General features: G+C 58.7%; 34 protein-coding genes (1 of these 34 cut by a window edge). 17 read left to right on the top strand and 17 right to left on the bottom strand.

Features of this window, described 5'->3' with window-relative positions; genetic code table 11:
* Positions 1-21: 21 nt before the first annotated feature.
* On the bottom strand, positions 22-11,631 hold the full coding sequence (locus tag H9K76_RS03380; RefSeq protein ID WP_187598178.1) for an Ig-like domain-containing protein: 11,610 nt from the start codon (positions 11,629-11,631) through the stop codon (positions 22-24).
* Positions 11,632-12,486: 855 nt separating this feature from the next.
* Between H9K76_RS03380 and H9K76_RS03375 the strand changes: the two genes are divergently transcribed.
* The 3 genes from H9K76_RS03375 to H9K76_RS03365 all read left to right on the top strand — a co-directional run bounded on the left by H9K76_RS03375 (position 12,487) and on the right by H9K76_RS03365 (position 16,381).
* Positions 12,487-13,554, top strand: coding sequence for a hypothetical protein (locus tag H9K76_RS03375; RefSeq protein ID WP_187598177.1), 1,068 nt, complete (start codon positions 12,487-12,489; stop codon positions 13,552-13,554).
* Positions 13,555-13,695: 141 nt separating this feature from the next.
* Positions 13,696-14,781, top strand: coding sequence for a hypothetical protein (locus H9K76_RS03370; RefSeq protein WP_187598176.1), 1,086 nt, complete (start codon positions 13,696-13,698; stop codon positions 14,779-14,781).
* 151 nt (positions 14,782-14,932) lie between these two features.
* Positions 14,933-16,381 (top strand): Calx-beta domain-containing protein, encoded by a 1,449-nt coding sequence (locus tag H9K76_RS03365; protein ID WP_187598175.1) that lies wholly within the window; start codon positions 14,933-14,935, stop codon positions 16,379-16,381.
* A 153-nt stretch (positions 16,382-16,534) separates the two neighbouring features.
* Here H9K76_RS03365 and H9K76_RS23380 read toward each other — a convergent pair whose 3' ends face one another.
* Positions 16,535-16,681, bottom strand: coding sequence for a hypothetical protein (locus H9K76_RS23380; protein ID WP_246475276.1), 147 nt, complete (start codon positions 16,679-16,681; stop codon positions 16,535-16,537).
* A 120-nt stretch (positions 16,682-16,801) separates the two neighbouring features.
* On the opposite strand from H9K76_RS23380, the gene H9K76_RS03360 reads away from it, so the two are divergent.
* Entirely contained in the window at positions 16,802-17,614 is an 813-nt protein-coding gene (locus H9K76_RS03360) for a transketolase-like TK C-terminal-containing protein (protein ID WP_246475274.1), read from the top strand.
* Positions 17,615-17,622: 8 nt separating this feature from the next.
* On the opposite strand, the gene H9K76_RS03355 is transcribed toward H9K76_RS03360, so the two are convergent.
* Complete coding sequence (locus H9K76_RS03355) at positions 17,623-18,081, bottom strand: MarR family winged helix-turn-helix transcriptional regulator (RefSeq protein ID WP_187598173.1); 459 nt, start codon at positions 18,079-18,081, stop codon at positions 17,623-17,625.
* Positions 18,082-18,261: 180 nt separating this feature from the next.
* Between H9K76_RS03355 and aceE the strand changes: the two genes are divergently transcribed.
* The 4 genes from aceE (at position 18,262) to H9K76_RS03335 (ending at position 30,494) form a co-directional block, all read left to right on the top strand.
* A complete protein-coding gene (gene aceE, locus H9K76_RS03350; protein ID WP_187598172.1) occupies positions 18,262-20,931 on the top strand; it encodes a pyruvate dehydrogenase (acetyl-transferring), homodimeric type in 2,670 nt (889 codons plus the stop codon).
* Positions 20,932-21,617: 686 nt separating this feature from the next.
* A complete protein-coding gene (locus tag H9K76_RS03345) occupies positions 21,618-23,294 on the top strand; it encodes a sensor histidine kinase (RefSeq protein WP_187598171.1) in 1,677 nt (558 codons plus the stop codon).
* 1,279 nt (positions 23,295-24,573) lie between these two features.
* The gene (locus H9K76_RS03340) at positions 24,574-26,556 is read left to right on the top strand and encodes an ATP-binding protein (protein WP_187598170.1); all 1,983 of its coding nucleotides are present in this window, start codon (positions 24,574-24,576) and stop codon (positions 26,554-26,556) included.
* A gap of 77 nt (positions 26,557-26,633) precedes the next feature.
* Complete coding sequence (locus H9K76_RS03335; RefSeq protein WP_187598169.1) at positions 26,634-30,494, top strand: RNA-directed DNA polymerase; 3,861 nt, start codon at positions 26,634-26,636, stop codon at positions 30,492-30,494.
* 558 nt (positions 30,495-31,052) lie between these two features.
* Here the strand turns inward: H9K76_RS03335 and H9K76_RS03330 are convergent.
* From H9K76_RS03330 to H9K76_RS03300, 7 genes are all read right to left on the bottom strand, one after another.
* Positions 31,053-32,299 (bottom strand): IS3 family transposase gene (locus tag H9K76_RS03330; protein WP_246475000.1). Its coding sequence is split into 2 segments (ribosomal slippage): positions 31,053-31,954 and positions 31,954-32,299, totalling 1,248 coding nucleotides; the frame shifts between segments, so codons are not numbered across the junction.
* Positions 32,300-32,514: 215 nt separating this feature from the next.
* The gene (gene arsH / locus H9K76_RS03325) at positions 32,515-33,228 is read right to left on the bottom strand and encodes an arsenical resistance protein ArsH (RefSeq protein WP_187598168.1); all 714 of its coding nucleotides are present in this window, start codon (positions 33,226-33,228) and stop codon (positions 32,515-32,517) included.
* A 4-nt stretch (positions 33,229-33,232) separates the two neighbouring features.
* Complete coding sequence (arsC, locus tag H9K76_RS03320) at positions 33,233-33,655, bottom strand: arsenate reductase (glutaredoxin) (protein WP_187598167.1); 423 nt, start codon at positions 33,653-33,655, stop codon at positions 33,233-33,235.
* 14 nt (positions 33,656-33,669) lie between these two features.
* On the bottom strand, positions 33,670-34,758 hold the full coding sequence (arsB, locus tag H9K76_RS03315; protein ID WP_187598166.1) for an ACR3 family arsenite efflux transporter: 1,089 nt from the start codon (positions 34,756-34,758) through the stop codon (positions 33,670-33,672).
* A 2-nt stretch (positions 34,759-34,760) separates the two neighbouring features.
* Complete coding sequence (locus tag H9K76_RS03310; RefSeq protein ID WP_187598165.1) at positions 34,761-35,249, bottom strand: arsenate reductase ArsC; 489 nt, start codon at positions 35,247-35,249, stop codon at positions 34,761-34,763.
* 3 nt (positions 35,250-35,252) lie between these two features.
* Positions 35,253-35,747 (bottom strand): arsenate reductase ArsC, encoded by a 495-nt coding sequence (locus tag H9K76_RS03305; protein WP_187598164.1) that lies wholly within the window; start codon positions 35,745-35,747, stop codon positions 35,253-35,255.
* 47 nt (positions 35,748-35,794) lie between these two features.
* On the bottom strand, positions 35,795-36,124 hold the full coding sequence (locus H9K76_RS03300) for an ArsR/SmtB family transcription factor (RefSeq protein WP_187598163.1): 330 nt from the start codon (positions 36,122-36,124) through the stop codon (positions 35,795-35,797).
* 206 nt (positions 36,125-36,330) lie between these two features.
* Here H9K76_RS03300 and H9K76_RS03295 point away from each other — a divergent pair, with 206 nt between their 5' ends.
* A complete protein-coding gene (locus H9K76_RS03295; RefSeq protein WP_187598162.1) occupies positions 36,331-40,356 on the top strand; it encodes a PIN domain-containing protein in 4,026 nt (1,341 codons plus the stop codon).
* 66 nt (positions 40,357-40,422) lie between these two features.
* Here the strand turns inward: H9K76_RS03295 and H9K76_RS03290 are convergent, their stop codons facing one another.
* Genes H9K76_RS03290 through H9K76_RS03280 form a run of 3 tightly spaced genes read right to left on the bottom strand, consistent with a single transcriptional unit; the run spans position 40,423 to position 44,032 of the window.
* On the bottom strand, positions 40,423-41,724 hold the full coding sequence (locus tag H9K76_RS03290; protein ID WP_187598161.1) for a sigma-54-dependent transcriptional regulator: 1,302 nt from the start codon (positions 41,722-41,724) through the stop codon (positions 40,423-40,425).
* A complete protein-coding gene (locus H9K76_RS03285) occupies positions 41,721-43,166 on the bottom strand; it encodes a sensor histidine kinase (protein WP_187598160.1) in 1,446 nt (481 codons plus the stop codon). Before H9K76_RS03285 ends, H9K76_RS03290 begins: the two co-directional genes overlap by 4 nt.
* A complete protein-coding gene (locus H9K76_RS03280) occupies positions 43,166-44,032 on the bottom strand; it encodes a substrate-binding domain-containing protein (protein ID WP_187598159.1) in 867 nt (288 codons plus the stop codon). Before H9K76_RS03280 ends, H9K76_RS03285 begins: the two co-directional genes overlap by 1 nt.
* Before the next feature lie 167 nt (positions 44,033-44,199).
* Here H9K76_RS03280 and H9K76_RS03275 point away from each other — a divergent pair, with 167 nt between their 5' ends.
* From H9K76_RS03275 to H9K76_RS03265, 3 genes are all read left to right on the top strand, one after another.
* Positions 44,200-44,730: an arsenate reductase (azurin) small subunit gene (locus H9K76_RS03275; RefSeq protein WP_187598158.1), complete on the top strand. Its 531-nt coding sequence runs from the start codon at positions 44,200-44,202 to the stop codon at positions 44,728-44,730.
* Positions 44,731-44,740: 10 nt separating this feature from the next.
* The gene (locus tag H9K76_RS03270; protein ID WP_187598157.1) at positions 44,741-47,227 is read left to right on the top strand and encodes an arsenate reductase (azurin) large subunit; all 2,487 of its coding nucleotides are present in this window, start codon (positions 44,741-44,743) and stop codon (positions 47,225-47,227) included.
* 291 nt (positions 47,228-47,518) lie between these two features.
* Positions 47,519-48,016 carry an HAD domain-containing protein gene (locus tag H9K76_RS03265; protein ID WP_187598156.1) on the top strand — a complete coding sequence of 166 codons (498 nt, stop codon included), beginning with the start codon at positions 47,519-47,521 and terminating at the stop codon, positions 48,014-48,016.
* 376 nt (positions 48,017-48,392) lie between these two features.
* Here H9K76_RS03265 and glmS read toward each other — a convergent pair whose 3' ends face one another.
* Positions 48,393-50,303, bottom strand: coding sequence for a glutamine--fructose-6-phosphate transaminase (isomerizing) (gene glmS / locus H9K76_RS03260; RefSeq protein WP_187598155.1), 1,911 nt, complete (start codon positions 50,301-50,303; stop codon positions 48,393-48,395).
* A gap of 180 nt (positions 50,304-50,483) precedes the next feature.
* On the opposite strand from glmS, the gene H9K76_RS03255 reads away from it, so the two are divergent.
* The 3 genes from H9K76_RS03255 to H9K76_RS03245 all read left to right on the top strand — a co-directional run bounded on the left by H9K76_RS03255 (position 50,484) and on the right by H9K76_RS03245 (position 52,578).
* On the top strand, positions 50,484-50,969 hold the full coding sequence (locus H9K76_RS03255) for an Lrp/AsnC family transcriptional regulator (RefSeq protein ID WP_187598154.1): 486 nt from the start codon (positions 50,484-50,486) through the stop codon (positions 50,967-50,969).
* Positions 50,970-51,224: 255 nt separating this feature from the next.
* On the top strand, positions 51,225-52,220 hold the full coding sequence (locus tag H9K76_RS03250) for a DnaJ C-terminal domain-containing protein (protein WP_187598153.1): 996 nt from the start codon (positions 51,225-51,227) through the stop codon (positions 52,218-52,220).
* A 13-nt stretch (positions 52,221-52,233) separates the two neighbouring features.
* On the top strand, positions 52,234-52,578 hold the full coding sequence (locus tag H9K76_RS03245) for a chaperone modulator CbpM (protein WP_187598152.1): 345 nt from the start codon (positions 52,234-52,236) through the stop codon (positions 52,576-52,578).
* A gap of 53 nt (positions 52,579-52,631) precedes the next feature.
* Here the strand turns inward: H9K76_RS03245 and glmU are convergent, their stop codons facing one another.
* Both glmU and H9K76_RS03235 read right to left on the bottom strand, forming a co-directional pair.
* Positions 52,632-54,062, bottom strand: a complete 1,431-nt coding sequence (gene glmU, locus H9K76_RS03240; protein WP_187598151.1) for a bifunctional UDP-N-acetylglucosamine diphosphorylase/glucosamine-1-phosphate N-acetyltransferase GlmU — start codon at positions 54,060-54,062, stop codon at positions 52,632-52,634.
* Between the two features lie 43 nt (positions 54,063-54,105).
* Positions 54,106-54,429: a DUF2917 domain-containing protein gene (locus H9K76_RS03235; RefSeq protein ID WP_187598150.1), complete on the bottom strand. Its 324-nt coding sequence runs from the start codon at positions 54,427-54,429 to the stop codon at positions 54,106-54,108.
* A 140-nt stretch (positions 54,430-54,569) separates the two neighbouring features.
* Here H9K76_RS03235 and H9K76_RS03230 point away from each other — a divergent pair, with 140 nt between their 5' ends.
* Complete coding sequence (locus tag H9K76_RS03230; protein WP_187598149.1) at positions 54,570-55,586, top strand: LysR substrate-binding domain-containing protein; 1,017 nt, start codon at positions 54,570-54,572, stop codon at positions 55,584-55,586.
* 9 nt (positions 55,587-55,595) lie between these two features.
* Here the strand turns inward: H9K76_RS03230 and tyrS are convergent, their stop codons facing one another.
* A complete protein-coding gene (tyrS, locus tag H9K76_RS03225) occupies positions 55,596-56,831 on the bottom strand; it encodes a tyrosine--tRNA ligase (RefSeq protein ID WP_187598148.1) in 1,236 nt (411 codons plus the stop codon).
* Positions 56,832-57,025: 194 nt separating this feature from the next.
* On the opposite strand from tyrS, the gene H9K76_RS03220 reads away from it, so the two are divergent.
* Positions 57,026-57,671, top strand: partial view of a M23 family metallopeptidase gene (locus H9K76_RS03220; RefSeq protein WP_187598147.1) — the 5' portion only. It continues 737 nt past the right edge of the window; the window shows 646 of its 1,383 coding nt (coding positions 1-646); the start codon lies at positions 57,026-57,028; the stop codon falls past the right edge of the window.

Here is a 57,671-nt window from a genome sequence, read left to right as displayed (position 1 = left end):
AAACCGCTCCCGTGGAGCGCATCAGACCAGCGTGATCTGATGATTGGCCAGCAACGTCGCCAGATCCGTATGGACACCGTTCAGGGTCAGCAGCGTGGTGTAGCTGGCTCCGCTGCCGCCGCGGTCGATTTCCACCAAGGTGTTGTCCCCGGAGACTTCCACCTTGAGGTAGTTGGCAATCCCGTCACCCTGGGCGATGGTCGCGACGCCGTTGATGTACTGGGCGGCATACTGACCGCCCACCGTCGGCGCATAGCCCTGCAGCAGGTCGCCCAGATCGATGCGGTCCGCATCCGCCATGGTTTCGAACACGCCGACGGTGAAGCCGTTCACCATGTCCTGGCCGTTGCCACCGGTAGCATCCGATGCAACAAGCAGCTTGTACATCAACGTGTCGTGGCCTCCCGAGGCCATATGGAAGATGTCATTGCCGCCGCGTCCTTCCAGCACGTTGTCGCCGCTATCGCCCGTGATGATGTCGGCGAACGCAGACCCCGTCACGCCCTCGATGTTGCCCAGAGTCACCGTGTTGAAGCCGGTGTTCTGCGCAGTCGTGATGTTGAGGTTGACATTCACACCCACCGTGGCATGGCGGAAGTCCACGATGTCCTGCCCACCCGTTTTGCTCCATGCGTCATGGCCCATGGCGCCGCTCCATCCACCCCCTCCGTTGTAGGTGTAGGTACCTGCCGTGGCGATGAAGGTATCGTTGTATCCCGTGCCCGTAAGGATGCCCGAGTGCCCGCCCGTGGCGGCGTCGGCGGTGAGGTCATAGGCCGTCTTGCCATTACCCGCCACGAGTCCATCCCATGTGACGTTGGACGATATGCCGTTGGTCACCTTGATGAGCTTGGCGCTGTAGGTCTCGTGGGAACTCAGTCCGTAGAAGTTCAGCAGAGCCGAGCTATCGTTGGTGCCGATGCCAGACTGTGCGTTGATGATCTGCGAAGCAACCAGCTTGCCCGAAGCGTTGTAGAGCTGCACGGTATTGCCGTAGTACACGTTGATGCCCTCGCTGTCCACGATACGCAGGTGCATCGCGGTTCCCGCGGCAACGGACTGGTTGTTCTGTACGTAGACCATTTTCCCGTTCTGCTGGGCAATGATCATGTCGACCGCACCGTCCCAGTTGTAGTCCATGGCGGCCATTCCCGTCACGTTGACCAGGTTGGCTGCCAGCACGCTCGACGTCCAACCGGCGCCCTTGCCCACGTTGGTGAACAGGGTCGCCGTCTGGGAGCCTCCGTACTGCGTGAACTTCACGATATCCATCATGCCGTCATGATTCCAGTCCACGGCCGCCGAGATGAAGCCGATGGCTGCAGTGGACGATCCCACCGCACTCTTGTCCGATGACAGCGTGCCATCACCATTGTTGTAGTAGATGGCACCGCCGCTTGTCCCGTTCGTGCTGGCCAGATACAGGTCCATGTATCCATCGCCATCGAAGTCGGCCCAGGTCATCGAATTGGAGTTCGTTGACGAAGCCGCCGTCTGATTGTTGAATACATTGGTGATGTACTGGGATGCACTGAGCGTACCCGTGCCGTTGTTGTCCAGGATCGTCAAGCTGTAGTAGGAACCGCCCTGCGTGGTGTGGTAGGCGATGTCCACGGTTCCGTTGTTGTTGATGTCGACACCGGACAACTCGCGCCCCGTGTAGAACCCGGCAAGGCCCGCCCAACCGTTTCCGCCATCGGGTGAGAGCTTGCCCTGATTGTTGACAAGCAAGGTGATGGAATCCGGCCCCCCGCCATCGCCATAAGCGAGATCAAGGTATCCATCCCCCGTCTTGTCATAGGCAATGACGCCCCCGTACCAAACGGTGGTATAGGTCGATTGCTGAGACAGCGTGTACCCGCTGCCGGTGTTGGTCCAGAACGACTGCGTGGCGTTTCCATAGTAGGTATCCGTTCCCGCAATGCTTGCCAACCCATTGCGGGCAAAGTCCGCGGCGGTCCAGCTCACGGCATCGCCGTGATTGGTGGTCAGCGTGGCCACCTTGGCATAGCTCGACAGGTTCGTGCTGCTGTAGACCTGAGTGTCCGCCATGATGGTCCACAGGCCGCTGCTGTTGAGACCGATCACCATCGTGTTGTTGGTGGCGTTGCCGGGGTTGGCTGTGGTCGCCCAGTCCGTGTTCGCCAGTGCCGACGGCGAAGGCTGCACCAGCAGCGAACCATGTGCCACCTGGGTCACGCTCCCCGAGTCGCTCAACACTTGCGCGGCCATGTCGTAGGTTGAATACCCCAGTGGGTTGGTATCAGGTATCTGCAGATACCAGGTGCCGTTCTTCGAGTCCACGACCACCGCGCCATTTTTGGAACTGTAGGAGACCCCGTTGATCGTGACCTGCAGATACTCGCCCGGCAAGAGCTCGAAGCCCACGGAGCCCGATACGATCGGGGTGATGTCGGAGGTCGTCAGTTCCTTCACCGCAAGAGTCAAGGCCACAGTGAGGCCCAGCGAGGCCGGAGTCCCCTCGTTGCCTGCAAGGTCCATGACCTTGGCAACATAGGTGTGGGACGATGCATCCTTGAGTGCATCGGGCAGATTGAAGATCCAGCCGGTTCCGCTGACCATGGCATAGCCCAGCAGCTTGCCGCTTTCGTATATGGCAACACGATCGCCTGCGTCCAGCGGTGCGCTGAGCACCCCCTTGAGCTGCGGAGTGCGGTCATCCGTGGTAGTCCCGCTTCCGAATGTGCCCTGAACAGCCCCCACGTGGTCGAAATACGCAATCGTGGTGGTCGTGGAAGGAGGTGTCGTGTCCACCGTCAACGTGAACGCCGCAGATTTGTCACCTTCGGCTCCCGTGATGCTGGTCACCACAGCGGTGAAGCTGTAGGTCTGGCCATTCTGCAGGCCGGAGACATCAAAGGTCCAGTTCGTCCCGCTGACCGTGGCCTCGCCAAGCAGGATGCTGCCCTGGTAGATGCGGACGGTCTCGCCCTTGGCGAGCGGCGCGCTGAGCGAACCAACAAGTTGAGGCGCGGTATCGTCCGTGACACTTCCTGAAGGGAAGTGTCCTTTGATGGCACCCGTGTCATCTGCAAAGCTCACAATCGCCGCAGCCGATTCCGGTGCAGTGGTATCCACCCGGATCGTGAACTCGCTGGAGTAGCCCGCCGAGCTCAGATTGCCCGCAGCATCGGAAACCACGGCCTGGAATACATGCACGCCATCGTTGAGCGGCGTCGCAATGTCGAAGTACCATTCGGCCGCACTGACTTTGGCAAGACCGATGAACTTCCCGTCCTGATAGATCTGAACGATGTCACCGGAATTCAGCGAGGATGTCAGCGTACCCTTCAAGCGCGGAGTGGTGTCATCGGTCCATCCATCCGTGAATTCGCCTTGCCGGTCACCGACATCATCCACGTAGGACTTGATACTGGCACCGATCGACGGCCCCGCGGTATCTACCGTGAGCGTGAACTGGTTGGACAGCCCGCCCTCGTTTCCAACGGCATCCACCACGCGCACCACATAGGTGTACGAGGTATCGTTGGCGAGGCCGCTCAGCTCATAGGTCCAGCCAAGGCCATTGACCGTCGCGTTGCCGATGAAAGTGCTGACGGACCCCACGACCTGGTACACGCGCACCAGCTCACCAACCGCCAAAGCCTGCGGCAGGGTACCGACCAGTGTCGGGCTGGTGTCATCGGTTCGGGTGGCGTTGCCGAAGTTGCCTTGCATGCTGCCTACGTCATCCCAATAGCTGGTGATCGTCGGCACAAACTGCGGCGGTGTCGTGTCCAATGTCAGCGTGAAGGCCTCTGATGGAGCGCCCTCCACACCGGCCGGCGTGGCGACGGTTGCGGTATAGGAATAGGTCTTGCCATCGACCAGACCAGACAGCTGGAACGTCCAGGCCAGGCCATCCGCGTTCACCGTAGCGTTGCCCAGATAGGTACCGCCCTGGTAGATACGCACGGTTTCGCCGCTCGCCAGCTTGCTGGCCAACGTGCCCTGAAGAACAGGGCTGGCGTCGTCCGTGACGCTGCCGGAGGCATAGGCGCCCTGGTACGCCCCCACATCGTCGATGAAACTCGTGATCTGCACAGTGTTCGTGGACCCATCCCCGGACACATGGATCGTGAACGCGCCGGAGAAGCCCTTGTCGCTCAGGTTTCCGGCCCTGTCCACCACGATCGCGGTGAACTCGTAGGTGCCGTTGGCCAAGCCGTGCAACTGGAACGTCCAGTTCCCCCCCAACACCTGGGCATTGCCCAGCAGCACCCCGTTCTGATACACCTGCACGGTGTCGCCGGAATTCAGGGCAGACCCGAGGGAGCCCTTGAGGACCGGATCGCGGTCATCCGTTGTTGTCCCCGACGAGAACGTGGACCCCTGAGCCGGCCCCACGTCATCGGCATAGGAATCGATACTGGTGGTAATGGAGGGGCCATGGGTGTCCACGCTCAACTTGAACGTATTGGACAGCGGGCCGGAGTTGCCGGCGGCGTCCACCACCTTGGCGACGAATTCGTAGTCGGACGCGTGCTGCAGTCCGCTCAATTGCAGCGACCAGCTCTTTCCGTCGGCCGATACAGTAGCGATTCCGACCAGCACGCTGTCAGCCCCCACCAGCTTGTAGACCCGGATTTCCTCCCCTGCCGCCAGGGCCTGCGGCACGGTTCCATTCAGTACCGGAGCCGTATCGTCGGTCACGGTAGCATGGCCGAAGTCGCCCTGCAGGCTGCCCTGGTCATCCGTATAGGACACGATGGTCGACGCAAATGCGGGTGGCGTGAAGTCCACCGTCAGCGTGAACGGCCTGGATTCCAGACCCGCATTTCCGGCAGCGTCGTAAATCACGGCCGTATAGCCATGTTCGCCTTCAGTGACCCCTGCGAGCTGAAAGGTCCAGCTTCCATCGCTCAGCACGTTGGCCGTTCCAAGCAGCCTGGAGCCTTCGTAGATCCGGACCACATCCCCGACCTCGAGTCCCGCCACCGTGCCCTTGAGCAGCGGCGACGTGTCGTTGGTGGTGGTGCCTGATGGATAGTCGTTCACATTCGGGGCAACGTTGTCCTCGAACAGCAGAATCTCGATCTGGTAATCATCCGGGTTATCCGGACGAATGGTGTCGAGCTTGACGATGCTTTCCGCCGTGCGCGCGTTGCCCAATTGGTCGACAACCTCGGCGGTGACCGTGATCGCCCCCTGGTTCAGGCCGCTCAGATTGGCCGCGCCGGCAGTCCAGGCATTACCGGATACCGTACCGGTGACCTTGACACTGTGGACGCCATCGGAGAAGGTCACCGTCACGACCCGACCGTCACTGACGTTTGTCGTGGTTCCCCCCACAATCACGCTCGTTACCTCATCGGCGTTGACAATGTTGTCGCCCGCGATCTTGTCGTTCAGCCAGATCTGGGTGAGCGTGTTGTCCACGGAGTAGGCATGCTCCACGGTCAATTGCGAAGCATTGCCGGCCTCGTCCACGACCGTTGCCACGACCTGCAGCTTATGGTCGATGTCTGCAACCAGTGCCTGACCCGGAACCTCCAACGTCCAGGTTTCTCCCACCAGGGTGGCTTCATAGATTGTGCCATTCAGGTTCACCACGATCTTGACCGTGACAGCCTCCGTCTTGGGCAGTCCTGTCAAGGTCCCCGTGAGCGTCACCGTGCCCTGACCTTCGGAGGCATTGACGACGTTGTCCCCGGTCACGTCGCCAACGCTCAGAACGGCCTTGCTCAGATCGGGTGGCGTGGTGTCCAGGTTCACGATGAACGCGTCACTCCTGGCGCTCTCGTTGCCCACCGCATCCACGCTGGTCGTGGTGATCCGGTGCTCCCCGTCGGTCGTGAGCGCCGGCACCGTGTACTCCCAGGTGCCATCAGACTTGACCGTCGTGGTGCCAATGAGCGTGTCGCCGTCGTACACGTTGATCCTGTCGCCAGCCATGCCCGTTCCCTTGAGCGTCGGGGTGGTGTCGTCCGTGACCTGCCCGCTCACGAGCGGTCCCTGGTGTGCGCCCACATCGTCGTAGGCACTGCCCACCGTCGGCACGCTCGAGGGCTGGGTGTCCACCGTCAGCGTGAAGCCGGCCTTGACAATATCGCCCGCCGCGTTCTTCGCCTGCGCCTCGTACACGTGCGTGCCGTCCGACTGGTGTGGCAACTCCACGCTCCAGTGGCCCTGTGCATCGGCCTTGGTCGTGGCGATCACCTTGCCGCCTTCGAGAATCGTCACCGTTGCACCGGCCGTCGCCCGGCCTTCAAAGGTGGGAGTGGCATCGTCGGTAGCTCCACCGCTGGCAATCGGGCCCTGCTTGCTGCCCACGTTGTCCAGCACCCGGTTGATCACCAGCTCCAGCGGTGTGGTGTCCACCGTGAAGGTGATCGCGTCGCTCGGCTGGCTCTCGTTGCCTGCCTTATCGGTCACCGTGCTGGTCAGGCTGTGCGAGCCTTCGGCCAGATCCGTGGACGACGTCCAGCTCCAGTAGCCATCCTTGTCCACATCGGCCTCGCCAATCGCCCTGCCGTTGTCGTAGATCGTCACGCGCTCACCGGGCTCCACCTTGCCGGTGAGCGTGGGAGTGGCATCGTCCGTCGTGTTGCCGGGCTTGATCGGGCCTTGATCTGCGCCTACGTTATCGGATGCCGTCGGCATCAAGGGCTTGGCTGGCGGCACGGTGTCCACGATCAGCGGGTACGGCCCCGTCGCCTCGCTCTCCACACCTGCCGCGTTGGTCGCGGTAGCCGTCAACCGGTGTTCACCCTCCGAGAGCGCATTGAGTTCCACGCTCCAGTGACCCTTCGCATCCACCGTTGCAGTACCCACCACGGTAGAGCCGTCATACACCTTGATGGTGCTGCCGGCCGTGCCCGTGCCGCTGACCACCGGTGTCGTGTCCTTGGTCGAGCCACCCTTCTGGATGTTCACCAGCGGCCCCCCTTCGTTGTGCGAGACATCGGTGATGGCCGGTATGCCGGGCTTGACGCCATCGAATGTGAAGTCGATCACCGGCGTGGCCGGCCCCACGTTGCCCGCCGCATCCACCGGCCGCAGAGAGAAGCTGTGATCCGAGCCCGTGATCGGATGGTCGGGCGACACGCTGAACGAACCATCGGCATTCACCACCGCGCTGCCGATCACCACGCCCTTGTCCAACAGCTCGACACGTGCCACCTCGTCCGGATCAGCCTTGCCGATGTAGGTCGGGGTGCTGTCATCCGTTGTCATACCCGACTTGATCTCGCCGCACACATCGCCCACGTCGTCCTGCAACTTCAACTCGCTGATCGCGTTCTCACCGGGGCCGACAAGATCCACGGTGTAGCTCTGCTCCACGCTCTTGTCATCACTGTTGCCTGCCGCATCGCTGAAGGTCGCTGTCACCTTCAGCTTGTGATCTGCATCCTTGACCAGGGCGTCGCCCGACACGCTCACGCTCCAGTGGCCGTTGATCACGTTGGCCACATACTTTGTGCCATTCAGCTCGACGATCACCTTGATCTCGACGACATCCGACGGCACGCCCGTGAGCTTGCCCGTGAGGATGGCGTTGCCTGCGGCCTCCACCGCATTGACCCTGTTGTCACCCGCAATCGGATCGATGCTGATAAGTGCATTGGCAAGGTCCGGCACCGAGGTGTCCAGGTTCACGATGAACGCGTCGCTCCTGACGCTCTCGTTGCCCACCGCATCCACGCTGGTCGTGGTGATGCGGTGCTCCCCGTCGGTCGTGAGCGACGGCACCGTGTACTCCCAGGTACCGTCGGACTTGACCGTCGTGGTGCCAATGAGCGTGTCGCCGTCGTACACGTTGATCCTGTCGCCAGCCGTCCCCGTTCCCTTGAGCGTCGGGGTGGTGTCGTCCGTGACCTGCCCGCTCACAAGCGACCCCTGGTGCGCACCCACGTCATCGTAGGCACCGTCCACCGTCGGCACGCTCGAGGGCTGGGTGTCCACCGTCAGCGTGAAGCCGGCCTTGACGATATCGCCCGCCGCGTTCTTCGCCTGCGCCTCGTACACGTGCGTGCCGTCCGCCTGGTGCGGCAACTCTACGCTCCAGTGGCCCTGTGCATCGGCCCTGGTCGTGGCGATCACCTTGCCACCTTCGAGAATCGTCACCGTTGCACCGGCCGTCGCCCGGCCTTCAAAGGTGGGGGTGGCGTCGTCGGTGGCTCCGCCGCTGGCGATGGGGTCCCGCTTGTCGCCCACGTTGTCCAGCACCCGGCTGATCACCAGCTCCAGCGGTGTCGTATCCACCGTGAAGCTGATCGCATCGCTCGGCTGGCTCTCGTTGCCTGCCATATCGGTCACTGTGCTGGTCAGGCTGTGCGGTCCCTCGGCCAGATCTGTGGCCGGTGTCCAGTTCCAATAGCCGTCTTTGTCCACATCGGCCTGACCGATCACATTGCCGTTGTCGTAGATGGTCACACGCTCGCCCGGCTCTACCTTGCCGGCAAATGTGGGGGTCGCGTCGTCCGTCGTTCCACCAGGCTGGATCGGGCCTTGGTCAGCACCTACGTTGTCGTATGCAACAGGCATGGCAGGTTTGTCTGGCGCTACCGTGTCCACGATAAAGATGTATTCACCCGTAGGATCGCTTTCCACACCCGCAGGATTGGTGGCGGTGGCGTGGAGCTTGTGCTCGCCATCATCCAACTCCGTCACCTCAACGCTCCAGTGACCGTTCTTGTCCACCACCGTCGTGCCCACGACGGCGGCCCCGTCGTAGACGGTGATCGTGTTGCCTGCCGTTCCGGTGCCGCTGATCACCGGTGTCGTGTCCTTGGTCGAGTCACCCTTCTGGATATTCACCCATTGGCCATTGCTGTTGTCCGAAAGGTCGCCGATGGCAGGCGTGCCGGGCTTGACTCCATCGAATATGAAATCGATCGGTGGTGTGGCCGGCCCCACGTTACCCGCCGCGTCCACCGGTCTCAGCGAGAAGCTGTGCCCCCCACCCGTGATAGGGTGGTCAGGAGATACGCTGAATGAGCCGTCTGCATTCACCACCGCGCTGCCGATCACCACGCCCTTGTCCAGCAGTTCGATTCGGGCCACCTCTGCCGGATCGGCCTTGCCGACGTAGGTCGGAGTGCTGTCGTCCGTCGTCATGCCGGTCTTGATCTCGCCGCGCACGTCGCCCACGTCGTCTTGCAGCTCCAACTGGCTCAGAGAATCCAGCCCGGGTGCGACCAGGTCGTAGGCCTGCTGGGCAGTCACCCCGAGGTTGGCATTGCCTGCCGCGTCGTGCACAGCCCCGGCAGCCACACTGACCTGGATGATGCCCAGGGTGCCTCCCGCCGGCGGCTTGACTTCCAGCATGTAGACGCGGGGACTGATCTGGACGAGTTGACCAGCCTGCCCTCCCGAGACCTGGATATCGCTCAGATCGAAATCCTTCACGTCCTCGCTGAACGTGAATGTGAAGGTGACGTGGCCATCCTTGCCGACAATGCCATCGACATCGTCGGTGATCGTCAGCACGGGAGCAATGCCGTCCACGGTGATGGTGGCTTCGCCGCTGACATTGCCCGCCGCATCGGTTGCAGTGACCGTGATCGCCTTGCCATCTTCGAGGCCGGGATTGGCCATGCTGAAGTGGCCGTCCGGACCCGCGACGACAGTCTGGCTTTGCCCGTCAGGGAAAGTGATCGTCACCTTGCTGCCTGGTTCTGCCGTGCCCGAGATAGGGTCCAACGCGTTGACGGGGTCAATCGTTGGTGTAGTGGGTGCCACCGCGTCGATGGTGACCCGAACGGGATCGCTCCTGTTCCCGTCGACATCCGATACCTGCACGACGATCACGTCTCCGTCCTTCAACACCATATCGGGATGGGCAACGCTGAAGTGGCCATGCTCATCCGCATGGCCTTCCACCTGCGAGTGATCAGGCAGAGTGACCGTCACCTTGCTGCCGGGCACGGCCGTGCCGGTGACAGGGTCCAGTGCATTGGCAGGGTTGACGATGGGCGCAGGTACAGGAACTGGATCTTCCGGGTGAACCGGCACCCTGGTGGGATCGCTGGTGTTTCCCGCAGCATCGGTCGCCACCACGATGAGGATCTGCCCGCCTTCGAGCCCACCGGGGTTCGGGATGGAGAAGCTCCCAGCGTCTCCCACCTTGGTCGTGGAAGTACTGCCATCAGGGTACGTCACCGTGACCGTGCTGCCCGGTTCCGCATGACCCGTGATCGGATCCTTGCTGCTGACCGTGTCAACTTGAGGCGGCGCCGGAGCCCGTGCGTCCACCACCACGATCACCGGCTCGCTCGCATTGCCTGCGGCATCGACCGACACCACCTGGAGAGAGGCTCCATCTTCCAGCCCTGGATTCGGTATCTGGAATTTTCCATCGGCCCCGGCCTCGGCCACAGCGGTCGTGCCGTCGGGCAGCGTGACCTTGATGGTGGAGTGGGGCTCCGCTTCACCGGCAATCGGGTCCTTGCCATTGACCGGGTTCAGCTTCGGAGCGACGGGTGCCGACGCGTCAATCGTCACTGTGGCCGCTGGGCCGGTGTTTCCGGCCGCATCGGTGGCCGAGACGCGAATGACCTCTCCGTCCTTCATCGTGCCCGGATTGGGCAGCGAGAAATGCCCATCTGCATCTGCAACACCCGTGATGGTCTTGCCGTTGTCCCATACCACCGTCACCACGGCCCCCGGCTCCGCCGTGCCGGTGATGGGATCGTGCCCATTGACAGGATGGACCTGGGGCACGGGTGGCGCCATGGCATCCACCTTCATGATCACCTCGCCGCTCACATTGCCGGCGGGATCGGTGGCAGTCACCTTCACGGGCTGTCCATCGGCCAGCATGCCCGGATTGGGCACCTCGAAATGCCCGTCCTTCCCGGCCACGGTGGTCTTTTGTGATCCGTCGGGGAAGGTCACCGTCACCGTGGAGCCCGGCTCGGCGGTGCCCGTGATCGGATGCGTTGCATTGACAGGATGAACCACCGGGTTGGCCGGGGCAAGCGCATCCACCGTGATCACCACCGGGTTGCTCTCGGCACCGTGATGACTCACGACCACGGTCACCGTGTCACCATCCTTCAGACCCGGATTGGGGACACTGAATTTGCCGTCGGCCCCCACCACGGCCGTGTGGCTGCCTCCACCCGGAAATGACACGATCACGGTGGCCCCAGGCTCGGCCGTTCCCGTGATCGGCTTGACTCCATTGACCGGTTCGAGGACAGCCGGAGATGGTTTCTGCGACGCATTGTGGGTGCTTGCGCTGCCCACGGCCAGCAGGCCGGCCATGCCGCCCCACATCGCCACGATGGGTATCGAGGAGTTCGTCTGCTCGCCCGCCATCAGGGAATCGATCGAGTACAGGCTCGAATACCCCCATGACAGAGAGCCCTCGCCTGTTCCCAATTCGACGAGCCAGAGACCTTCGGCGTCGTCCTGCAGAACCACGTGGGACTGCCCGCCATCCAGTGGCGCGAAGAAATCTCGGACAGTGATGGTTTCCCCATTCTGCAGTGTGACGACCAGATCCTTGCCAACCCGCGCCAGGTCCTTGACCTGGGCACGCGTGGCCTGGATTTGCACGACGCCACCATCCTCGAGGCGAAAATCAGTGGGCATGCCGTACTTGGTGACGGCCGTTTTCCTGGAAACAACAACGATTTCAACAGGAGCCATGGAAGAAGACATAGAAATTCTCTTTCAAAAATAAAAATCAGAAACAGGACAGTGGCCGACCAATCAAAAAATTGGTTAGCCATATAGCCTTGCAGTATTTAATTTGAGTCAGCTATTCCTGACTCACAAACCCCAACATCACACCCATACCGGGAAAACGATTGACCTGCGCAAGAAGCCAACAAAGCTGGACTCATTGCTCAACGGCTTATTGCAGGCATTAATCTGCATGAGTAGAAAAATTATTCGATAGTAAATTCATTGGGAATTGCTCCCATGAATTCTCAAACCCTCACCCCTGACAAATGAAGGCACCAAGGTTAGCAATCGAACACCCTGGTAATTTGCGATAAATCAAAATTCGTAGAGTCAATACAATTTCCAAAAAATGATACCCGCTGTTTCAGATCAGCCCAACAATCCTCTAGCAATCACAATCACTCATATCATCGCCATAATAATCACCAAGCCATTTTCCGCAGCCATGTCGACAGTGATCCGCAGTGGATTATTTCACCCAAACAACCATCCACACCGATGACATTCGCATATATTGCACACTAACAATCTGTGTAATTGCGAATATTCACATTTACACATCCCATTGCCATCGCAATACTCACAGATTGCTGGAAGTAAACCGTCAAAGAACCAGATGTGCTCGGTCACGAGTACAGAGCATTCGTCCAGGCTGCGCGACACACGACGCACGCTTTTATCCTCCGGTGTCCTCGGCGACATCAGCACCGCACGAAGGCGAGGACGCTGCGCGTAGCGCCATAAGGAACAGACATAGGGGAAAACAGGGCGACAGCGCCGCAGGCTATTTGGAGACAATACGCCCCTTCCGCGCTGTACCCATACCTTATGAAATCGCCACACTCCTCGACCACCGCAGCAAGGCAGCGGCTCTGGCAGGAGCTGGACATGCTGTGCCGGCTGGGCCTGGGGCTGGCTCCGATCGCGCCCGACATATGCGCAGTGCTGCGCACCCTGATCGGCGCGGATGCCGCGGCGCTGTTCTGGCTGGATGAGCATGGGGCGCCCGAGGGCTTCTTCCATGAGGATTCGCCCGCTTCCGCACAGAACCTGTTCCTCAATGAATTCCATCGCCTGTTCGTCGGCGCCCATGAGACCAATGTGCTTGCGCTCGCACAGCCCCTGGGACCTCAGGTGGGCCGGCTCCTCGCGCCGGACGCCGGCTACTTCCGCTCCAACACCTACAACCTGCTGATCCGCCCCAGCGGACATCACCACACGCTGGATCTGCGCGTGGAGGTGCAGGGTCGCACCCGGGCCGTCGCCGCGCTGTTCCGAGCGCCGGGCACGGGTTTCAGCTCCGAGCAGGCCGGGCTGCTGCAGCGCGCGGGCACCTGCCTGCAACGCGCCTTCGCGCGCAAGCCGGCGGGCAGCCTGGGGGTCAGCCATGACGGCGCCGTCGGCCATGTTCTCCTGGATGCCGACAGCCTGCGCCCGCTGCTCGCGGATGCCACCGCCACGCAGCTGCTCCAGGAGGCCAACCTGCGCGGCCTGGGTCTTCGAGGCGAGGCAGGCCCAGCACTGCCGGACGACCTGTTCGGCCACCTGGGCCTTCAGCCGGGCCAGGCCGCCAGCATTCCCGTGCCGCATGGCCTGCTCGACATCCGCATGCATCCACTGCACCCCGTCGCCAGCGGTGCGGGCCAGTGGCTGCTGACCCTGCAGTTGCAGCGCCCGCGCCAGATCGAGGTGGTGCGCCGCGTGCTGGCGCTGCCGCTGTCACCGCTGCAGCGGGAAATCGCCGCGCTGGCAGGCCTGGGCCATGCGCGCGCCGACTGCACGGAGCTCACCGGGGTGGGCCCTGCCGCATTGAAGAAGCACCTGCGCACCATTCTCGAGGCTGCCGGAGCCAGCGACTGGGAGGACCTGGCCAGCCGTCTGCACGCCGGACCGTAGCCCTTGGGGGAATGGCGCATCATGGCGCGGCAGTCCAGAATTCGGCCATCCCTGCGCTGGAAAGCGCATGCATGAGCTCTTGACATAACCCGTCCGCCCGTCGCAGCAGGAAAACCGAGCGCCAAACCATCCTCCCGCCCCATGACGACCAGCGCATATCTTCATCATCAACGGCTCTGGCACAAGCTTGATCTGCTCTGCCGGCTGGGCCTGGGCCTCGCACCCATCGCCGCCGAAGTGTGCGCCGTGCTGCGTGCCCTGGTGGGGGCCGATGCGGCGGCGCTGTTCTGGCTCGACGAAGAGGGCTTGCCCGAGGGCTTCCATCATGAGGACTCGCCCCCGAGCGTGCGCAATCTCTTTCTCAACGAGTTCCACCTGTTCACCGGTCCAGGGGAAACCAACATCCTCGCCCTCGCCCGGCCTGAGGGCCCCCGCGTGGGCCGGCTGCTGTCACCGGACGCTGCGCACTACCGATCAAACAGCCACAACCTGCTGATGCGTCCGAACGGCCACCACTACACCCTGGACCTGCGGGTGGAAGTTCCGGGCCCCTCCGGCCGTCTCGTGACGCGAGCCGTTGCTGCCGTGTTCCGTGGGCAGAGCACCGGCTTTGGCAACGGATTCAGCGCTGCCGAGGCCTGCACGATGGAGCGCGCCTGCGCCAGCCTGCAGCGAGCCTTCAGGCTTCAGGGAGGCCCGTCCAGCGAGAGCGTCCACAGCGCCACGGGCCATGTCCTGTTCGAAGCCTCCACGCTGCGCCCGCTGTCGGCCGATGCGCAGGCGCTGCAACTGCTGCAGGCGGCCCACATACGCGGCCTGGGCCTGTATGGCGCGAGCGCCACGGCGCTGCCCGCCGACCTGCTTTCCCTGCTTGGGCTGCTGCCCGGCCAGAGCCGGCTGATGACCGTGCCCCAGGGCCTGCTGGACCTGCGCACACGGCCGCTGCACTCCGGCTCGCAGCCTACCGCTGCCTCCACGACCCACTGGCTGCTGACGCTGCAACTGCAGCGCCCGCGCCAGATCGACGTGGTGCGGCGTGTCGTGGACCTGCCGTTGACGCCCCTGCAGCGAGAAATCGCCGTGCTGGCGGGACTGGGGCATGCCCGCTCCGACAGCCTTGCGCTGGCCGGCGTGAGCAATGCTGCACTCAAGAAGCACCTGAGCGCCATCCTCGAGGTCGCCAGCGCCAGCAACTGGGATGAACTCGGTCGCAACCTGCGTGCCTAGGCTGCGGCGCCAGTGACACGCCGGATGGCACACGGGCCGTGCCGACACTCGCGGCATGGGATGCCCTCACGCTCCACCGTACCCCTTGGGGGATGGTGCGCCGGCCGGCACATCCCAACAATGCCGCCACCGCAACCCTCCCCCAAGCAGCATGACTCTCGTTTCGACATCCCGCGCGGCGCTCGCGCTCCTGTGCCTTGCATCCGGTATTTCCTTTTCCGCCCATGCCGTGACCTACCGCTACGCATCGACGGCCTACGACCGCTTTCAGCACTACACCAAACCCTGCAGCGCGGGCACCTGCCTCGAACTGGCGGCAGGCGATGGCGTGACCGGTTTCTTCACGACGGCCGAGCCGCTGCCCGCCAACCTGACGGAGAACGACGTGATTCTTCCCCGAATCACCGGTTGGGCCTTCGGCAACGGCCAGACGGTGATCACCCATGACGCGCCCGGCGCCCGCGTGCTGGGATTCCGGGTGGCCACCGACGCCACGGGCCAGCCCACGCACGCAGCCATCATGGTGAGCCGCTGGGCCGATGAATCGGATGCGCCGCACCGCCAAGGAGACCGCGCACAGCTCATCGCAGCCCGCACCTCCCCCTACAACCCCGAGGTCAACCAGGTCATCCTCAACGCCCCCTGCTCCGTCACCGGGCGTTCCGCCGAGGGAGTGAACGACACCTGCTTCGGCTTCAGGACCACGGACGGTGCCGCATCCACCGCCAACTATGCACGCGGGACACTGGTGCTGGATGCGCCGCTGGCCTCCATCAGCAATGGCCGCGTGACCGAAGGCAACGCCGGTACCGCGAGCATGGAGTTCACGGTCACCCTCTCCAGCATTCCCACCGAAAACGTGAGCCTGCGCTGGCGCACTGCGGACGGCACGGCCACTGCTCCCGCCGACTACACCGCCAGTTCCGGCTCGCTCGCATGGGCTGCGGGCGAGGACACGTACAAGACCATCACCGTACCGATCCATGGCGACACCACGCCCGAACCCGACGAGGTCCTCACCGTGCACCTGAGCGATTTCATCGGTGCGGCCCCGAGCACGGACACGGTGGGTACCGGAGTCATCATCAACGATGACGGACCACCGCCCGCACCGCAGGTGCGCATCACCGATGCATCGACTGTCGAAGGCGGCCCGGGAACGCACACCGCGCTGAACTTCACCGTTACCCTATCGGAGCCGCCCACCGAAGCCTTCAGCATCCGCTGGCGAACCGTGGACGGCACCGCCACTGCCCCCGGGGACTACACCAGCGGCGATGGAGCATTCACCTGGCTTCCCGGCGATGCCAGCCCGCGCACCATCATGGTCGAGGTGCACGGCGACGCCAGTCACGAGCCCGACGAGACCCTGCATGTGCTGCTGGATGACATTCCCAGCCTCGCGAAAGCCATCTCGGTACAAACCTCCGGCACGATCCTGAATGACGACAAGGCCGTCGAGGGACCACCGCCTGCAGGAGCGCATGCCGTCCCTGCGTTAAGCCCTTCTGGCCTGGCCGCCACCGGCTTGCTGGCCGCCGCGCTGGTGGCCGGCCGGCTGCGCCGCAGGCGTTCCGGGCCCACGCGTTCCGGCGCTTGACGCACTGGGGCCGGGTTGTTCCAAGCTGGCTCGTTTTTAAAATTGCAATTACAATCATTGTAATTGCAATCGTAAAAATGGGCCAAGTAAGTTTCCGCGGCCCATCGAGGAAGACAGGCCATGCGCAAGAGTCGACCCCATGCTTCAAACCACTCACTCCAGGCACAGCGGGCCGCTGCCGCCTGCCTTCGGCGCCTTGGCGAGCCCGCACTGAATGCCCGATGCCAGAGCGCTTCGCCCCTCGAGGCCATGCGGGCAATCGCAGACCGCCTGGAACAAGAGGCGCCAGATGGCAACCATGCATGGGTCGTCAGGGCGGCAGGACGTGCCACGGACAGTAGCCTGCAGCCAGGCAACGTGAGCGCATGGCCGTTGTGGTTCGGTGATCAGCGCGCTGGGAGTGAGAGGCCACTGCTCTACATGGCACACTCCGGCTCGCTCGCAGGCCTCCATGCTGCACTGTCCGAGTCGAAAGGCCATGGCATCTTCTGCAATCACATGGAAGCGCTGCGTTCCCGCTGGCCCAGGGGCATGCACCCCTCCGTCCCTCTCTGGCTGTCGTCCGATGCCGACGGCACCCCTTACGACCCGGCTTCGGGAGCCGAAGCGCTTGCCATTTTCCGTTCGGCATTGCAGGCACTCTATCTCGATGGCAGACCCGGCTTCTTCTATCTCTCCGCACATGGCGACGACAGTGACGATACCCCTGCGTTGACCGACTCCAACGTAAAGAGCGCGTTCAAAGGGATGTACCGCATCAGCCGAGTGCGCGGAGTGCCTGCGGCCAGCATCAGACTGCTGGGTGCGGGAAATGCGCTGCAGCATGTAAGGCATGCAGCGGCCCTTCTACGGAATGACTGGGGCATCGGGTGCGAGGTCTGGAGTTGTCCAAGCTACACGCGCCTGGCGCGCGATGGCCGTGAGGCCGATCGCTGGAACATGCTGCATCCCCTGTCAAAGAAGAGAACGTCACATCTCCAGTCCTGCCTCTCCAGCAGTCGCGCTCCCGTCGTCGCGGTAACCGGCTACGCGCGCCACGTGGCCAGCCAGATCGGTGCCATGGTTCCTTCCGCATTTACCGCACTGGGGGCTGATTCTCATCCACAGCAAAGCCAGCTCAGCCCGCAATGGATTGCCGCTGTCGCACTGAAGCTGCTGGGCGACGCGGGCGATATTTCCAAGCGCCTGGCCGGTGAGGCGCTCGAGCGATATGCACTGACGGCACTGTCATAGGACAGTGCCTACGCGGAAGGTTCTCCTTGCGATGCGCGGGCAGCGTCGCTCGCGCGATCCAGGGCCAGGGCCAGCACCCTCTGCTCATCCGCACTGAATTGACCGAGAAACAGTTCGGCCACGGTGGATTCATACACCTTCCACATTTTCCTGCGCAGTGCCCGCCCCTCTTTGGTGATGGTCGCGTAGGCGGCCCGGCCGTCCTCGGCTGAGCGGGATCGCGTGACAAGGCCCTCCCGCTCCAGGCGATCCACCAATCTCGTGAGGTTGTAGCGTTCGATGGCCAGCGTATCGGCAAGCTCATGCATGCGCCGAACGCCACCGGGGCCACTTTCCAGCCCCCACAGCACGTCATACCACGCATAGCCGGGCAGCTCCGCCGCGGCCAGGCGACGCTCTACCTCGCGAATCATGGTTCGATGCGCGCGCACGAACGAGTACCAGAGATCAGCCCCCTCAGCCGTCATGACCAGGATCCTTTCATGGAGATTGAATTGCACTTGCAATTATATTTCACGCCAAACGATTGCAAATGCTATTATTGCAATTGCAATTCATAAGAAGAAAACTCATCCACCATGGAGTCCGCTACGACAGGCCGGACCATGGCCTGCTTTCAACAACGCTGCCCTACCAGGAGATATGTCATGACCCCACCGATCACACTGACCGACGTCGATCCGCAAGAGACACGAGAGTGGCTGGAAGCCATGCAGGCCGTCGTCACCGTCGAAGGCCGACCGCGCGCCCACTACCTCATCGACCAGCTCGTGGACCGTGACATGGAGCAGCATGGTGACCTGCATGGCCGGGTGACGACCGCCTATGTCAACAGCATCCCCAGGGAGCGGCAACCAGCCTACCCGGGCGACCTTGGCGTGGAACGCCGCCTGAACGCCTACATCCGATGGAATGCCATGGTCATGGTGCTGCGCGCCGGCAAGCACTCCAACGTGGGCGGCCACATCGCCACCTACCAATCGGCCGCAGTGCTCTACGACGTAGGCTTCAACCATTTCTTTCGCGGCCGCACCGCCACCTTCGGCGGCGACATGGTCTACATCCAGGGACACTCGGCCCCGGGCATCTACGGGCGCGCCTACCTCGAAGGCCGCATCACCGAATCGCAACTGGACAACTTCCGCCGCGAAGCAGGACGCGTTGGACTGTCGTCCTACCCCCATCCTCGCCTGATGCCCGACTTCTGGCAGTTCCCCACGGTCTCGATGGGACTGGGGCCCCTCACCGCGGCCTATCAGGCACGGTTCATGCGCTATCTGGAATATCGCGGGCTGCTGGAGCATCAGGGCCGCAAGGTCTGGGCATTCCTCGGCGACGGCGAGATGGACCAGCCCGAGTCGCTGGCGGCTATCTCGCTGGCCGGACGCGAGCGGCTCGACAACCTGATCTTCGTCGTGAACTGCAACCTGCAGCGGCTGGATGGCCCCGTGCGTGGCAACAGCAAGATCGTCCAGGAGCTGGAGGGCACCTTCCGCGCCGCCGGATGGAACGTCATCAAGGTGCTCTGGGGCAGCGGCTGGGACGACCTGCTGCGGCGCGATACCACGGGGTTGCTGCGCCAGCGCATGATGGAATGCGTGGATGGCGAATATCAGACATTCAAGTCACAGAGCGGCGCCTATGTGCGAGAGCATTTCTTCGGCAAGTACCCGCAGTTGCGGGAGCTGGTTGCGCACCTGTCGGACGACGAGATCTGGGCGCTGGCACGCGGCGGCCACGACCCCGAGAAGGTCTACGCCGCCTACGCGCAGGCCGTCGAAACCAAGGGGCGGCCAACGGTTGTCCTCGTCAAGACCGTCAAGGGCTTCGGCATGGGCGAGGCCGGTGAGGGCCAGAACATCAACCACCAGTTGAAAAAGATGAGCGCAGACGCGGTGCGGGCCTTCCGCGACCGATTCGCGCTGCCCGTGCCGGATGACCAGCTGGAGGACATGCCGTACCTGAAGCCCGCACCCGACAGCGAGGAAGCCCGCTATTTCGCCGAGCGCAGGACTGTGCTTGGCGGGTATGTACCCGCCCGCAATGGCAAGGTCGCACCACTGGTCGTTCCCCCGCTCGACACTTTCGCAGCACAGTTGAAGGACAGCGGTGATCGGGGCGTCTCGACCACCATGTCCTTCGTGCGCATCCTGACCACGCTGCTCAAGGACCCACACATCGGCAAGCTCGTCATCCCCATCGTGCCCGACGAGTCGCGCACCTTTGGCATGGAGGGCCTGTTCCGCCAGATCGGCATCCACTCCTACCTGGGACAACTCTATACCCCCCAGGACGCCGGCCAACTCAGCTACTACAAGGAAGCCAAGGACGGTCAGATCCTGCAGGAGGGCATCAACGAATCCGGCGCGATCTCGTCATGGATCGCCGCGGGCACGGCCTACAGCAACCACGGCGTAGCCGCCATTCCGTTCTACATTTTCTATTCCATGTTCGGCCTGCAGCGCGTGGGAGACCTCGCATGGGCGGCAGGTGATGCCCGCACGCGCGGCTTCCTGCTGGGCGCGACCTCGGGCCGCACCACGCTCATGGGCGAGGGACTGCAGCATGACGACGGCCACAGCCACGTGCTGTCGTCCGTGATCCCGAACTGTGTCTCCTACGACCCGACCTTTGCATACGAGCTGGCCGTCATCATCCAGGACGGACTTCGCCGCATGTATGTGGAGCAGGAGGACATCTACTACTACATCACCCTGCTCAACGAAAACTACCCGAACCCCGCCCTGAAGGAAGGCAGCGAGGAGGGCATCCTCAAGGGCCTCCATCTGCTGGATGGCAAGCCACGGTCCTCCGCTCAGCCCCACGTACAGCTGATGGGCAGCGGCTCCATCCTGCGCGAGGTCATCGCCGCGGGCGAGCTGCTGGAAAAGGATTTCGGCGTATTGAGCGATATCTGGAGCGCCACCAGCCTGACCGAGTTGCGCCGCGAAGGCATGGCGGCAGAGCGCTGGAACATGCTGCACCCCGAGGACGAGCCGCGCGTCCCCTACGTACAGCAGTGTCTGCAAGAACGTCCTGGACCGGTCATCGTGACGACGGACTACATGCGGATCGTCGGTGACCAGATCCGCCCGTTCGTCGAAGGCCGCAGGTTCGTCTCGCTGGGCACCGACGGCTTCGGCCGCTCCGACACGCGTGAATCGCTGCGCGCGTTCTTCGAGGTGGACCGCCATTTCATCGTACTAGCAGCGCTGAAAGCCCTGGCCGATGATGGCGTGCTTGCACGTCAGCGTGTCAGCGACGCCATCCTACTCTACGGCATAGACAGGGAAAAGATGGATCCAGCTTCGGTCTGACGCACTGCGGGAGTGGATTCGTACACTCATCGGCCACCCTGGGCTGCTGCCAGTTTCGTTGACACCTTGACAAGGCAGAAGATGAAACCAGCAGCAGCCCACTCCTGTCCACCCGTTGCCGTCGTTCGACAAGTTGCTATCTGACTTAGTGAATTTCTGAATTCATAGTAGCGACGTACAACCTCCCTCCAGCTATCAGAAGCTTGACTTCCCTTGCGCGGCGGCCTTTCAGGATGAGCATGCTTCTGCCTCCTGATGCCTGACCGCTTCGCAGTCAAGGTAGACAGCCACGAATGAGCGTTCCTCAGCAGATATAGCGTGAGTCTTGAGGTCGTGGGGCTGTCAGAGCAGACTCAATTAGGGAAATGCCCATTTAGGCAGGCTGCATCGGCCCAGCGACAATCGAACGTTGTCAGCAACCAGAACAGTCATGCCCCTCGTGATCACTGAAGCAGCCTTCCATCGAGTCATCCAGAGGGAGACGACTCAGGGCAATGAGTTGGTCACGGTCAAGCGGCGAGCCAAGGGGCTGGCAAGTGCTGAAGTCTTACGACATCTGTACGCAGGCTCGTGACGATGTGCGTTCAACCCCAAGATCAGTTCTGCGCTGGCCATGGATCCCAGCGCCACGCAATAGCCATTGGTCTTTTCGAATAAGTTGAGGGTAATCTGACAGCGAGCTCAAGATGACCACCATTAACTACAATCTATTCTTTGCTACGTCGGCCTTTGTTTCAGGGCTTGTACTGATTCCTCTGCTTCTGTCAAATCATATTCGTCAGATTGGCATCAACAGAATTGGTCTTTACACACTGGGATTTTTTATCGCCACTTTGGCTGTGTGTTTGTATGCCGGGTGGTTTAATAACAACCCAACAATCTACTCCTATTCATCCATTGGGAATCATCTATTGACGCTGGGTGTGGCCGTGCAAACGCTTGGCATTAGAAAATTCTACGGCCAGCCCTTGATGCGGTATTTAATTATACCTTGCACTGTGATCTCTGAGGTTTTGGTTTTTTGGTTCATGTGGGGAAATCCAAATTACCCATATCGACTGATGAGCTTTACCTCTTTTTTATTTGTTTTTGTATTCATTCAATTCATTACTGTCATTCGATACGGTGATAAGTCCTTCATTAATCGCCTGCTCTCGACTTCACTGGCCATCGAATGCTTGGTCTACTTGATCCGCTTCACAACCTTGTTCATCCCTGATCTGGTGCCTACTGGTCCCACAGGAGCTTCTTACATTCAAATCGCTTACGTTTTTGTCTTTTCTGCAGTCATGCCCATTACCGCTATCTGTTTGATGATCAATGGGAATTATTTATTGCAGCAAAAATCGCTGGCCGATGCCAAGGTGAAAAATCAACAAAAGACAGAAACCTTGGGTTTTATCAGTCATGACCTGCGTGCACCCCTGGCGACTATCTCTGGATATGCTGAACTATTACTCAATGATGCCACTGACGCGCAAAGAAAGGCCTTGATATCAATTCAGGACAATATTAAATATCAATTAAGCTTAATAGATGAGTTGCAGGATTACTCTACGCTGGAATTGCATCCACTTGCCCTGAAGCCCACAACAACGGAACTACTTCCTTTATTGAATGATATTTCGGGGTATGCGCTCGCTTTATGTTCAAAACAGAACAACCGCTTTCGCTGTCAACTGCCCCAGAGAATCCCCAGGGTGATGTACCTGGATGGCAATCGCCTGCGGCAGGTGCTGCTCAATCTGCTCTCCAACGCAGCAAAATTTACACGTAACGGAGCGATAAACCTGTCTGTCACTCTGGAGCCCGAAGAAAAAGGGCACTCCCTGCACTTCGCTGTGAGTGATACGGGAGTTGGAATCGACTTGAATTCCAACATCGATATATTCGGCGCCTTTCAGCAGGTTCAGGCCACAAGCGGAAGCACGGGGTTGGGCTTATTCATTGCACAGCGCATTCTTTCAGCCATGGGCAGCACCCTGCACGTCACCAGTACTGTTGGTCAAGGCTCCACCTTTTCTTTCGCGTTGTCCGTTCCTGAGTTCAGTGACGCTGATTCGAATTGGTCTATTGTCCCTCCGAGCATGGCATGCCATGGCGAACCGCCGCAAGATCTGGACTTGCCCGGGCAGGCTCTACCGGAAAAGGCGGCCTTGGATGAGCTTGCCAACCTGGCATTGCACGGTCGTCTTACGGATATCGAAAGCTGGATCGAATTTCATTGCCAACGGTCCAGTCATGCGCCGTTCACTGCCTTGCTCAAAGAAATGTTGGAGAGGTTCGATTTTTCCGGCATACATACACTGGCATTGCGGAGCAAGGAGCGCGCAATGGACAGCCATAGCGCGCATCCGATTTAAGGCCTTGGATCATTCGGTTCCGACCACACAAGGCATGAACAAAATCTACCCATTGGATCGCCAGTCCGGGTTGTGAATGTGCCGTGCTGAACTGCGTCCCCCGCGGCGGGTCTTGGCCGAAAGTACGAGTTGAGTTCGCTGCTCCAGCGTCATCGAAGGTTCGATTTTGTGTTTGCGACTTCAATGAACCGGAACAACAACTGTTCTGAGTAATTAAAGTCGTAAACAGGGCTCTAGCATCCATGCGGGTTCCCAAGCAGCTCGACTTTCGGGATCACGAACTAAAGTCGTAAACAAACAAAATCTGGCATAGAGCCCACCAATTCAGGCCGCCTTCCGGAGCAACTTTCGCCTCAATATGCACGAGATATCTGAAGTGGCACCTTCACCTCAAGCGCGCTTCATGTCGCGCATTGGAGGCAGCTTCAGGCTGAGAGCAGCCGGCCGTTCCTCGCATACTGAACGACTGCTGCTCGGAAGAGCAGACAGCCGATGTCAGCCGCAGGCCAGCTCCAAACTCAAGACCTGACACGACACGCGTGGTCACTACCGCCCATGTATCGCAGAACCCAAAGTCTTCGGGCTGTGCAGCAGTGGCTTGATTGCTCCGCGCTCGAGTCGAACGTCCACTATGTCGGCACCGAAATCAATGCCGCCCTCGTTATCTCCGAGCAAACCGAGATCTGAGAGCGTGTGCAACACGCTAGCAGAGTCAGCGCGATGACGTCCTCCAATGCGTCCAGTGAACCTTCGCCGGCGAATCCCAAGCCACAGCCATGTGACGAAGCTCCAATTCGACAGAATTTCATGGGGAAAGTCGGCACTCATGAATCAAAGCGCGAATTCCAATTGGCCTCTGGCTTGACTCTTCCTACCAGTACCAGTCGTTGAACAGTTCGCAGGACGGCGGACCGCTGCACATCCAGGAGCGGCCGTTCAGCACAGGCCTGGGCAGGGTAGCCACTGCCCGATGTCCCGCCCGAGGCAGGGGAAGCTCTAACGAATTACCAATTGGTGCGCCCGACCCATTACGGAATTCGGCTTGGGTGAGACGGCCCCCCGGAAAGCTGAGGCTCAACGTTCGACATAAGGCGCGTCTTGCGCCTTTGCGCCGCCGTTGCCCGTCGAGACCATGCTGCGCGCCTGCTGCCAGCTGTACTGGAACCAGCACACCTCGGCCGCAGAGAAACTGCACGGGGCGGCCGCTGTCCTCCCGCTTCGTAGGCCAAGAAGGTGCGGCCCCGCATGTCACAATCTCCGAAAAGGAGATGGGGCGCACATGACGAAGAATTCTGTTGTCATTAAGGGAGTTGCCGCCATTGGCAACGAGGGTATCAAGAAGCACTTCAAGACTGCGGAGATTTGGCAGCCGCTGTTTGAACTTGCCTGGAACGGCTTTGATGCAGCCGCAACCAGTGTATCGGTCGACTTGGTCGAGAACAGCATGCACGGCATCGAGCGAGTCATCGTAAAAGATGATGGTCACGGTATCGACTTCGACACACTGAACGACACCTTCGGGAGCTTCAACGATTCCGCGAAGAAGGCAAACCTCGCATTAAAGGGCGCGCACGGGCGCGGACGGCTCGCGTTCCATCTACTCTGTCGCAATGCATCCTGGTTCACCCGGTCGAGCAGCGTGGATGCAGTCATCGATGTCGACGCAGCAAGCATCAAAGAGTTTGTCGGCCGTCCACTTGAGACACAGCAGCAGCGAGAGGAGCTGATCGCGCAAGGCCGTGGCACCCTGGTTGAGTTGACCCACTTCACCAGCAGTCTGCCAGCGATGGCGGACCTTCGCGAGAAATTCTCCGTGGAGTTCGGTTGGTACCTGGCAGTGCACTCTGAAAGAAAGCTGCTGCTAAATGGCATCCCCGTAGCTGTCCCGGCGCATGAGGCTGTCAGGAAGACCATCGAAGTTAACGATGCGGTCTTCGAGGCACAAGTGATTCGATGGGAGCGCCGCCCCACATCGGAGAAGTCGTTTCTGTATCTGATGAATTCGAGCGGCGAACTCGTCTACAAGATCCATAGCTCGCTGAATCAAAAACCAAATTTCTTCACCAGTGTCTGTGTCACTTCCGCTTGGGCCGACACTTTTTCTAAAGAGAGGGACCTGCTGAAGCCAGACGCGCACACGCCGACGTCTCGCACCTGGCGGAAATTTCAAGCCCAGCTCGACCAGCTCAACCAGTCCGTCTATAACGAGTTCCTCCTCCGGCGGGCAGAAGAGGTGATTCAGGGTTATGAGAAGGATGGCTACTTCCCCACTTACGCCGGGTTAGATGAGCCCGAGAAGGCTTGGAGGCACCAGCACGCCAGAGAGATGGTGAGGCAAATCTATATTGCTGACCCGCGCGTCTTCCACAACGCAAACAAGAAGCAGGCGAAAATAATCATTCGGCTGTTGGACAGGCTGGCTGTGTCGAACGAGAACGATGCGCTACTTGATGTGCTCAATGACACGCTCGACCTAGATGCAGCGTCCATGGAGAAACTCGCGAACCAGCTGCGTCGTTCGAGCCTTGAGAACATTGTCGCAAGCATCGAAATCCTGCAGCGCCGAACCGCAGCGGTTCAGCAACTCCGATTCATCATGAACGAGCACTACCGTGAAGTGTTAGAGACCCCTGACCTGCAAAAAATCATCGAGAGTAACACGTGGCTTTTCGGTCCTCGCTACGAGACCCTCGGCGCGGAGGAAGATAGCTTCACCAAAATCGCCAGACGCTTGCGAGAGGACGTTATGGCACGCTCGAAAGTGGACGAGGAAGATGTGGCCGACGAGGAGGATCTAGCTGGTGCAAACCGGCAATCTGACCTCTTCTTGGCGCGGAAGTTTCCGACTTTCGATTCGTCGGGGCAGAAGGTCTTCAAGTGCATCGTCGTGGAAATTAAGCGCCCGGCAATTTCGCTGAATAAAAAGCACCTTCGGCAGCTCGAAGACTACGCGGACATCATCAAGCGTTATCCAGAGTTCAAGTCGGAGAAGATGCACTTTGAGCTAATCCTGCTGGGAAGACAGATTTCATCCGCAGACACGCAAATACCTAGCCGCCTCAACAATCTTATCGCGCGTGGAGAGCCCGGCCTAGTCGCCGATGACCCGCGCATGAAGCTATACGTCTTGAACTGGTACTCGCTACTTGATGGATTCGAGCTGACCAACGGCTTCATGCTCGACAACCTCAAGCTCAAGCGCGATGACTATAGTGCGGTATCAAAGAAGGAGCTTGTCGCGGAGCTGCAGACTGAGCATTGAAGCGAGAGTAGGTCGACCGAGAGAATCCACGCACAACATGAAAATTCAGCCCGAGCTCAGATAGAACAGGAAATCTTGTGAGTATCCTTGACCCAAAGTACCAGAGGCTTGGTCCCAGCCTAGCTTTGCTGACCGACGAAGCTGTGTTAGCCCAGGCGTGGAAAAAGACCGACTCAGATGTTAGGCGTCACAACTGGTACGCCGATATTCTTGAACTGGAACAAACGTCTCTCCTGCTGCCTCAGAAGCTCCGTGATTGGGCGTCAGAGTTGAATCTTGGACCTGGTCTGCCTAAGACAACACCTGCCAGAGTCGTCCATGCACCGAAAAACGCAAAGTGGTATTTCCCAGAGGAGAAAACAGGCGGGTGGCACTTCAAGCCGCAGGTTGACGCCAAGGGAAAGAAAGCCATGCAACCAGATCTGCGCCCACTGGCACACCTGACCATTCGTGATCAGGTCATGGCCACAGCAGTCATGGTGTGCGTGGCTGATGCAGTTGAGAGCTTGCAGGGCAATACCGACTCATCCCTTTGCCCCAGCCCCAGCGCCGCACGCAAGCATGTTCTCAGTTATGGCAACCGCTTGTTCTGTGATTGGACATCCGGGCCAACGGGCAGACAGCAGGCCCGCTTTCGATGGGGCAACGTAACCACATACTCGCAGTTCTTCAAGGACTATGAGCGCTTTCTGGAGCGCCCAGCCAGCGTCTGCAGAGAATTGCTGCCCTCCCTGCAAGGCAAACGTCTGTATGTGATCAAGCTCGATTTAGCAAAGTTCTACGACTGCGTCGATCAATCTCGCGCGCTGGCTCGCCTGAAGGGAATGTGGGCGGCCTACGCCCAGGAGTTTGGAGCCCCTCAAGCCGTGACAGATGAAGCCGATCAGAACGCATTCTGGTTAGCTGCCGAGCGTGTACTGCAATGGTTCTGGCATGCTGAAGACAGCAAGAAAATTGGTAGTTCGACCATGGGCCTGCCCCAGGGGCTAATTGCCAGCGGCTTCTTGGCTAATGCTTACATGCACGACTTTGACAGGCAGGTGGCTGCCAAAATTGACACAGAAATCGATGTGTCAAACATCCGCAACAGTTTGACCGATACAGGTCTTGCCACCGTGAAGCTGCTCGACTATTGCCGCTATGTGGATGACATGCGGCTGGTGGTTGCCTTGCCCTTGAATGAGGCGGCAAACCTCCCGCTGGAGCATTTGGCTTCCGTTATTAGCGCATGGATCAATCAAGCGCTTGAAGCTTACGAGGGTGACGGTTCCCGCTTGAGTACCAATCCCGAAAAGTCAGAAGCTGTGGCCTGGGAAGACTTTGCGGTGCAAGGCAGCACTTCGCAGTTCATGAGAGGAGTGCAAGGACAAATCAGCACTGCACCTGATCCCACCACGTTGCTCCAAGTCACCGGTAGTCTTGATCACTTGTTGTGGCTCGCTGATGCACTCAATGACGACATCCACGTGGACGGCAATTTACTTGCACTATCAAGAATTGCCCTGCCCAAGGTGGACGTTAGAGATGACACGATCCGCAGGTTCGCGGCAAATCGCCTTCGTCAGGTCCTGAGACTTCGGCGCAGTATGGCCGATCCGGAGTTACCGGGTCTCGACGCCATGTCGAGTACCGAGGTCAGTGAACTGCGCGCGCTGGACCACGAGATGGAGACCGTAGCTCGCAAGCTGGTGGCTTGCTGGTCAAGGAACCCCGCTCTGACTACTGTGCTTCGCTGCGGAGTGGACATTTTCCCGTCCGTGGAACTTCTGCGGCCTGTGACTGAAGCGCTGTTGTCAAAGCTGGCGAAGCTCAACAAAGAGACTCTCGTTGCTTTCTATGTGCTGGCCGATTTGTTCAAAGCTGCTGCTGTTGAGACCGGACTTCATCGGCCAGAAAGCTACCCTGCGGATTCAGACATCCATGCGTACAGGGCGGAACTCATTCAGCTTGCACTAGGTTTACTTTCCAAGCCCAAGCTGCCTTGGTACCTACACCAGCAGATTGCACTTTTCATGGCAGTGATGCAGTTCCCGATAGATCTGCCTCATAAGCAGAGGGAGCTGACCCAGTACTCAAAGCTTCACTCAGCTCTTCGCTATGAGGTTCCAAAGCTGCCGGATACTGACTATTTGACAGCAGGGCTGCTGGTTCTGCGTATCACGGGGGAACGAGCGAAGTTCGTGATCTGGCTCGGCCATTGGCTGGACAAGTTGACCAAATCTCAAGCCATGAAGCTGATTGACCAAGTCGCCATGATTGAACCTGCGGTCCTAACCGATGTTCTGCGCGCGCATAGCGTCACTTCCAGGAAGGCATGGCTGGAACGAGTTCGTTTGCACGTGCCATGGACGGCGTCGCTGGATCACTCTGAACCGTTGGCGGATTGGCGTCCCGGCAAGAGGTCGCTAGCCCGAATCACAGCACATCCGGAGAATCCATTCGTTCAGGAAAATGCGCTGCTGAAGCTGGCGTCGGCCTTGTTGAATAACGGTGCTCAAGCACTAGAAGACGACCGGATTTGCATTCACAAGATCGAAGTTGAATGCAGTAAATGGCCAACGATCCAAAATCCCGAAACCTCCATCGAGATCTCCATCATCGATGGAGAGGTCTATGCGCCCCCGTGGACTGAAACGCCGCCGTGGGTTCAAGCTGATATGCGTTGGGCCTATCGTTTGGGAAGGCTCTTGCGTGCGGCCATCGTAGGTGAGAGCGACTACACCTCTCGCCACTATCCGCTGCGCGAAAGCGCCTTTGATCGCTACCGTGGTCTTCAAAGCAGCTGGTACAAGCGCCGAATGGGCTTGATGCCACTGACCGCAGGCCTGGGGGCTGAGCCAACACCGATCTCACCTTGGCTCAACGAGCTGATCATGCGCCTGCTGCAATGGCCAGGTCTGGAATTGCAAAGGGATGGGGTTGTAGAGTTCAGTATTGCCAGACACCCTGCAGACCTTCTCAGGCTCATTACGAAGCGTCAACAGATTCAGCATGGCTGCTATGGAAAACTGTCTCAACTGCCCGCATATCTGCTCCCGGTAGATGGCAGTGCGTCCATGGATCTGCGTCGCTTTAAAGTCGCTCTGGTTCAAACCTTGATGCCGAAGGATGCTGACTTTTCCTCAACCGATCCGTTACTTTGGATGCCTGAGTACCGCGCGCGCCATCGCGCCCATTTGGCATCTATGTGTCGATTGATCACTCAGCAGTTGGCTGCGGGTCGGTTTGCAGCCAAGAGGACCGACGTCGATCAGGCAAGACGCCTTGATTTGATCGTATTTCCCGAATTAGCCATTCATCCAGATGATATGTGGCTGCTGAAACGCCTGTCCGACAGCACCGGGGCCGTTATCTTTGCCGGGCAAACCTTTGTCCAACACCCCTATCTCAAGAAGCCCATCAATCGTGCCTTCTGGTTGCTTCGCCAAACAACCAAAGCTGGTCGGAGTATTGCGACAGTCTACCAAGGCAAGCAGAACGGCATCCCATGGGAAGTGAGTAATGGCGTGGTTGGGCACAGACCCTATCAGGTCGTTGTTCAGTTTTCGGACAAGCAGGGCAGATCGGCCAACCTAACCGGTGCCATTTGCTATGACGCCACCGATCTCAAGCTGTCTGCGGACATGCGTGACGTCAGTGATGGCTTCGTGATCGCAGCACTCAACAAAGACATCAACACGTTTGACACCATGGCAAGCGCCCTTCAGTTCCACATGTACCAACCTGTTATGTTGGTGAACACGGGGCAGTATGGTGGGTCGACGGCTCAAGCCCCATTCAAGGAACACCACGAACGACACATCGCCCATGTACACGGAAACAACCAAGCGGCAGTAAGCCTGTTCGAAGTGGACCTCACAACGTTCAAGAGCGCAGCAAAGGTACCTGCACCGAAGGAAAAGAAAACTGCGCCTGCGGGCTTCAAAGGCCGAAAATAATCGTAGGTTGTGATCTGCAATATTTTGGGACAATGGCTGCCTGGGGTCGGGTCGAGACCGTCACAAATTTGGTATGCGCAAGCACCTGACTCGCGTGACTGACCTCCGTGCTTGTGCTCTTGTAGTCTACTGAAAGCGTTTGTCGATCGGCTAAGGGGCTGTGAGCGTCCAGTCTGAGCATTTTGAAAGCCCGTTCGTGGCATAGGAGCCTTGTGCCCACCTCAACTCTTGGTGGGCACGTGAGCACTATTTCCGATCAGCAGATCGGCGCACGCTGGCGGCGTCGCGTTCACAGCGACGCATTCAAGGCCAACACTTCGTATGACTGCTTCTATTGCAGAGACCGTGAGTTCACTCTGCAGTTCCGAGCGGCAGCAACCGCTGGAGGCTGTGTGAAAACCCTCTCGCGGCCTGCCGCATGGGCCGGTAGAGTCCGTAGACATATTGAGCACCGAGGTAAATATGTCCAGATACATCGAGGGTCAGGATCGACAGCAGGTTACGCTGCTGCCAGAGTGATCTTGCCCCCGTAGTTCCGGACACCGTCCAGTCGCTAAGTTAGCCCTGATGGGCGAGGTGATTCTGCCGCCGTCGGAACTCCCTGGGTGACATCATCTTCAAACTCGAATGTGGGTGGATTTCGTTGAAGTGCTCGAACGCACCCGGCAATTGCGCCAACACGGTCGGCGCATCGCGCAGGTCCATACGGCTCATGTAGTCGCGCTTGAAGGTGTTCACGAAGCTCTCGGCCATGCCGTTGCTCTGCGGGCTACACACGGGCGTGTTGATCGGCTTCAGGCCCAGCGATCTAGCAATGCCACGCGTCTCGTGCGCGATGTAGGCGCTGCCGTTGTCGGTGAGGAACTCCAATTCACGCTCCAGGGGCACGGCTTCAACCGTGCCAAAGCGCCGCTCCACGGCTTCCACCAGCATGTCGCGCACAGGCTCTCCCGCAAGTCCCTTGCCCTCCCAAGCCCGCCAGGCCAGGATCTCCCGGTCGCAGCAGTCCTTGGCGAAGGTGGCTGTGACCGTCTCGCCCGAATCGCACTTGATCTCAAAGCCGTCAGAGCACCAGCGCATGTTGCTCATCGGCACACTGACCTGGCCATCGTGAATGCGGCTCGAATGCCGTCGCTTGGGCGCCTTGGGCAACAGCAGTCGATGCCGCGCCATGACCCGGTAGATGCGCTTGTGGTTCAGCGCCTGTTGACCTTGCGAACGTCGCTCTCGATTGAGCAGCGCACCGGCGCGGCGATAACCATAGCTGGGCAACTCGGCAATGTGGCGCCGCAGGTCGGCCAGCAAGAGCTCATCCTGGGCCGGGGTGCGGCCTCTGCGGCTGTCCTGCCAGTGGCCAGGGCGGTGATGCCGCACATGCAGATTCGAGCGCGCCACGCCCAGCACCGAGCAGACCGGCTTCATTGGTCGTCCCCGGGCAACAAGGGCGAGCGCGCAATCCATTTTTTTGCTGCAGCGATCTCCACGGCTTCCTTGAGTATCTCGTTCTCCAAGGTCTTCTTGCCCAACACGCGCTGCAGCTTGGCGATCTCGGCACGGGCGGCTGCCAGTTCCGATGCCGGCACAACGGCCTCGCCTGCACCGACAGCCACCAGCGCGCCTTCGCGCTCCAGCCGCCGCCAAGTGAATAGCAAGCTCGCCGACACACCCTCCTGGCGGGCCACGAGCGAGACGCTCATGCCCGGTTCATACGTCTTGCGAACCAAGGCGGCCTTCTCGGCAGCCGACCAGCGCCGCCTGCGCTGGTCTCGGGTGATGACCTCAATCGTTTCTGTATGCCTAGTCATACGCACAGTCCTATGCCTATCTCGAAGATAAGCGATGGACCGTGTCCGGAGATTCAAGGGGCTATCTCAGCTTTGGGGACCGCGGTGGCGTCATCATTTGAAGAAATTTCAGGCTCTATGCTCAGGCGGTTTGACCAAGGCGCTGACAAGGCATAGAACATAGAAAGTCCAAGAGAATTGCCTTTGCGTTCACACAACGGCAATTCTTACTTGATTCAAATCGACCGCTGATTCACTCGCTTCGACAGCTCTTCCGCAGACTCCTTGCGCTCGCTGTATCTGTCAACCAGATACGGCGCAACATCGCGAGTGAGCAACGTGAATTTCATCAGCTCTTCCATCACATCCACCACGCGGTCGTAGTACGAAGAAGGCTTCATTCTGCCGGCTTCGTCAAACTCGGCAAACGCCTTCGCCACGGAGCTTTGATTGGGGATGGTGAGCATGCGCATCCAGCGACCCAGAATGCGCATCTGGTTTACAGCGTTGAACGACTGCGAGCCACCACTCACCTCCATGACAGCGAGTGTCTTGCCTTGTGTTGGCCGCACTGCGCCGACAGAAAGCGGTATCCAGTCAATCTGGCTCTTCATGATGCCGGTCATCGCGCCGTGACGTTCTGGTGAAGTCCACACCATACCCTCGGACCATGAGGCAAGCTCGCGAAGCTCCTGCACCTTGGGGTGCGACTCGGGAGCTGCGTCCGGCTGCGGCAATCCTTCTGGATTGAAGATGCGAACTTCAGCTCCCATGCTCTCGAGCAAGCGGGCGGCCTCCAGCGTTAACAGTTTGCTGTACGAGCGCTCGCGCAGCGAACCGTAGAGCATCAGAATGCGCGGTGGATGGGAAGACACGGCGCGCGGCAGCAAGTCGCCTTGCGAAGGAATACGAAACGATTCTGGGTTCAGATTGGTGGATGGCAGGTTCATTGATTCAGACACGATTTCCATTGGCGTCGATGACGACTTCTCCGTCTTCTTTGGTGAAAGGACCTTGTTGCGTGGAGGCCAGGATGTCAAGTACCGCTTCAGATGGTCGGCAGAGCTTGACGCCCTTGGAGGCGACAACAATGGGTCGATTGATGAGGATTGGGTGTGCAAGCATGAAGTCGATGAGCTGTACATCGCTCCACTTGTCGTCCTGCAGTCCAAGCTCTTCGTAGGGAGTACCCTTTTGGCGCAGCAACTCGCGAGGCGCAATGTTCATCGACTTGATGAGCTCTACCAAGAGCTCCTTGCTGGGCGGATTTTTGAGGTACTCAATGACCTCGGGCTCCACGCCACTGTTGCGAATCAACGCCAACGTGTTGCGTGAAGTGCCGCACTCGGGGTTGTGATAGATGGTGACTTTTTCCATGGTCTTCCAAACGCTCAAGTGCGGACTTTGCTAGCGCCATTTTCGTACCAGCCTTGTGAGCGGTTCACAACCGCTACGACAGCCAGCATGACAGGCACTTCAATCAGCACACCCACGACGGTGGCCAGTGCGGCTCCTGATTGCAGCCCAAACAGACTGATGGCGGTAGCGACAGCCAGCTCAAAAAAGTTGCTTGCACCAATCAGGGCGGATGGGCCTGCAACACAGTGCTGCACTCCCAGCTTGCGGTTGAGCCAGTAGGCCAAGCCTGAATTCAGAACAACTTGAATGAGGATGGGGACGGCCAATAGCGCGATGACAACAGGCTGCTTGATGATGGCTTCGCCTTGGAAGGCAAACAGCAGCACCAAGGTGAGCAGCAGTGCAGAAATGGAATACGGGCCGAGCTTGCTCACCACCGCCTTGAAATGCTCCTCCCCCTTGGCCAGCAATGCTTTACGAATCAACTGCGAAACAATCACCGGCACGATGATGTACAGGCCCACAGAGATGAGCAGCGTATCCCATGGGACAACGATGGAAGACAGGCCCAGCAGCAGCGCGACGATAGGTGCGAAAGCAACCACCATGATGGCGTCGTTCAACGCAACTTGAGACAGGGTGAAATACGGGTCCCCCTTGCAAAGCTGACTCCACACAAACACCATCGCCGTGCAGGGTGCTGCAGCGAGCAGAATCAGGCCAGCGATGTAGCTGTCCAGCTGCTCAGTCGGAAGATAGGGTGCAAACACGTGTCGCACGAAAATCCACCCAAGCAGCGCCATGCTGAAAGGCTTGATGGCCCAGTTAATGAACAAGGTGACACCAATGCCGCGCGCATGAGCCTTGACCTGCCCAAGTGCACCGAAGTCAATCTTCAGCAGCATGGGAATAATCATGACCCAGATGAGTACGCCGACGGGTAAATTGACCTGCGCGATTTCCATCGATGACACAGCGTGAGTCAGGCTAGGCAACGCTTGGCCGAGCACGATGCCAGCCACAATGCAAAGCAGCACCCAAACGGTTAGATAGCGTTCAAAGAAGCTGATGCCGCCCGCTGCAGAAGCACCGCTTGAGAGAGTCTTGGTTGGTGCAGACATGATTAGTTCCGCGAGATGGTTTCAAGCGAGGCCTGAAGCTCTTGGTTGTTCATTTTTTCAAGCGGCAATTGCAGCAGCTGCAACATGCGATAGCCAATGGCTTGCCGGGTCACTTCGAAGGCAGCTGCACGCTCACTTTCGGGAGCGTTGGAGGGGTCTGCATATCCCCAATGCACCTGCACGGGACTACCCGACCAATAAGGGCATTGTTCCGACGCCGCGCTGTCGCACACCGTGATGACTATGTGCATTGGCTCTGCTTGCGGACCCACAAACTCATCCCAAGATTTGCTTCGGTAGCCGGGGTTTTCAATGCCTGCACTCTCGAGTGCTTGCAATGCAAATGGGTTGATGCGACCGCTGGGTGAACTACCGGCACTGAAAGCCCGAACGTCCTTCCCCAACTTCTTGGCCCAATGATTGAGCATGGCCTCGCTGAGCACACTGCGTGCCGAGTTGTGGGTGCACAGAATAAGTACGTTTTTAGTCATGATTTACTGCTGGCCAATCGCCTTCACTTCACGCTGCAAAGCAAGTCGGTCCAAACGCTCTACAGGCAGCGCCAGAATCAGCTCCAAGCGGCGCTTCATGGTCATGACGGCATCTCGATAAGCTTTGACCTGGACTTCTTCCGGACCGTCAACCGCGGCTGGGTCTGGCATTCCCCAATGAGCGCTGATGGGCTGACCGGGCCAGACTGGACACACTTCACCCGCGGCCTGGTCACACACAGTGAACACAAAGTCCATCTCAGGAGCATTCGGGGCGGCAAAAACATCCCACGATTTGCTTCGAAATTCTTCAGTGGGAATCTGAATTTTTTGGAGTGCTTGAATCGCAAGTGGCTGAACATGCCCTCTCGGGTGGCTGCCTGCTGAGTACGCCTTGAAGCGTCCTTTGCCCATCTCATTCATCAGCCCTTCGGCAATGATGGACCTGGCCGAATTCCCGGTGCAGATGAACAGCACGTTGTAAATCTTGTCTGCCATTTCGATTCCTTCGAGTTGAACGTTGAACTGAAGCGATTCCTATTGCCTCAACACTTGTTGCAGATGTCTGTCTGCAGCTCCACTGCACAGGCGGCCCCTTGGCAGCAGTTTTCAGTCAAGAACGAGAGCACTCTGTTCATTTGCTCGTACGCTGCGCGGTAGATGAGGTTTCGGCTGATGCGCTCCTGCGTTACCAGACCGGCATTCACCAGCTCTTTCAGGTGAAACGAAAGGGTGTTCGCGGGGACGCCCAGAGTCTCGGAGAGCACGCCCGGCGTGAGACCATCCCCTCCTGCAACGACCAACGCCCTGAACACCTGCAGACGAACTGGCTGCGCCAAGGCCGCTAGTGCTTTGATGACTTCATTTTGTTCCATATTTCAATTGTAATGGAACTATGGAATACTTTTGTGACAAATTGACTACACACCTCCCAGCGAAGGGGGAACGATGTACTCAATCGGCTGGAAGCAGCCGAATAGACGTTCTTGAGAACATTAGCTCTAGAACTGCGAATTGAACGCGGAAGTACCGAAATGACCTTCGTATACTGGCGGCAACGTACATCTTAAGAGGGACAGCCTTGCACACGATTCCGTTCGAAATTCCACTGCCAAAGAATGAAGCAGACTTTGAGCGTATGTGTGCACAGGTCTATGGCGTCGTCTTTGATGACCGAATGCCCAAGATGAATGGGCGAAGCGGCCAAGTACAGGGTGGTGTTGATGTCTTTGTTAAGGAGCCGGGCATAGGACGAGTGGGCATCCAGTGTAAGAAGTACGCCTTGAAGCCGCTTAAATGGGCAGATGTCGTTGCAGAGGTTGAAAAAGCCGACACGCAAAAAACAGCCATCAAGAAACTCATTCTCGCCACGACCACACTAAACGATGCAGCATTGCTTAAAAATGTCCACGAGCTATCTGATGACCGGGAAGCCAATGGTCTATTTCCCGTCGAAATAGATTTCTGGGAGGATATTTGCAATCACATCAGTCGTTACCCAAGACTACAAGACAGCTACGCACCTCAAACACCAGGTGCGGCCTATCATCGGCAGGAGGCCTCACTCAACAGCATCCGCGAACTTGCAGTCGAAGCTAACTCCAGGTTACTTGAATTCACCGGACTTCCAATAGCTCGCCAAGACTCAGCTAACAGGCTTATCTCGGACCAGCTTGACCGAATAAACAACCTGTTGAAGGCCAACCTCTATCGTGACGCACTGAACCAATTGGCCGTCATAGGCAATGACTTGGCGCCATTCGATGCTCACCAGAAGGCTCGTTGGTACCTGCAAAAAGGGTTTGGCTTGTGGTGCATGGGTGAGGATGAAGAGAAAGCGGCGGAGTTTTTTCTGAAGTCGTATGAAACGTTTCCTGATGATGACCGCATGTGTGCCGCACACATTAGGGGTCTCATGCTGCTGAAGAATCTAGACAAAGCGCTTGTTGAAGGCAAACTAGCTCAAGAGAGGTATCCCGAATCGGAACATGTCTGGTGTGCATTGGCTAACGTGCGGCTGCTTCAGGGTTTGCCGTTTCAGGAGCATGATGTTCCTGTATCCTTGAAGAATGATGCGGATGCTCTTCAATTCGTAGCCGAAGCGAAGCTTAAAGCGGGAAACCTAGAGGAGGCAGTCCACTTCAGTCAAAAGGCGGCATCCCATCCTGAAGCGGGATTTTTTGGTCGCGCAAATGCGCTTCGAATTGCAGCGATTTACGGAACTCGGTTTCCTGTAAGAGCTATGGCCGAATCGATTCCACTCGACGAAAAAAAGGCTCTAGAGTTTGCAATCGAGATATTTCAACCGAGACATGAGCGTCTTTGGAAGGTTCAGTCTGCATCTATCGTGGGAGCAATAGGTCACCTAGGATTTTCACTGCTGGTATTGCATCGATTCACTGAAGCACTTTCTCTAATAGAGGAGGCCGAAGCCCACGGATATACCTCTGAAGAAATACTCCACACAAGGATAGCTGCTCTCTTTGCACTTGAAAAGAAGGAAGAGTTTTTAACCTTTACTGCCCAAAAAATGAGTGATTTGGGTCTGAGCAGTCTCGCCATAGTTGGCCAGTTCGCAGCTAACGAGGGAAAGCTTTCATTGCTCCAGCAAACGTTGGACGCAGCGCTACTTTTTAATCCAGTTGATGATGAAACAACTGAACTTCTAACAGCGCTGAGGTGGCAAACACTAGCACGGACAGGTGCACAAGACTTGGCGGTCAAAGAAGTTCTATCAGCAAAGGTGGATTCGCAAGGTGGCCTGATTGCGGTGTGTCTCGCAGCACGTGTATTGACTCGAGCTGGGCGTCATCTAGATGCGGAACCAATGGTGGAGCGTGCCAGGCGGTTAGTGTCCGAGCAAGGGACAGAACCCCAAAAGTACATGCTCGCCGAGACTCTGTTCTACGCTGGGAGGTATTCCGAGGCAGCAGTTTATTTTGAGCAGTTGATAACGCCAGGCTACCTCTCTGACCTAGATAACAGATTGTTAGATTGCTATATTCGGTCCCAAAACAGGCGAAAAGCAAAAGAGCTATTATCCAGACTCCCCTCTGACTGGATTGAGAACGACAATACTCGTAGTTTAGCAATTGAACTTGGACGTCAGGTCGCGGACTGGAGTTTCCTGCGTCCATTGGCCGAAACGCAATTAAGACTGCACCCGAATCTAGCTCGAAGCTGGATTTTTAAGTTAACGACGGATTTGCACTCTGCGACACCGGCTGAGTTTCAGAATGACCTTCGTAGAGTGCCTGAATTGCTCGATGGGCCAATAGATAGCATCGCCCAAATGGCGAGATTTGAATTTCGGTATGGTGAGTTGGAACGGGCTATGCGGCGACTATATCGAATGCTTCGTCATAACCTGGACGAGCCCGAAGCATTGTCAGCTTACTTTCTGGCCATTGTTGGTGCAGCAAAAGAACTTCCGTTAATGGAGGAGGAATTGCTAACGGTTGTTCCTGGCAGTTGTGTCACTTTGGAGGATGAGTTTGGAAATGTCACGCAGTATGTGATAGACCCTCCAGATGTTGGAGAGCTTCCAAAAAGGGATGGGTACTCGGACCTGCTTTCAGCCCAAGCAACAGCCTTGATTGGCTCGAAGGTTGGTCAAGAAGTAGACCTTCCTGCGCTTGCTTTCGGAGGTAAAAATCGATACCGAGTGACCGGAGTTCAATCAGCGTATCGTCACTTGATAAAGGTCGTTCACGAACGCTCCAATATGATGGGCGGACTGCCAGATATGAAAATGGTCCCCGTAAGAAAGGATAGTGACGGGGAGCTTGACTTGGCGCACATGAAAGCCGAAGTTTTACGGTCGTCTTCCGCTGTGCGGCAACTGCTAGATGACTACGCATCTGGGCGTATGACCTTGGGAGGACTTTGCTACATCCGAAGGCGTAGCTCAACCGAGGCAGTCTTAGGTTGGCCTATAGATGGCCCTCCGATATACGTGGGGACGGGTACTCCTGAAGAACGTGAAAAAGCGGCCGAAATCATCAGAAATCCGGATGCCTGCTATGTGATTGATGCCGTGACGCTGGCTGAGTTTGTCCATCTCGAGGTACAAGAGGCGTTACAGCACTTACCAAGGTTGTTCGTCTCGACGTTGACTAAAACAACACTGGAACGATGTCTTCTGGAGGCAGAAGCCGACCAAAGTGTTGCAACAAGCACAGAGATTGATGGGCAGCTAGCGTTCATCGAGCATGATGCTCGGTACCACGCCAGACGAATTCAATTTTTCAAAGAGTCGCTTGACGTCATCGAACGCTATTGCGAGGTGAGGCCTGCTTATGGTGAATTGGACGATAGCCCTCTCTTGATGAAACTGATTGAAGTACTTCATCCCGAGGAAGTGGAGGTGATGATGCTCGCTAGGGCATCCAACGCAATAGTGCTGACACTGGATGGGCGATTTCGGGAGATTTTGGAGAGCGTGGCAAAGGTATCTGGTATTTGGCCCCAGACTGTCCTAATGCATTGCGCAGCCAATAAATTGCTTGACCCAAAGAAATTATCTTCGGCGACCGTCAAGCAGTTTCTTCTAAATCGCAGCTTTGTTTCGTTAAGCGGCGATGACCTTGTGTGGATGGCATTACAGGGCGGGGCATATTTGCAACAAGGGATTCAGCGCTTTAAGGAATATCTTTCATCTAATAAAACCGATTTTACTTCTGCAGCTGCGGTAGCATTTTCATTTCTCACCCAAATCTCATCACATAACATTTCTCTTCCGGCGTTTGGTGAACTGTTCGAGCATATCGTGGAGGCTTCTATGCGGCACCCTCATTGCCCGCAGAATTTTGAAGTAGACATCGACCAATACATTGCTGATTTCTCCGAATCGCTGAAAACCCAGAGGTACCTATACGACAGTGCCAACTGGCTTCCAACGCAGCTTGTTAAGTTTCAGAAAAATTATCTGATTCAATCATTGGCAAACGCTCGACGCCGATTGCAGGAAGGCGATGACGGCAGACCTATCGGTGTAAGAGTGTTGTTCTGCAGTCATACCCCTTGGCTGGCAGTAGAAAAATCTCTTCCGGAATTAGTGGAGCGGCATGACGCACCAACGCTATCGCTCGCAAGCGATATAGATTAGTTCAAACAAGCCAACAAATTTCAACTTGCGTTCACTTGAGATAGCCCCTTGATTGAATTGTGTAAATCACACAGACAGCTCCAACCGCTTCATCTTCTCCCAAAGCGTTTTCCGACTGATTCCCAGTACGTTCGCGGACTTGCCAACACTCCCGTCGCAGTGCTCAAGCACGCGTTGAATGTAAGCACGTTCAGCACCCTCAAGCACCTTGTTGAGAGGCGATAGGTTGGGCGATGCCGTACCGTCAGCGTCTTGAGCTGTGACTACCGTATCGACGTCGAGAATCCCGGCCTCGCTAAGAATGACGGATTCTTCGAGGTATGAACGGAGCTCTCTTGCGTTGCCTTTCCACTGACGTGCGATAAGGTCACGAAGAAAGGCTTCCGACATTGCGATGGGGCGGCTTTGTTCAACGACCAGTTGGGCAATGAGCTTCTCGGTTAGCCAACGAATGTCTTCAGGTCGTTCTCGAAGTGGAGGCAAGTCCACTTTGATGACTGCCAATCTGTAGAAGAGGTCTTCGCGGAATCTGCCCGCGTTCATCTCGGCATGGAGGTCCCGGTTGGTGGCCGCAACGATGCGAAATTCGCTCTGGGTAGTTCTTTCCGAGCCAAGTCGGAAAAAGCATTTTTCCTGCAATGCCCGAAGAAGCTTGGCCTGCATTGCTGCTGGCAGCTCACCAAGTTCGTCCAGAAACAATGTTCCCTTGTTGGCGCGTTCAAGATAGCCCTTGTGTGCGCGCACTGCTCCTGTGAAGGCTCCCTTCTCGTAGCCAAAAAACTCCGCTTCCATCATGCTTTCGGGGATGGCTGCGCAATTGACGGCGACGAATTCCGCAGCACCATGTGCAGGTGAAGAGTCGTGCAGCAACCTGGCCGCAACCTCCTTCCCGACCCCAGATTCACCGGTCAACAAAACGGAGACTTTCTGGGAGGCAACTTTGCGAATGGTTGCCTCGGCCCGTCGCATCGCCGGAGATACACCGAGCACAGCTTCATCGTCTTCCTGTATTTGCTGGTGCAGCGCGCGTTGCACCAGCCCTACCAGCGCTTCTATATCAAATGGCTTGGTTAGGTATTCGCGCGCACCAGCACGAATCGCTTCGATGGCTTCACCCACGCTTCCATATCCCGTAAGAAAGAACCATGGAAGTGACTTCTGTTCAACAGAGAGTTGGGTAAACCATTGAGTTGCGATTCCATCGGGCAGTCGAACATCACTGACTACGGCACCGGGCAATCTCTCTAGAGCCAATGTCGCCTCGGCAAGACGTCTGCACCACGTCACGTGCATGCCTTCTATCTCGAAACGTTGCATCAATGATTCACCAATGATGGCGTCGTCTTCAATCAACAGGATGGACTTCATTTCGAATGCTCCCGCGCTTGCTGGTTGGGGACTTTAAACATCAAGTAGGTTTGCTCTACTTCCGTGCTCGAGATGTCAAAACTGCCACCCAAGTGGTTCGCGATTTGTCGGCACACCCAGAGCCCATACCCGCGTGGGTCATCTCCGCTTTCTGTTGCCAGAAGCCTGTGAAACTCATCCTGCGTAAGAACCAATCCAGTATTCTTCACGCAAAAACAAACCTTCTCGGAGTCGACTTCAAGCTCTGCTGATATCAGGCCCTTTTCGCCGGCAGCCTTCACTGCGTTGAGCAGCAAATTCAGCATGACCTGTCGTAGTGGCGCCGAGGAAACGTGGATGGCCGAATCAACTTCCAGGTGAGTAGCGATTTCTATTTCAAGTTTGGCGGCGATGGGGCGTACGAGGGTGACAACATCTTCTAAGTCATTGGGGTCAAGCGTTCGGTCATCCACGCGCGCTTGCGGTAGCAGCGCCGCCACGGTCGTGCGAATTTGCTGCAACCCTCTACCCAACAAGTCCACCGTACGCTCACGAACATCCTCGTTGTTCCCATGCAGTCGCAAGGTTTGGGTTGCAGTCAATAGTCCTGCGAGCGGGTTGTTGATTTCGTGAGCGACCGCAGCAGTCATCCTTCCCACCACTGCGAGTCGCTCTGCTGCAAGAGCCCTGTTTTCTACTTGCTGCCGATGCTCCAACTCCGTCATGAGCTGAGAAATCGCGTGGCCTATTCGACCTAGTTCAGGGTCAGATGTTCGAGGAATTCTGTCTTGCAGCACTGACGGGTCTTCGGAGCCGATGTCCTCAATTACCTGAACTAGCTTCCCGACTGGTCTCGTCATTCTTCGCCCGACCCACCATCCAACGGGAACAAGCAACGCCACAGCCAGAACAATCCCCAAAAGTGCGGTCCGCAGCAGAGCGCTCCAGTTGGTTCGAAACACTTCTGCATCGACCTCAACGAACACGAAACCCATGGTTTGAGCATCTTCGCTGCGAATGGGCTCAATCCAGATTAAAGAACCATCCGTCGAATTCAGTTGCACGCGCTGAACAATGTCTTTGGCCGGCGGCATGGTGGTTTGATGCCACTGTTGGCCCAGCATCTTTTGTCCCGTTCCTAGCTGTGCTGGGCTCGAAGCGGCAAAAACAGCGCCATTGAGGTTGAGTACAGCTAACCGCGTGTGCCCCATCGAGGCACCGGGAAGCAAAGCATCAATGTCCTTCAGCAGCGAGAAAGTTCGCCAAGTATCGTCAGCGCTCAGCATCGGGCGGACCTGGGCCGTAACTAGAACCATGGCGCGGTCCAGGAGCGAAAGCGTGTCTTTTCTTCCATTTTCTGATTGAACTTTGGCGGTGACGGCTGTCACAAAAATTGCCCCAATCAACACAGCCAACGATAGACCGAGTGGTATTTGGAAACGGTAGGGCAGTTGGTGGCGCATCACGGAGCGACTCCGCTTCCTGGAACTTGCTGTGCTTCCTTCCGTATGGAGTCGTACAGCTCAGGCTGCCCCTTTATGAAGCCTGTCAGGTTGAGCGCCGCAAGAAATTCTTTGCCTGCACTGTCATTGGCCATCTCATTCAGCGCATGACCCAGCTTTGCTGTTCGTTCATCGCCTTGGCCACGGCGAATGACCAATGGCGGAAATCCAAAGAACTCCGACTTCCAGATGACCTCCGTTTTCATCGCGGACGACATCTTTTGCAGTCTCATGGTTTCCCAAACGTACCCATCGATAGTTCCTGCTTGAGCCAGTCCAACAGCAACTGCCTCAGCAACATTACGGTGGCCATGTGTGAAGAACGCTTTCTTAAGGTGCTGGGCCTGAATCCCGGCTTTTGCAAGCTGTACCTGTGCCACTAGCCAACCGGAATTCGACAGAGGGTCGGAATAGGCCAAGACCTGCCCCCTTAAATCTTGCCAGCCATTTATGGTGGGTGAATTGGTTGGCGAACGAATCAAATAGGACTGATATGTTGGTTTGCCTTGATAGAGAGGCACAGCAAGCAGTTCAAGCTCCGCCTCGAATCTGATGTATGGGTAACCGCATATCCATGCAGCATGAACTTGCTGAGAGAACAGCAGGTCGAGAATGCCTTGATAGGTTTCTCGTGCAACGAACTCAACTTGGAGGTTGGTCCGTTCGCTGAGATATTGCCCCCAGCGAGTAAGGAAGCCGAATTGGTCGGCCAGCATCACAGGTGTCAATCCGACTCGAAAGCTCCTCCCCTGGGACGCGGCCAGTACAGGGAAGGAAGCGGAAACGGCAGCCAATGAGAGGCTCCTGAGGCTTTCTCTTCGATTCATGTGGCGTCTCCTGATGGTTACGTTTTCGTAACTCTGACTTTGTGTTCATGTTACGCAAACTACCCGCAACGGCAAGTAGGGTTTCCAAGTGCTTGATTTTTCAAGGGTGCTCTCTGGGCACGGTTGTTGCGTGACATGTCGCAAGAGTCAACTACTACGGAGACAACATGGAAGACGTAAAGATTGCGCGCCGCTTTTTTCTGAAATCTGGTGGCATGGCAGCCGCAGCCGTGGGCACAGGAGGCGCTGTCATCCCAATTCACGTGGCAAATGCAGCGACTCCAGCAAACGCGAGTGGAACCACACTGCCATATCCGCGAAAAGCCGTCAGCAAGATTTCAGGCATGAAGGTGAATGAGGTCACTACCTTCATGTATCCGGATGACTCATCCCCCTGCTATGCGCTGCGCATGGACACACCGGTAGTTGGTGGCGTTGGACCCAAAGGAGACATCGTTGCATTCAGTGCGATGTGCACGCATATGGGCTGCCCGGTTACCTACGATGGCGGCAGCAGAACGTTCAAATGTGGCTGTCACTTCACCATCTTCGACCCTGAAAAGGGAGGGCAGATGGTCTGTGGCCAAGCCACTGAGGACCTTCCCAAGATATTGCTGGAGTACGACAACGCATCTGGCACCGTGACTGCGGTAGGCGTCGATGGCCTGATTTTCGGCCGCCAAGCAAACATCTTGTGAGGAGCTCATCATGTCCACCAACATCAATGACCGAATCGCCCTGCCCCCAACAGACGCTGAAAGGACCAACCTGACCTGTCACTTCTGCATTGTTGGCTGCGGCTACAACGTCTACAAGTGGGACCACAACAAAGAAGGCGGCAGGCCTGCCAACCAGAATGCATTGGGCGTCGACTTCACCAAGCAAGTGCCTCCGATGTCATTGACGATGACGCGTGCAATGACCAACACCATCACGGACAAGGCCGGCAAGCGCTGGAACATCATGATTGTTCCAGACCGCGAATGTGTGGTGAATAGCGGGCTGTCCTCGACTCGTGGCGGCAAGATGGCCTCGTACATGTATACCAACGATGGCATCGGCAAAGAGCGACTGAAGAACCCGCGCGTCTACCGAGGAGAGCAATGGCTCGACACTGGCTGGGACGATGCCATGGCGCTGTACGCAGGGCTGACCAAAAAAATCCTGGATAGCGATGGCCCCGATGGCTTGTTCTTCGATTGCTTTGACCATGGTGGTGCCGGAGGAGGTTTCGAAAACACGTGGGGCACAGGCAAGCTTATGTTCAGCGCGCTACAGACTCAAATGGTGCGCATTCACAACCGTCCGTCATACAACTCTGAATGCCATGCCACCAGAGAGATGGGGGTCGGGGAACTCAATAACAGTTATGAAGACGCTCAGCTTGCAGACACCATCTTTTGCACTGGAGCGAACCCATACGAGACGCAATCGAACTATTTTCTCAACCACTGGATGCCCAACCTCAGCGGGGGCACTGTGGATAAGAAGAAGCAGCGCTTTCCTGGCGAAACCGTTGGTGCCGCAAAAGTCATCATTGTGGACCCAAGACGTACTGCGACTGTAGCCATCAGTGAGCAAGTGGCGGGCAAGGAAAACGTCCTGCATCTCGACATAGAACCGGGTTCGGATACTGCGCTTTTCAACACCCTCTTCACATACGTCGTTGAGCAAGGCTGGCAGGACAAGGAATTCATCGCCCAAAACACAACTGGTTTTGACGAAGCAATCAGAACCAACAGGATGTCACTGGAGGATGGAGCGAAGGCAACCGGCATTCCTGTTGCGAAACTGAAGCAGGCAGCCGAATGGGCATACAAGCCAAAGGCTTCAGGGCACCGGCCGCGCACGTTCCATCCCTATGAAAAGGGAATCATCTGGGGGAACGACAACTACGTCATCCAAAGTGCCTTGGTGAGTCTAGTGCTTGCTACGCACAACGTTGGCCGCCGAGGCACTGGTGTTTGTCGTATGGGTGGACACCAAGAGGGCTACGCGCGTCCGCCGTATCCAGGCGACAAGAAGATTTACATCGACCAGGAAGTCATCAAAGGCAAGGGCCTGATGTATACGATGTGGGGGGCAAATCCATTCCAGACTACGCTGAATGCCGAGCAGCATAGATTGGTGATGAGCAAGCGAGCAAAGATTGTCAATGAGGCTATCGCGAAGGCTCGCGGCGCAAGCGTGGCACAGCTCGTGGACATCATCTACGACGCTTGCAAAAACAAAGGCGGCTTGTTCATCACCTCAATCAATCTGTATCCCACGACGTTGGCGGAGGAAGCGCACATGTTGCTCCCAGCTGCGCATCCTGGAGAAATCAATTTGACGTCGATGAACGGTGAGCGGAGGCTGCGGTTGTCGGAAAAGTTCATGGATGCACCAGGCACAGCCAAGGCGGATTGCTTGATTGCTGCGACCATTGCGAACTCATTGAAGGCGCTATATCAGCGCGAGGGCAAAGCGGCCATGGTCAAGCGCTTCGAGGGGTTTGACTGGAAAACCGAAGAAGACTCTTTCAACGACGGGTTCCGGCGTGCCGGTCGCCCAGGCGCTGGCCCGATTGATAGTCAAGGAGGGGATACTGGCTACCTCGCTACCTATGCGCTGCTGCGCAAAGCAGGCAACAACGGTGTTCAGCTTCCCATCAAGAAAGTGGAAGGAGAAAAGCTGGTCGGCACAGAGATGCTTTATGAGGATGGTAAATTCGACACGAAATCTGGAAAAGCAGAATTCAAGCCAGCCCCCTGGAACGGACTGCCAAAGCCTGTTGCAGCCCAGAAGGCAAAGCACAAATTCTGGATAAACAATGGCCGCGCCAATGAGGTGTGGCAAACCGCATACCACGACCAATACAACGCCTTTGTCCGAGACCGACTGCCACTTGCGTTCATCGAATTGAATGTGGCCGATGCAAAACAGCTTGGAGTTGCTGCTGGCGATGTTATCGAGGTCTTCAACGACTACGGAAGCACCTATGCGATGGCATACCCGATGAAGTCAGTGAAGCCGAACCACACGTTCATGCTGTTCGGCTACGTCAAGGGCGTCGCGGGAGACCTGGTCACTGATTGGGTCGACCGAAATGTCATTCCGTACTACAAGGGGACTTGGGCGAGCATTCGAAAGGTTGGTAGCTTGGAGGACTACAAGCAGAGCATTTCATTCAAGGATAGGCTCTATCTTTCATAGCACCCCCTCTAGGGGTCAACGTTTAGTGACTCCCTAGAGGACGGTACAGCTCTTACCGTTGATTGCCAGCCCATATACGCCGCACCGATGAATGCGGCTCAGCTCTACCTCATACCAGGTTCCAATAAAAACATCAGGCTCACCTCCATTGGCTTGATGGTGCTAGGCTACAGCAATACTTGGTGGCGCGCATCACGCGAAGTCGTGGCCTCATTCGTTTCGAGTTTGCGCCGTCTCTGATAGATATTTCACAGGGGACGGCGTTTGCTGAAAGATGAAACACCTACGAACATGACTCAACAGGTTCTGTACCTAGATTTCGATGGAGTGCTTCACCCCGCCCCCGTGTATCGCCACCATAAGCGAGGTATTTATTTCGGGGTCGAGCACTCAGGACACAAGCTGTTTGAAAATGTGAGTGCTTTGGTGGCAGCGCTGGCTCCGTATCCCGCAGTCTCAGTGGTCCTAAGCACGTCTTGGGTACACGTTCTGGGCTATTCACGCGCAAGGTCTTTTTTACCCGAACCTCTTCGTAGTCGAGTGGTCGGAGCGACTTTTCACAGTCGCATGAACAAGCTTGAATTTGCAACTATGCCGCGAGGGCATCAGGTGCTCGCAGACGCCACACGGCGCGGCGTAACCGCATGGCTTGCCTTAGATGACGATGAAGACGGATGGCTCACTTCCGCCCCGATACATCTGGTTTTGACAGACAAAACACTAGGTATTCAAGAACCTAAAGTGGCGAAGGCGCTAACGGAGCGACTAAAAATTCAATTCGGCAGCTAGCGGCCGTATCTCTACCTCCCCTTTCTCAGCAGTCTCTGCGACTCAGCGAAAAAGGAGTTGGCCGCTATGCAGAACGCTGACGGGAGCCCACCCTCAGCGCTCTTTTTCCTCTGCGCTTTCGCATATCAACTTGCCTTGGAACTGCAGACTCCGTCTGCTCACTCCATGCCGAACATCATTCGAATATATACATTATGTTTCTAAAGAAACAAATAAAGACCACAGCCAAAGTGAGCTAAGCAAGTCTACAGGTGGAAATAATGCATAAGTTATTTAATATAAAAATCAATGACTTACAGAATTTTATGCATTATCCCCACCTGAAATTATGCATAAATATTACACTACATCAACAACTGCTCGCCGCAATCCCCCCTCACTCCACCGTCACACTCTTCGCCAGATTGCGTGGCTTGTCCACGTCCGTGCCGCGTGCGACGGCCGTGTGATAGGCCAGCAGTTGCAGCGGCACCACGTGCAGGATGGGACTCAGGGCACCGTAGTGTTCGGGCATGCGGATCACGTGCATGCCCTCTTCGCTCTCGATCTGCGAATCGCCGTCGGCCAGCACGTAGAGCACACCGCCGCGCGCGCGTACTTCCTGCATGTTGCTCTTGAGCTTCTCAAGCAGTTCGTCATGCGGTGCCACCGTCACCACCGGCATGCTGCTCGTGACCAGCGCGAGCGGGCCGTGCTTGAGCTCGCCTGCGGGATAGGCTTCGGCGTGGATGTAGCTGATTTCCTTGAGCTTGAGCGCGCCCTCCAGGGCAATCGGGTAGTGCATGCCGCGGCCCAGGAACAGCGCGTTTTCCTTGGAGGCGAAATCCTCGGCCCAGCTGATGACCTGGGGTTCCAGGGCCAGCACCGATTGCAGCGCCACGGGCAGGTGGCGCATCGACGCAAGATACTTGGCCTCCTGCTCGGGCGTAAGGCGGTCCTTGGACTGGGCAAGCGCCAGCGTGAGCAGGAACAGGCCCAGCAGCTGCGTGGTGAAGGCCTTGGTCGAAGCCACGCCGATCTCCACCCCTGCGCGGGTGATGTAGGCCAGCTCGCACTCGCGCACCATGGCGCTGGTGGCCACGTTGCAGACGGTGAGCGTATGCGTCATGCCCAGGCTTTGCGCGTGGCGCAGCGCGGCGAGCGTGTCCGCCGTCTCACCTGACTGGCTGATGGTGACCACCAGGGTTCTGGGGTTGGGAACGCTGGTGCGATAGCGGTACTCGCTGGCCACTTCCACATTGCAGGGAATTCCGGCAATGGCCTCGATCCAGTACTTGGCCGTGCAACCGCTGTAGTAGCTGGTGCCGCAGGCGAGGATCAACACGGAGTCGATTTCCTTGAAGACACGCCACGCGGCGGTCTGGGTGTTTCCTTCGGCATCGAGCCCGTCGAACAGCTCGGGCACGATGGCCTGCACGCCCTCGAGCGTATCGGCCACGGCGCGCGGCTGCTCGAAGATTTCCTTTTGCATGTAGTGGCGGTACGGCCCCAGCTCCGCGGCGCCGCTGTGCGCGTGCACGGTGCGGACGGGACGTTGCTCGGCGCTCATGCGCTGGCCCGCGCGATTGACGATCCAGTAGCGGCCCTGCTGCAGGTCCACCAGGTCGCCTTCCTGCAGGTAGATGATCTGATCGGTCACTCCCGCGAGCGCCATCGCATCGCTCGCCAGGAAATTCTCACCCTCGCCGACCCCCAGCACCAATGGCGAGCCGGCGCGCGCGCCGACCACCCGGTGCGGCTCATCCTTGTGCATCACGGCAATCGCGTAGGCGCCGTGCAACTGGGCGACGGCCGCCTTGACCGCCTCGAACAGGTCGCCTTCGTAGAGGCTGTCCACCAGATGCGCGATGACTTCCGTGTCGGTCTGGCTGGAGAACACATAGCCGCGCGCCTGCAGCATCCGGCGCAGTTCCTGGTAGTTCTCGATGATGCCGTTGTGCACCAGCGCGACACGGCCGGCGCGTTCGGTCTCGGCCGGCGCTGCATTCGGCCCGTGGCTGAAGTGCGGATGGGCGTTGTGCACCGCCGGGGCACCGTGCGTGGCCCAGCGCGTGTGCGCAATGCCGGTGGCGCCCTCGATATGCTCCGCGGCGACCTGCGCCTGCAGCTCCGACACCCGCGCCGTGCTGCGTGCCCGGTGCAGCCCGCCGGTGGGCGTGCTGCCCATGCTGGCCTCGTGCACGGCGACCCCGCAGGAGTCATAGCCCCGGTACTCCAGGCGCTGCAGGCCCTGGACCAGGATGGGAACGATATTGCGTTGGGAAACTGCGCCGACGATGCCGCACATAAGCTGGAACTCCTTGCAGGGAGTCGCACCCCGCTCACAACAATGGATTTTTCGTGTCCGTCACGAATGAGCGTGATGGTAGAGATGAGTTGTTAAAATTTCCGATTCATTTTTCATTATTTTTGAAATAATATTTCGCAACATTTCATGTGAGAAATTTAATTTCAAAAAATCAATTAAATGGAAATTTTAGAAACCATTGACAGCATAGACCGGCAGCTTCTTGACCTGCTGCAAACCGATGCCTCGCTGAGCAACCAGACGCTGGCGGAGCAGGTGCATGTCTCTCCTCCAACCTGCCTGCGGCGCGTGCGCAGGCTGCATGAACTGGGGTTGATCGAGAAACAGGTGGCCCTGCTGCAGCCCGACCGGCTGGCGCAACTGCAGGGCCACGGGCTCACGGCCATCGTGGAGATCACTCTGGACCACCAGGGAGCGGAACACATGGACGATTTCGAGGCGCTGGCGATCGCCGATGCCCAGGTGCAGCAATGCTGGCGCGTCTCGCCGGGCCCTGACTTCGTGCTGGTGGTGCATGCGAGCGACATGCCTTCGTACCATGCGCTCTCGCAGCGCCTTTTCACTCAGCACGCCAACGTGCGCAATGTGAAGGCGTTCTTTGCCACCCATCGCGCCAAATTCGACACGCGCGTGCCGCTGGCTTGAATCCGCGCATGTCGCCTCCATCTTCAGGCATCCTCATCGAACAACCTCCCATGGATTGATGATGGGTTGATGAACGGAACGGCAATGCGCGCTCCCGCCGCCGCATTGCGATGTGCCCGGACAGCCTGCGCGCCCTCCTGCGTTGCGGCATTGGCCTACGGCCTGCCCGGAGCCTCCCCTATAGAGTGTTTTCCATCGTTTGTGCGGCCTTCGCTTGCAGGGATTGCTGCGGGCCGCGATTCAGGAGCTTGATGCATGGAGTTCAAGGACTATTACAAGATATTGGGCGTCGACAAGAGCGCCTCTGCGGACGAGATCAAGAAGGCTTACAGAAAGCTCGCCCGCAAGTACCACCCCGACGTCAGCAAGGAAGCCGACGCTGCGGATCGCATGGCGGAGGTGAACGAAGCCAACACGGTGCTCTCCGATCCGGAAAAGCGCGCGGCCTATGACAACCTCGGCAAGGAAAGCGCCTACCGCGCAGGACAGGACTTCCGTCCGCCGCCGAACTGGGACGCCGGCTTCGAATTCACGGACCACGGCGACAGCGCCGGCATGGACAGCGCCGCCTTCAGCGATTTCTTCGAGCAGATGTTCGGCCGCGCGGCCCGTGCGCAGCGCGGCGCGGGTGCCGACCATGGAGGCACGGCCAGCGGCCACTTCCGAGGCGGCCCGCCAACACAGCAGCGCGGCGAGGATCATCACGCCAAGATCGAACTCGATCTGCGCGATGCCTATGCCGGCGCCGAGCGCATGCTCACGCTGCGCGGTGCCAGGCTGGACGACAACGGCCATCTGGTCAACGAAGAGCGGCAGTTGCAGGTCACCATTCCCAAGGGAGTGCGTGAAGGCCAGCTCATCCGCCTCTCGGGCCAGGGCAGTCCCGGTTATGGCGGAGCGCCCAACGGCGACCTGTTCCTCGAGGTCCAGTTCAAGCCCGACACGCGCTGGCGCGCCCAGGATCGCGACGTCTACCAGAGCGTCAACGTCTCACCCTGGGAAGCCGAGCTCGGCGGCCCGATCCAGGTGACCACGCCTGGCGGCAGCACCGTGGAGGTGAACGTGCCCGCGCACTGGAAGACCGGCCGCAAGCTGCGGCTGAAGGAGCGCGGCATTCCCGCGGCCACACCGGGCGACCTGTACCTGGAGCTCCACGTGGTCCTGCCGCCCGCGACCACCGACGAACAGCGCGCGGCATACAGCAACATGGCCAAGGCATTTGCGCAGTTCAATCCGCGCAGCGCCCAGTAAGGAGGATCCGCACATGCCAACACCTACATCGAACACCGGCGCCACGCGCGCGTGGGCCGAACTGCTGGACGACGACGTCGCCCGCCATCTCACCCTCGAAGATCTCGCGCGCGCCTGCGCCATGGCCCCCGGCTGGGTAACCGAACGCGTCTCGCAGGGGCTGCTGCAAGGAGATCAGACCTCGGGCAGTTGGCGCTTCACCAGCACCACGGTGATCCGCGCACGCCGCATGGCGCGGCTGGAATCATCGTTCGACGCGGACCCGCAACTGGCGGCGCTCACCACCGACCTGATGGAGGAGGTCACCGAGCTCAGGCGGCGGATGGTGCAGCTGGAATCAGCCCTGAAAGGACTGTAGAACGAAAGCAAGAAAGCGTGGCCCGTGCGGTAGGCCACGCTTTTCCCCGCACTCTACTTTTTCTTGACCGGACGCACCCAGTTCGCAATGCTCACCTGCTTGCCCCGGGCCACGCTCAAGGCACCCGGCTCGGTGTTCTTGGTGATGGTCGAGCCGCCCCCCACGGTTCCGCCCGCGCCAATGGTCACCGGCGCGACCAGCACGCAGTTGCTGCCGACATGCACGTCCGCCTCGATCACGGTACGGTGCTTATTGGCTCCGTCATAGTTCGCGGTGATGCTGCCCGCGCCATAGTTCACCCGCTCGCCCACCGTCGCGTCGCCGAGATAGGCCAGATGATTGGCCTTGGCCCCGTCCGCCAGCGTGGAGTTCTTCACCTCCACGAAATTGCCGATATGCACTTCACGGCCCAGCTGCGCGCCAGGACGCAAACGGGCGAATGGCCCGATCAGCGCGCCTTCACCCACCTGGGCACCCAGCTTCTCCCCATCGATGTGCGAGAACGGATGGATCACCGCGCCTGCCGCGATCTGCGCGTTGCTGATGTGGCAGTACGCACCGATGCGCACGCCCTCGCCCAGTTCGACCTGACCGGTGAAGATGCAACCCACGTCGATCTCCACGTCGGCCCCGCAGCGCAGATCCGCCAGCACGCCGCGTGCATCGTCGCGTACGTCGAGGCGCGCAGGATCGGCAAGGCGCACGCCCTGCTCCATCAGCTCGGCGGCCACCCGCAGCTGGTGCGCACGCTCCAGGGCCGCCAGTTGCATGGGGCTGTTCACGCCCTCGACCTGCAGCGGGTCGGCGATGCAGTGGCCCACCACGGGAATGCCATCCGCCACGGCCATCGCCACCACGTCGGTCAGGTAGTACTCCTTCTGCGCATTGTTGTTGTCAAGGCGCGCCAGCCATTTCTTGAGCCAGCCCACCGGCGCGGCCATGATGCCGCTGTAGATCTCGTTGATGGAACGCTGCGCATCGCTTGCGTCCTTGTGTTCGACGATGCGCTGCACGGCTCCGTCGGCATTGCGCACGATGCGGCCATACCCCGTGGGGTCGGGCACGCGCACCGTCAGCAGCGCAAGCTTGTCGCCGCCCGAGGACTGCACCAGATCGGCCACCGTTTGGGCCCTGGTCAACGGCACGTCGCCCGAAAGAATCACGACCACTCCGTCCTCGTCGGGCAGCTTGGGAACCGCCTGCTGCACCGCGTGGCCCGTGCCCAGCTGCGGCTCCTGGCGCACGAACTGCATGTCGAGCGCGGCATGGCCCGGCAGTGTGAACCCGCCGCATGCGGCCTCCACCTCAGCGGCACAGTGCCCCGTCACCACCACCACGCGACGCGGCGAAAGGCTCTGCGTCTGCGACACCACGTGCTGCAACAACGGCCGTCCCGCCAGGCGCTGCAGAACCTTCGGAATACGGCTTTTCATGCGCGTGCCCTTGCCCGCGGCCATGATGATGATGTCGAGTTGCGCTGTCATGTAGGTGAGTGAATGAACACGGAGGAGAAATGCGGAGTGCCGATTATCCAGCCTCCGCGGCCGACCACTGATAGCGCACGGACTGCTCGGCAAAGGGCTCCATCACCAGATGCTGGCCCGGCCGCACCGTGAGCGACTCGCCGGCGGCCAGGATCAGGTCCTGCGCCCCTGCGGCGTCTCCCCCGCTGCCAGCCGGCGCGCACGTGACCCATGCATTGCCGCTGCACGACAGCAACCGCAACCGCATGGGCTTGCGGCTCTTCAGGCTGATGGCATGGCCGGCGCGCAAGGTGTTCAGGTCAAAGAAACCGTGCCGTGCGGTGATACCCGTGCTTTGTTGCGAATCTGGAACATGAATCGCGGTCATTTCCCACTCCTTTTGATCGACCAAAGTCGTTGAACAGGAATGAATTTGACTCGCGCGCGGTTCCATCGTCCAATGAAATGCAGATCCTCGATAGATGCGGAAAACGCATCAATTCACCGCCATATCCGTTGTCCCGCACCATGAAGCAAAGCCCCCCGCCCCTGCCGCCGACGCCTCCACCCATGGTCCACCTGCGCACCCGTCCGGTTTCCGTGGGCAATTGGCGCGCGTTCCTGGCGGTGGCGCGGCATCTCAATTTCCGCGCGGCCGCGGACGACCTGTCGCTCACCCAGTCCGCGGTGAGCCGCCAGATCCAGGCGCTGGAAGACGAGGTGGGCGTTCCGCTCTTTCTGCGCCACACGCGCGCGGTGGAACTCACCACTGCCGGCGGCCAGCTGTTCCAGACACTGACGCCAGCACTCGAACGCCTCGACGCCACCGTGCGCATGGTGCGGCAGTCGGCAGGACGCAAGAACGTGGCCATCACTACCTGGGCAAGCTTCGCATCGATGTGGCTGATTCCCCGGCTCGAGGACTTCCAGCGCAGCTATCCCGACATCGACATCCGCATCGACGCCACCGACACCATGGTCGACATGGACACGTCCGATGTCGATCTGGCGCTGCGCTCCGCTGTACCCGGCACGCAGCCGGCGGGCGCGATACGCCTGTTCGGCGAGCAACTGTGCGTGGTCGGCAGCCCCTGGCTGCTGCAGAGCCGCCCGCCAGTGACCACGCCGGCCGATGTGGCGAACTTCACGCTGATTGAGGCGGGTGATGCGCACCGCCTCGCCTATTTCGAGTGGATCACGTGGCGGCGCTGGTTTGAAGTGAACGGCATCTCGCGCCTGCAGCCCCAGCGCTGGCTGTATTTCAACTATGCCCAGCAGATCGCGCAGTCCACGCTTGCCGGCCAGGGACTCTCGCTCGCCCGGATGCCGCTGATTGCCGACAGCCTGGCCGCGGGCGACCTGGTGGAGGTGCTTCCGGGCCACCGCCTCGACTCGCCACTCGCCTACTGGCTGCTCATCGGGCCCCGCAGCGCCCAGCGTCCGGAGGTCCAGGCCTTCCGGGCCTGGCTCCAATTGCAGGCCCGACTCACCCGCGAGGCCATCGGTGAGGTGCCCGATCCCGACACGCGGGACGACCTGCCATAGAGAGGATGGTCAGGCGGACAGCGTCACGCGTGCGAACTTGCGCTTGCCCACCTGCAGGACGAAGGTGCCTGCCTCGATCTTCAGGCCCTTGTCGCTGATCACCGTGCCGTCGATGCGAACGCCGCCGCCTTCGATCAGGCGATTGGCCTCGCTGCTCGATGGCGCGAGATTGGCCTGCTTGAGCAGTGCGCCGATGCCCACGGGCGCGCCGGAGAGCTGCACCTCGGGAATGTCGTCCGGAATGCCGCCCTTGGAACGATTGATGAAATCCTGCTCCGCCGCTTCCGCCGCCGCCGCGCTATGGAAGCGCGCGGTGATCTCCTTGGCCAGCAGCACCTTCGCATCCTTGGGGTTGCGGCCGCCTTCGATCTCCAGCTTGAGCGCGGCGATTTCGGGCAGGCTCATGAAGGACAACAAGGTGAACCAGTCCCACATCAGGTCGTCCGAAATCGACAGCACCTTGGCGAACATGGTGTTGGCGTCCTCGGTGATGCCGATGTAGTTGTTCTTGGACTTGGACATCTTGTTGACGCCGTCCAGTCCCACCAGCAACGGCATGGTGAGCACGCACTGCGGCTCCTGGCCATATTCCATCTGCAGATGGCGCCCCATGAGCAGGTTGAACTTCTGGTCGGTGCCGCCCAGCTCCAGGTCGGATTGAAGTGCCACCGAGTCGTAGCCCTGCAGCAGCGGATAGAGGAACTCATGCAGGCTGATCGAGCTGCCGTCATTGAAACGCTGATGGAAATCGTTGCGCTCCATCATGCGGGCCACCGTGTACTTGGCCGACAGCTCGATCATGCCGCGCGCGCCCAGCTTGTCGCACCATTCGCTGTTGTAGCGCAGCTCGGTCTTCGAGGGGTCGAGCACCTTGTAGGCCTGCTCGCGATAGGTCTCCGCATTGACCTTGATCTGCTCGGCGGTCAGCGGCGGACGCGTGCTGTTGCGGCCGGAAGGATCGCCAATGAGGGTCGTGAAGTCGCCGATCAGGAAGATCACCGTATGGCCCAGGTCCTGCAGCTGGCGCATCTTGTTGAGCACCACGGTATGGCCGATGTGGATGTCGGGCGCGGTCGGGTCCAGGCCCAGCTTGATGCGCAGAGGCACCCCGGTCGCTTCCGAACGCGCCAGCTTCTGCGTCCAGTCCTCCTGGGGCAGGAGTTCATCAACGCCGCGCAGGGAGATTTCGAGCGCTCGTCTTACACCGTCGGTCACCGGGTGTGTTTTAACAGCTGAATGATTCATAAGGGTTTTTCTGGGTGTCTGCCAAGCCTTGGTCGGTATACTTCACGGCTTCGATGCGGTGTAGGATTTTAGTAGGCTCGCGAATCGGCGTTCGCCTACATCCCTATAACTGCGCACCAGAATACTGCGATATCTGCCCGCAGCCCCCTTCTTGTTGAAAGTCACAAGTACTGGTCTGGGCACAGGTATACGCCATGCCAGGGGTACGACTTTTGACGCAAGGTTTCACCGCCGCCTATTCGCTATTGGCTGAGCGCCTGTACGAACTAGCCCAGAACCATCCAAAACGCATTGCAGCCGCCGTCGCGGCTGTTCTCATGACCGGCGGCGGCGGCGCATTCGCCGTGGCCAACCTGGGTCCCGATCCCGCAGACCTGCCCACGCGCACCGTCACGCAATCGGTCGCGTCGCTGGCCGAAGACAAGCCGCTGTCCGCCCTGGTGGACATGCCCAGCTTCTCGCTCTACCGATCCGATACCACCCGCGGCAGCGACAGCGCCGAAAGCCTGCTGCAGCGCATGGGTGTGGCCGATCCGGCGGCTGCCGCCTTCCTGCGCTCCAACGACCTGGTGCGCCAGAACCTGCTGGGCCGCGCCGGCCGTTCCGTGACCGCCGAAACCACCGACGACCACCGCCTCACGCTGCTCACCGCGCGCTGGGCACCCGACGAAAGCGGCTATTTCAAGCGCCTCGTCGTCAAGAACACAGGCAACGGCAGCTTCACCGCGGCCATCGAATCGGCCCCCCTGACCGTGGGAAGCCGCCTTGCCGGCGGCGTCATCCGCAATTCGCTGTTCGCCGCGACCGACGCCTCCAACATTCCCGACTCCGTCGCGGTGC

This window comes from Diaphorobacter ruginosibacter (assembly GCF_014395975.1).
In the GTDB taxonomy this organism is placed as follows: Bacteria; Pseudomonadota; Gammaproteobacteria; order Burkholderiales; family Burkholderiaceae_C; genus Diaphorobacter_A; species Diaphorobacter_A ruginosibacter.
The sequence above is the reverse complement of the archived record's forward strand: the minus strand, read 5'-3'. Positions and strand labels throughout refer to the sequence as shown.

Bases quoted from the DNA above. Each gene is read 5' to 3' on its own strand.
- H9K76_RS03245 (WP_187598152.1), top strand. From the start codon at position 52,234: ATGCCAACACCTACATCGAACACCGGCGCCACGCGCGCGTGGGCCGAA.
- H9K76_RS03355 (WP_187598173.1), bottom strand. From the start codon at position 18,081: ATGACGGCTGAGGGGGCTGATCTCTGGTACTCGTTCGTGCGCGCGCAT.
- arsB (WP_187598166.1), bottom strand. From the start codon at position 34,758: ATGTCTGCACCAACCAAGACTCTCTCAAGCGGTGCTTCTGCAGCGGGC.
- glmU (WP_187598151.1), bottom strand. From the start codon at position 54,062: ATGACAGCGCAACTCGACATCATCATCATGGCCGCGGGCAAGGGCACG.
- H9K76_RS03345 (WP_187598171.1), top strand. From the start codon at position 21,618: ATGACCACCATTAACTACAATCTATTCTTTGCTACGTCGGCCTTTGTT.
- H9K76_RS03235 (WP_187598150.1), bottom strand. From the start codon at position 54,429: ATGACCGCGATTCATGTTCCAGATTCGCAACAAAGCACGGGTATCACC.
- tyrS (WP_187598148.1), bottom strand. From the start codon at position 56,831: ATGAATCATTCAGCTGTTAAAACACACCCGGTGACCGACGGTGTAAGA.
- H9K76_RS03300 (WP_187598163.1), bottom strand. From the start codon at position 36,124: ATGGAACAAAATGAAGTCATCAAAGCACTAGCGGCCTTGGCGCAGCCA.
- H9K76_RS03265 (WP_187598156.1), top strand. From the start codon at position 47,519: ATGACTCAACAGGTTCTGTACCTAGATTTCGATGGAGTGCTTCACCCC.
- H9K76_RS23380 (WP_246475276.1), bottom strand. From the start codon at position 16,681: ATGGTTGCCATCTGGCGCCTCTTGTTCCAGGCGGTCTGCGATTGCCCG.
- H9K76_RS03290 (WP_187598161.1), bottom strand. From the start codon at position 41,724: ATGAAGTCCATCCTGTTGATTGAAGACGACGCCATCATTGGTGAATCA.
- arsC (WP_187598167.1), bottom strand. From the start codon at position 33,655: ATGGAAAAAGTCACCATCTATCACAACCCCGAGTGCGGCACTTCACGC.
- H9K76_RS03255 (WP_187598154.1), top strand. From the start codon at position 50,484: ATGGAAATTTTAGAAACCATTGACAGCATAGACCGGCAGCTTCTTGAC.
- H9K76_RS03250 (WP_187598153.1), top strand. From the start codon at position 51,225: ATGGAGTTCAAGGACTATTACAAGATATTGGGCGTCGACAAGAGCGCC.
- aceE (WP_187598172.1), top strand. From the start codon at position 18,262: ATGACCCCACCGATCACACTGACCGACGTCGATCCGCAAGAGACACGA.
- H9K76_RS03285 (WP_187598160.1), bottom strand. From the start codon at position 43,166: ATGCGCCACCAACTGCCCTACCGTTTCCAAATACCACTCGGTCTATCG.
- H9K76_RS03310 (WP_187598165.1), bottom strand. From the start codon at position 35,249: ATGACTAAAAACGTACTTATTCTGTGCACCCACAACTCGGCACGCAGT.
- H9K76_RS03365 (WP_187598175.1), top strand. From the start codon at position 14,933: ATGACTCTCGTTTCGACATCCCGCGCGGCGCTCGCGCTCCTGTGCCTT.
- H9K76_RS03340 (WP_187598170.1), top strand. From the start codon at position 24,574: ATGACGAAGAATTCTGTTGTCATTAAGGGAGTTGCCGCCATTGGCAAC.
- H9K76_RS03305 (WP_187598164.1), bottom strand. From the start codon at position 35,747: ATGGCAGACAAGATTTACAACGTGCTGTTCATCTGCACCGGGAATTCG.
- H9K76_RS03270 (WP_187598157.1), top strand. From the start codon at position 44,741: ATGTCCACCAACATCAATGACCGAATCGCCCTGCCCCCAACAGACGCT.
- H9K76_RS03370 (WP_187598176.1), top strand. From the start codon at position 13,696: ATGACGACCAGCGCATATCTTCATCATCAACGGCTCTGGCACAAGCTT.
- H9K76_RS03380 (WP_187598178.1), bottom strand. From the start codon at position 11,631: ATGTCTTCTTCCATGGCTCCTGTTGAAATCGTTGTTGTTTCCAGGAAA.
- H9K76_RS03280 (WP_187598159.1), bottom strand. From the start codon at position 44,032: ATGAATCGAAGAGAAAGCCTCAGGAGCCTCTCATTGGCTGCCGTTTCC.
- H9K76_RS03375 (WP_187598177.1), top strand. From the start codon at position 12,487: ATGAAATCGCCACACTCCTCGACCACCGCAGCAAGGCAGCGGCTCTGG.
- H9K76_RS03360 (WP_246475274.1), top strand. From the start codon at position 16,802: ATGGCACACTCCGGCTCGCTCGCAGGCCTCCATGCTGCACTGTCCGAG.
- glmS (WP_187598155.1), bottom strand. From the start codon at position 50,303: ATGTGCGGCATCGTCGGCGCAGTTTCCCAACGCAATATCGTTCCCATC.
- H9K76_RS03275 (WP_187598158.1), top strand. From the start codon at position 44,200: ATGGAAGACGTAAAGATTGCGCGCCGCTTTTTTCTGAAATCTGGTGGC.
- arsH (WP_187598168.1), bottom strand. From the start codon at position 33,228: ATGAACCTGCCATCCACCAATCTGAACCCAGAATCGTTTCGTATTCCT.
- H9K76_RS03230 (WP_187598149.1), top strand. From the start codon at position 54,570: ATGAAGCAAAGCCCCCCGCCCCTGCCGCCGACGCCTCCACCCATGGTC.